Source organism: Streptomyces sp. NPDC050161 (assembly GCF_044460025.1).
GTDB lineage: Bacteria > Actinomycetota > Actinomycetes > Streptomycetales > Streptomycetaceae > Streptomyces.
Genome location: NZ_JBITJM010000003.1, coordinates 518,581 through 565,771 on the forward strand (window position 1 = coordinate 518,581; position 47,191 = coordinate 565,771).

At 71.2% G+C, this 47,191-nt stretch carries 43 protein-coding genes (1 of these 43 cut by a window edge); 17 read left to right on the forward strand and 26 right to left on the reverse strand.

The genetic code is table 11. The annotated features are described in order from the left end of the window. The 4 genes from ACIBK8_RS07660 to ACIBK8_RS07675 all read right to left on the reverse strand — a co-directional run. Positions 1-71 carry the 5' end (the start) of a DUF5709 domain-containing protein gene (locus ACIBK8_RS07660; RefSeq protein WP_399040701.1) on the reverse strand. Its footprint begins 403 nt before the window's first position, so only the first 71 of its 474 coding nucleotides appear in the window; it begins with the start codon at positions 69-71; its stop codon lies off the left edge, out of view. 32 nt (positions 72-103) lie between these two features. Then, complete coding sequence (locus ACIBK8_RS07665) at positions 104-757, reverse strand: phosphoribosyltransferase (RefSeq protein ID WP_399040702.1); 654 nt, start codon at positions 755-757, stop codon at positions 104-106. Positions 758-828: 71 nt separating this feature from the next. Further along, on the reverse strand, positions 829-1,245 hold the full coding sequence (locus tag ACIBK8_RS07670) for a DUF2795 domain-containing protein (RefSeq protein WP_399040763.1): 417 nt from the start codon (positions 1,243-1,245) through the stop codon (positions 829-831). A 307-nt stretch (positions 1,246-1,552) separates the two neighbouring features. Further along, a complete protein-coding gene (locus ACIBK8_RS07675) occupies positions 1,553-2,095 on the reverse strand; it encodes a type 1 glutamine amidotransferase domain-containing protein (RefSeq protein WP_399040703.1) in 543 nt (180 codons plus the stop codon). Between the two features lie 855 nt (positions 2,096-2,950). Here ACIBK8_RS07675 and ACIBK8_RS07680 point away from each other — a divergent pair. Next, entirely contained in the window at positions 2,951-3,805 is an 855-nt protein-coding gene (locus tag ACIBK8_RS07680; RefSeq protein WP_399040704.1) for a VOC family protein, read from the forward strand. A 166-nt stretch (positions 3,806-3,971) separates the two neighbouring features. Here the strand turns inward: ACIBK8_RS07680 and ACIBK8_RS07685 are convergent, their stop codons facing one another. After that, on the reverse strand, positions 3,972-4,160 hold the full coding sequence (locus ACIBK8_RS07685; RefSeq protein ID WP_393681098.1) for a DUF6381 family protein: 189 nt from the start codon (positions 4,158-4,160) through the stop codon (positions 3,972-3,974). A 350-nt stretch (positions 4,161-4,510) separates the two neighbouring features. On the opposite strand from ACIBK8_RS07685, the gene ACIBK8_RS07690 reads away from it, so the two are divergent. Both ACIBK8_RS07690 and ACIBK8_RS07695 read left to right on the forward strand, forming a co-directional pair. Continuing rightward, positions 4,511-5,329: a SigB/SigF/SigG family RNA polymerase sigma factor gene (locus ACIBK8_RS07690; protein ID WP_399040705.1), complete on the forward strand. Its 819-nt coding sequence runs from the start codon at positions 4,511-4,513 to the stop codon at positions 5,327-5,329. 345 nt (positions 5,330-5,674) lie between these two features. Next, the gene (locus tag ACIBK8_RS07695) at positions 5,675-6,559 is read left to right on the forward strand and encodes a hypothetical protein (RefSeq protein WP_399040706.1); all 885 of its coding nucleotides are present in this window, start codon (positions 5,675-5,677) and stop codon (positions 6,557-6,559) included. Between the two features lie 21 nt (positions 6,560-6,580). On the opposite strand, the gene ligD is transcribed toward ACIBK8_RS07695, so the two are convergent. Next, positions 6,581-7,495, reverse strand: coding sequence for a non-homologous end-joining DNA ligase (gene ligD / locus ACIBK8_RS07700; RefSeq protein ID WP_399040707.1), 915 nt, complete (start codon positions 7,493-7,495; stop codon positions 6,581-6,583). Positions 7,496-8,633: 1,138 nt separating this feature from the next. Here ligD and ACIBK8_RS07705 point away from each other — a divergent pair. Further along, positions 8,634-11,024, forward strand: a complete 2,391-nt coding sequence (locus ACIBK8_RS07705) for a phosphoketolase (RefSeq protein ID WP_399040709.1) — start codon at positions 8,634-8,636, stop codon at positions 11,022-11,024. A gap of 55 nt (positions 11,025-11,079) precedes the next feature. Here the strand turns inward: ACIBK8_RS07705 and ACIBK8_RS07710 are convergent, their stop codons facing one another. Further along, complete coding sequence (locus ACIBK8_RS07710; protein ID WP_399040764.1) at positions 11,080-11,694, reverse strand: endonuclease; 615 nt, start codon at positions 11,692-11,694, stop codon at positions 11,080-11,082. 421 nt (positions 11,695-12,115) lie between these two features. Here ACIBK8_RS07710 and ACIBK8_RS07715 point away from each other — a divergent pair, with 421 nt between their 5' ends. After that, the gene (locus ACIBK8_RS07715; RefSeq protein WP_399040710.1) at positions 12,116-12,499 is read left to right on the forward strand and encodes an ArsR/SmtB family transcription factor; all 384 of its coding nucleotides are present in this window, start codon (positions 12,116-12,118) and stop codon (positions 12,497-12,499) included. 26 nt (positions 12,500-12,525) lie between these two features. On the opposite strand, the gene ACIBK8_RS07720 is transcribed toward ACIBK8_RS07715, so the two are convergent. After that, positions 12,526-13,920 (reverse strand): FAD-dependent oxidoreductase, encoded by a 1,395-nt coding sequence (locus ACIBK8_RS07720; RefSeq protein ID WP_399040711.1) that lies wholly within the window; start codon positions 13,918-13,920, stop codon positions 12,526-12,528. Positions 13,921-14,233: 313 nt separating this feature from the next. Between ACIBK8_RS07720 and ACIBK8_RS07725 the strand changes: the two genes are divergently transcribed. Beyond that, a complete protein-coding gene (locus tag ACIBK8_RS07725) occupies positions 14,234-15,007 on the forward strand; it encodes a DUF6214 family protein (protein WP_399040712.1) in 774 nt (257 codons plus the stop codon). Between the two features lie 28 nt (positions 15,008-15,035). On the opposite strand, the gene ACIBK8_RS07730 is transcribed toward ACIBK8_RS07725, so the two are convergent. The 6 genes from ACIBK8_RS07730 to ctaD form a co-directional block, all read right to left on the reverse strand. Continuing rightward, the gene (locus tag ACIBK8_RS07730; RefSeq protein ID WP_399040713.1) at positions 15,036-15,686 is read right to left on the reverse strand and encodes a TetR/AcrR family transcriptional regulator; all 651 of its coding nucleotides are present in this window, start codon (positions 15,684-15,686) and stop codon (positions 15,036-15,038) included. 389 nt (positions 15,687-16,075) lie between these two features. Beyond that, positions 16,076-16,774, reverse strand: coding sequence for a nitroreductase (locus ACIBK8_RS07735; RefSeq protein WP_399040714.1), 699 nt, complete (start codon positions 16,772-16,774; stop codon positions 16,076-16,078). Positions 16,775-16,817: 43 nt separating this feature from the next. Continuing rightward, positions 16,818-17,390 carry a TetR/AcrR family transcriptional regulator gene (locus tag ACIBK8_RS07740; RefSeq protein ID WP_399040715.1) on the reverse strand — a complete coding sequence of 191 codons (573 nt, stop codon included), beginning with the start codon at positions 17,388-17,390 and terminating at the stop codon, positions 16,818-16,820. 193 nt (positions 17,391-17,583) lie between these two features. Next, entirely contained in the window at positions 17,584-19,218 is a 1,635-nt protein-coding gene (locus ACIBK8_RS07745) for a cytochrome bc complex cytochrome b subunit (RefSeq protein WP_399040717.1), read from the reverse strand. A gap of 213 nt (positions 19,219-19,431) precedes the next feature. After that, a complete protein-coding gene (locus ACIBK8_RS07750) occupies positions 19,432-19,821 on the reverse strand; it encodes a cytochrome c oxidase subunit 4 (RefSeq protein ID WP_399040718.1) in 390 nt (129 codons plus the stop codon). Continuing rightward, positions 19,818-21,452 carry a cytochrome c oxidase subunit I gene (gene ctaD, locus ACIBK8_RS07755; protein ID WP_399040765.1) on the reverse strand — a complete coding sequence of 545 codons (1,635 nt, stop codon included), beginning with the start codon at positions 21,450-21,452 and terminating at the stop codon, positions 19,818-19,820. Before ctaD ends, ACIBK8_RS07750 begins: the two co-directional genes overlap by 4 nt. Positions 21,453-21,904: 452 nt before the next feature. On the opposite strand from ctaD, the gene ACIBK8_RS07760 reads away from it, so the two are divergent. Both ACIBK8_RS07760 and ACIBK8_RS07765 read left to right on the forward strand, forming a co-directional pair. Further along, complete coding sequence (locus ACIBK8_RS07760; RefSeq protein ID WP_399040719.1) at positions 21,905-22,060, forward strand: DUF6131 family protein; 156 nt, start codon at positions 21,905-21,907, stop codon at positions 22,058-22,060. A 147-nt stretch (positions 22,061-22,207) separates the two neighbouring features. Beyond that, positions 22,208-22,999, forward strand: a complete 792-nt coding sequence (locus ACIBK8_RS07765) for an SDR family oxidoreductase (RefSeq protein ID WP_399040720.1) — start codon at positions 22,208-22,210, stop codon at positions 22,997-22,999. 56 nt (positions 23,000-23,055) lie between these two features. On the opposite strand, the gene ACIBK8_RS07770 is transcribed toward ACIBK8_RS07765, so the two are convergent. Further along, positions 23,056-23,922 (reverse strand): universal stress protein, encoded by an 867-nt coding sequence (locus tag ACIBK8_RS07770; protein ID WP_399040721.1) that lies wholly within the window; start codon positions 23,920-23,922, stop codon positions 23,056-23,058. A 311-nt stretch (positions 23,923-24,233) separates the two neighbouring features. On the opposite strand from ACIBK8_RS07770, the gene ACIBK8_RS07775 reads away from it, so the two are divergent. Beyond that, positions 24,234-24,770 (forward strand): hypothetical protein, encoded by a 537-nt coding sequence (locus ACIBK8_RS07775; protein WP_399040722.1) that lies wholly within the window; start codon positions 24,234-24,236, stop codon positions 24,768-24,770. 541 nt (positions 24,771-25,311) lie between these two features. Here the strand turns inward: ACIBK8_RS07775 and ACIBK8_RS07780 are convergent. The 5 genes from ACIBK8_RS07780 to ACIBK8_RS07800 form a co-directional block, all read right to left on the reverse strand. Beyond that, positions 25,312-26,073, reverse strand: coding sequence for a GNAT family N-acetyltransferase (locus ACIBK8_RS07780; protein ID WP_399040723.1), 762 nt, complete (start codon positions 26,071-26,073; stop codon positions 25,312-25,314). 708 nt (positions 26,074-26,781) lie between these two features. Beyond that, positions 26,782-29,412 (reverse strand): ATP-dependent Clp protease ATP-binding subunit, encoded by a 2,631-nt coding sequence (locus tag ACIBK8_RS07785; RefSeq protein WP_399040724.1) that lies wholly within the window; start codon positions 29,410-29,412, stop codon positions 26,782-26,784. Positions 29,413-29,910: 498 nt separating this feature from the next. Further along, positions 29,911-31,641: a SpoIIE family protein phosphatase gene (locus ACIBK8_RS07790; protein ID WP_399040725.1), complete on the reverse strand. Its 1,731-nt coding sequence runs from the start codon at positions 31,639-31,641 to the stop codon at positions 29,911-29,913. Positions 31,642-31,860: 219 nt separating this feature from the next. Continuing rightward, the gene (locus tag ACIBK8_RS07795) at positions 31,861-33,306 is read right to left on the reverse strand and encodes a glyceraldehyde-3-phosphate dehydrogenase (RefSeq protein ID WP_399040726.1); all 1,446 of its coding nucleotides are present in this window, start codon (positions 33,304-33,306) and stop codon (positions 31,861-31,863) included. A 74-nt stretch (positions 33,307-33,380) separates the two neighbouring features. Further along, positions 33,381-34,250 (reverse strand): LysR family transcriptional regulator, encoded by an 870-nt coding sequence (locus ACIBK8_RS07800; protein WP_399040727.1) that lies wholly within the window; start codon positions 34,248-34,250, stop codon positions 33,381-33,383. Between the two features lie 140 nt (positions 34,251-34,390). Here ACIBK8_RS07800 and ACIBK8_RS07805 point away from each other — a divergent pair, with 140 nt between their 5' ends. Then, complete coding sequence (locus ACIBK8_RS07805) at positions 34,391-35,227, forward strand: EamA family transporter (protein ID WP_399040766.1); 837 nt, start codon at positions 34,391-34,393, stop codon at positions 35,225-35,227. Between the two features lie 15 nt (positions 35,228-35,242). Here ACIBK8_RS07805 and ACIBK8_RS07810 read toward each other — a convergent pair whose 3' ends face one another. After that, complete coding sequence (locus tag ACIBK8_RS07810; RefSeq protein WP_399040728.1) at positions 35,243-35,908, reverse strand: chloramphenicol phosphotransferase CPT family protein; 666 nt, start codon at positions 35,906-35,908, stop codon at positions 35,243-35,245. A 247-nt stretch (positions 35,909-36,155) separates the two neighbouring features. Here ACIBK8_RS07810 and ACIBK8_RS07815 point away from each other — a divergent pair, with 247 nt between their 5' ends. Continuing rightward, complete coding sequence (locus tag ACIBK8_RS07815; protein WP_399040729.1) at positions 36,156-36,971, forward strand: S1 family peptidase; 816 nt, start codon at positions 36,156-36,158, stop codon at positions 36,969-36,971. A gap of 56 nt (positions 36,972-37,027) precedes the next feature. On the opposite strand, the gene ACIBK8_RS07820 is transcribed toward ACIBK8_RS07815, so the two are convergent. Continuing rightward, complete coding sequence (locus ACIBK8_RS07820; protein WP_399040730.1) at positions 37,028-37,549, reverse strand: CGNR zinc finger domain-containing protein; 522 nt, start codon at positions 37,547-37,549, stop codon at positions 37,028-37,030. A gap of 25 nt (positions 37,550-37,574) precedes the next feature. Here ACIBK8_RS07820 and ACIBK8_RS07825 point away from each other — a divergent pair, with 25 nt between their 5' ends. From ACIBK8_RS07825 to ACIBK8_RS07850, 6 genes are all read left to right on the forward strand, one after another. Further along, positions 37,575-39,056 carry an MFS transporter gene (locus tag ACIBK8_RS07825; protein WP_399040731.1) on the forward strand — a complete coding sequence of 494 codons (1,482 nt, stop codon included), beginning with the start codon at positions 37,575-37,577 and terminating at the stop codon, positions 39,054-39,056. 75 nt (positions 39,057-39,131) lie between these two features. Beyond that, positions 39,132-39,407 carry a hypothetical protein gene (locus ACIBK8_RS07830; RefSeq protein ID WP_399040732.1) on the forward strand — a complete coding sequence of 92 codons (276 nt, stop codon included), beginning with the start codon at positions 39,132-39,134 and terminating at the stop codon, positions 39,405-39,407. Positions 39,408-39,457: 50 nt separating this feature from the next. Continuing rightward, complete coding sequence (locus ACIBK8_RS07835; protein WP_399040767.1) at positions 39,458-39,649, forward strand: hypothetical protein; 192 nt, start codon at positions 39,458-39,460, stop codon at positions 39,647-39,649. Between the two features lie 264 nt (positions 39,650-39,913). Further along, positions 39,914-40,123: a hypothetical protein gene (locus ACIBK8_RS07840; protein WP_393681051.1), complete on the forward strand. Its 210-nt coding sequence runs from the start codon at positions 39,914-39,916 to the stop codon at positions 40,121-40,123. Positions 40,124-40,161: 38 nt separating this feature from the next. Then, positions 40,162-40,842: a restriction endonuclease gene (locus ACIBK8_RS07845; protein ID WP_399040733.1), complete on the forward strand. Its 681-nt coding sequence runs from the start codon at positions 40,162-40,164 to the stop codon at positions 40,840-40,842. A 120-nt stretch (positions 40,843-40,962) separates the two neighbouring features. After that, positions 40,963-41,793: a polysaccharide deacetylase family protein gene (locus tag ACIBK8_RS07850; RefSeq protein ID WP_399040734.1), complete on the forward strand. Its 831-nt coding sequence runs from the start codon at positions 40,963-40,965 to the stop codon at positions 41,791-41,793. 7 nt (positions 41,794-41,800) lie between these two features. Here ACIBK8_RS07850 and ACIBK8_RS07855 read toward each other — a convergent pair whose 3' ends face one another. Genes ACIBK8_RS07855 through ACIBK8_RS07870 form a run of 4 tightly spaced genes read right to left on the reverse strand, consistent with a single transcriptional unit; the run spans position 41,801 to position 46,790 of the window. Beyond that, positions 41,801-42,505: an alpha/beta fold hydrolase gene (locus tag ACIBK8_RS07855; RefSeq protein WP_399040735.1), complete on the reverse strand. Its 705-nt coding sequence runs from the start codon at positions 42,503-42,505 to the stop codon at positions 41,801-41,803. A gap of 23 nt (positions 42,506-42,528) precedes the next feature. After that, positions 42,529-43,659, reverse strand: coding sequence for a C45 family autoproteolytic acyltransferase/hydolase (locus ACIBK8_RS07860; RefSeq protein WP_399040736.1), 1,131 nt, complete (start codon positions 43,657-43,659; stop codon positions 42,529-42,531). Next, on the reverse strand, positions 43,656-45,290 hold the full coding sequence (locus ACIBK8_RS07865; protein ID WP_399040738.1) for an amidohydrolase: 1,635 nt from the start codon (positions 45,288-45,290) through the stop codon (positions 43,656-43,658). Before ACIBK8_RS07865 ends, ACIBK8_RS07860 begins: the two co-directional genes overlap by 4 nt. Positions 45,291-45,344: 54 nt before the next feature. Next, entirely contained in the window at positions 45,345-46,790 is a 1,446-nt protein-coding gene (locus tag ACIBK8_RS07870) for a purine-cytosine permease family protein (protein WP_399040739.1), read from the reverse strand. Between the last annotated feature and the right edge of the window lie 401 nt (positions 46,791-47,191).

Genomic DNA, 47,191 nt, shown 5'->3' on the forward strand with positions numbered 1-47,191 from the left:
TCGTCAGGATTGTCCTGGGGATCGGACGCGGAGGGCTGATACACCTCGTCGCCCATCGCGTTGTCGGACATGCCGCCCTCCTTCTCCGGGTACGCCGGTGGCCTCACGCTGCGGTGCCGGTCCCACGCAGAATGCTGATGACTTCCGTGTCCTGCACCTGGTCGAAATCGAGATACCACTCGCCCACCGCGTGGAAATGCTGCGGCTGGTGCACACAGACAACATCGTCCGCCTCCTCGCGCAGCGCCGCAGCCGCAGCCGCGTCACCCACCGGAACGGCGAGGATCAGGCGGGCGGGCCGCAGCCGCCGCAGATGACGCAGCGCCGCGCGGGCCGTGGCCCCCGTGGCGAGCCCGTCGTCGACCAGCAGGACCACGGCGCCCGTGACGTCCAGCGGAGGCCGGTCCGCCCGGTAGGCCGCCTCGCGCCGGTGCAGCTCGGCCCGTTCCCGTGCGACGTCGGCGGCGAGCCGCTCCTCGGTCAGCCCGAGTACGGTCAGCGCCGCCGCGTCGAAGACGGGCGGTTCGTCGTCGGCGAGGGCTCCGACGCCGACCTCGGGCATGCCGGGAACGCCGATCTTGCGGGCCACGAGCACATCGAGCGGGGCCCCGAGCGCCCGCGCGACCTCCGCCGCCACCGGGACGCCGCCGCGCGGCAGCGCCAGCACCAGAGGGGCGGTGTACCCGCCGGTCCGCATCAGCGCGAGACACCGGGTGGCGAGTGCCTGCCCGGCATGCCGACGGTCGAAATACCGCATGGCGCGCCGCACCTCACTCTCTCCGCCTCCGTGTACGGGCGGCCGACCGGCGAGCGGAACCGGCCGCCGTGTCAGCTCCGGCGGTGTTCCGTCGCGAGTCCGAGGGATTCGGCGATGGTCTGCACATTCGGGTACAGCTCGCCCGCCGGCAGCCGCTCCGCGAGCGCGACCAGCCGGTCCGGCGCATGGTCCCGACGGAGTTTGTCGACGACGGTGGGTTTGTCGGCCGGGTAAATGCTGCGGCCGAGGTGCTGGGCGAGTTCCGAACGTATGCCTACGTCCTCTTCCGTCATGCCGAGCGGAGTTCCGCCCCGGAATACGGTGTCGGGGGCGCGGGCCACATCCGGCTGGTCCTCACCCGCGGGCTGGAGTTCCCGTTCCTCCACCGCCCGCAGTGACCGGTCCGCCGTCAATTCCGCCCGCAATTGCTTCTTCATCACGTCGTCCCGGGCGGGCCCGGTCTTGTCCGCACCGTGTTCCATGACCATGGTTTCCTCCGGATTCACCAGAACTGAATTGAATTGCTGCCGTCGAGTGCTGTCCCGCTGTTACGGGCGGGGACATTCCGTTTGCCTCACGGGCCGACGCAGGACGTGTCACGCGCACTCCGGATCCAGGGGCCGGGGGACTGCCTCACAGCTCCGCGGCCCGGCATCTCCGTGGTGCGGTGTCCACGGCCGGTGCGTCGTCCCTTTCACCGGGTGCCCGTTATTCTTTCTCGCTAACGCCGTGTTCCGGCGCCGTTGTTGGGCGGGCCCCAAGGCGGCGTGCCATCCGCACACCGCAGGTTCCGCTTCACCGTCGTCCGGCGCCCAGCTCGTTCACGAGCGTGGTGCAGAAAGCCTTCAGATCGCCTGGCTTTCGGCTGGTGACAAGGGTGTTGGGTCCGTCGGTGCAGACCTTCACCCGCTCATCGACCCAGGTACCGCCGGCGTTCCGGATATCGGTCGCCAGACTGGGCCACGAGGTGAGCGTACGGCCGCGCACCACATCGGCCTCCACCAGCGTCCAGGGGGCATGGCAGATGGCCGCGACCGGCTTTCCCGCCTCGAAGAATCCACGGGCGAAGGCGACCGCCCGCTCATCGGTGCGCAGCTCGTCCGGATTGGCCACGCCGCCGGGCAGCACCAGGCCGTCGTAATCATCGACCCGTGCCTTGTCCAGCGTCCGGTTCACCGTAAAGGTGTCCGCCTTGTCCAGGTGGTGGAAGGCTTGTACGGACCCGGGAGCGGTGGATACCAGGTGCGGTACGACACCGGCGTCGACAACGGCCTGCCACGGTTCGGTCAATTCGACCTGCTCAACCCCTTCAGGGGCCACCAGAAACGCGATCTGCATGCTGTCCGTCCTCTCGGTGGTCCATCATTCCGTCCACTCAGGGCCGCATTCCCACCGCATCCCGCGACATTCCCTCCGGGCGCACACCGGACCGCCCCAGGCGCACCTCGGACAGTCGATTTCCGTCACGCATCCCGGCCATTTCCGACGGCACGCGCCTGCTCTGCCCTTCGGCCGACCGACGCACGTCACCCCGAACTGAGAGGAATCGCGATAATCGCCGCCGATATCTCTTCCGGGCCCAGCGTCCCGACGAGCTGCTCGACGGTTCCTGAGTTCGCCCCCGAGACTCTGCGCCCTTGCCCGAATGCATCCATCGGACTCCGGATACGGCGAGATCGCATCCCGGCACACGGCACGAACCGGCGGGGCCGGCAGGCCACCGGGCGGCTCGGAGCAACCGCCGCCCAGCGGGCCTGAGCGGCGTACCGGCACCGGGCCCAAGAGCGCCCCGGTGCGGGCCCGTTCCTGGGAACGGGCGGCGGCGCGCAGGGGTTCCTGCTCGCCCGGGAGCAGCAGGGGATCCCGGGGGTGAGGCGACCGCCGACGAGGACGGAGCTTCCGCCAGTCGGGCGACGGGGAGCCCGTCGTGAACGGTCACCGGGTAGCGGGAATCGGGGCGGACACGACTGGGCGGACGGCCCGCTCGCGCGAGCGGGCCGCGCGCAGGCCGGGGGCGTACCGTCGAAGACGGGCCCGCGCTCCTACCGGGCGGCGTGCGCAGACGGCGCGTCCAGATACAGACATGGCATCCCGTGCCACTGGGACGCTCCCCGCGACGGCACCCGCCGCACCACAGCAGAGGCCCACCGGCACCAGCCCTCACGGCCCCGTCCGGGAAGGGAGACGCTCACCATGACGACCGCAGAACATCGCTCACCTGTCGGCGGCGGGCACCTCGTCCCCGTGCACGGCGCGCCCTGTTGGGTGCACCTGATGTCCCGCAACCTCCAGGCGGCCCAGGACTTCTACGCCGACGTCCTCGGCTGGCGCTTCCGCCAGGGGAGCCTGGGCGACGAATTCTGCGTCGCGCTGGACGGTGGACGGCCGGTCGCCGGGATGGCACAGCTCTCCGACAGGCTCCGGGGCGCCGTGGCATGGACCCCGTACTTCGCGGTCGACAGCGCCGACGACGTCGCCGCGCGGGTCAGGGAACGCGGCGCCACGGTCGCCGTCGGCCCGCTCCAATTCGGCACCGGGCGGGCGGCGCTGGCGGCCGACCGCGACGGGGCCGTCTTCGGCGTCTGGGAGGGCCAGACGCTCCGCTGGTCGGTCGGCCACGGCAGCGCCCCGGTCTTCCTGGAACTCCGCACCCGCGACGCGTTCGCCGCCGCCATCTTCTACGCGGAGATCTTCGACTGGGCCACCACGGAGCCGGGCGGCTGCGATGTCACCTACGAGCACGACCAGGTCATCGTCCGGCAGGAGCGCCACCTGGTGGCCGCCGTGCGGGGCGGCGGCGTGGAGGAGGCGCCCGACCCGCACATGCGGCCCCGATGGCACGTGCACTTCCGGGTCAGGGACGTCGAAGCGGTGATGTCCGCGGCGGTGGCGGCCGGTGGCGCGGTGCGGTCGACGGCCCCGGTGGCTGGGGGTTCCGGCCGCCGGGCGGTGATCTGCGACCACGAGGGTGCGCTGTTCACGGTGACCGACGCGGCGCAGGAACAGGTGCATGAGCAGGCGTCGGTGGCCGACGGCGGGGGCCGGTGACCTCGCGGAACAAGGGCGCTGAACTCTCCGTACGCCACGCCACGCTCACGCTCCCCGTTCGCCTCACGCACCACACGTGACCGGCGGCCTCCGTTCCCAGGTCCGCTGGGACGGAGGCCGCCGGATGGTGCGCGTGCTCACGGCGGGGCCGGAGCGGTGGAAGCGATCAGAGCGAGGGGTGGATGTCCCCACTGCCCATGCCGCTTTCCTGCTCGCTCCTGCTCTGCAGCTTCCGGGCCTTCTCCTTGAGCCGCTTGCGCTCGTCGGGATCGTTGGTGCGCTGTGCAGCGTCTTCCAGCTGCTGCGCCTTCTCGCGCATCTGCCGGAGCCGGCCGCGCGTTTCGTCGCCGCTCATGATCACTCCTCGGATGGATGGGGTGGCACCCTTCAGCGAACCAGGGCACACCCGCTTCGGCACCTCGAAAACGCTCCGGCCGTCCCGGTCACCCTGTGTAGCCCCGTTCCGGACGACCCGAGGGTCGCATCCCGCCGTCCCAGCCCGCTCCCATCCTCGTCCCGCAGCGGCGAATTCCCTGCTCAGAGGCCATTCCGCCGTCGCCGTCCGCCCCCGGTCACGACCCTTGTCGCGCACGCTGCCCGACTGTTGCAGAGTAGAAGGCACAAAACGGGAATCAGGCGAAGGAACGGGCAGACCGGACGGGCTGCCGCAGCTGCGGGACCACCGATCGGAAGGCGGTGTGCAGGATGACTTCTCCTACCACGCCCGGCCGGAATCCGGCGTCTGCCCGACCCGGTCGGCATCCACAACTGGATCCGGACACCGGTGCGGCCTTCGACGAACTCGCCACCTTGCCGGACGGCCCCCACCGGAAGCGGCTGCGGGAAGAGATCGTCTGCGCATGGCTGCCGATGGCCCACCGCCTGGCCAGGCGGTACAGCGGTCGCGGCGAGAGCGACGAAGACCTGCGTCAGGTCGCCGCCCTCGGCCTGCTCAAGGCCATCGACCGCTTCGACCCGCAGGCCGGCACCGCGTTCGGAGCCTTCGCCGTCCCCACGATCATCGGCGAGATCAAGCGGCACTTCCGTGACGACCTGTGGGCCGTGCACGTCCCGAGGCGCGCTCAGGAACTGCGCGCCCAGGTGCACCGCGCCCGGGTGGAACTCTCCGTACGCCCAGGACACGCAGCGATCACCGTCCAGGACGTCGCGGCCCACACCGGCATGTCCTACGACGACGTGCTGATCGGCCTGGACGCGCAGAAGACCTTCACCGCCCTCTCCCTGGAGCGCCCGCTCGGTGGTGATGGCACCCAGCAGACACTCGGCGACCTGGTCGGCCAGGAGGACCCGGCCCTGGGGCTCGTCGACGACCGGGAGGCCGCAGCCCCCGGCCTGCGGATGCTGCCGGAGCGCGAGCGCCGCATCCTCTACCTGCGGTTCTTCATGGGACTGACGCAGAGTGAGATCGCCTCCCGCGTAGGTGTCTCGCAGATGCACGTCTCCCGGCTGCTCCGCAGATCCTGCGACTACGTACGCGAGCAGGCCCTCGCCCCGCAGCGCTGACGCCCGCGTCTCTCCTGACGCTTTCGCTTGCGGACAGCAGCCTTTCCACGCGTCGCGACGTGTCTGCAACGCACCGCACCGCATTCGGACCGGTTCACGGTCTGAACGGGCCGGGGCGGCGAGTTCCCGCAGGCACCCGGAAAACTTCCCGGTATCGCGCCCCGCCCGAACTCCCGCCGTCTCAGGGTGATCCCCGAGCCTTCCCTGACCTTCGCCGATACCCGTTCCGGCGCGACGTACGCGGCGGTAGCGTGCAAGGCGATGGAACTGCGGAGACGCACACGAGCAGGGGGGCGGGGAGTCGTGCAAGGGCAAGCGCAGAGGCAAGAGGACGGTTACGCGCAGGTGTCGCGGCAGGCGGCACGGGCGCTCTGGTTGCTGACCGAGCCGCTGCACGCGGTCAGTTACTTCGACGAGGGTTGCCGGGGTCTGGGCAAGGCCATCGGCCTCAAGGGCTTCTGGATGGGGTACTTCGCCGCCCGCACGGCTCCGCTGGGCGCCGTGGACGCCACGCTCGCCACAGCGATGCTCGGAGTCTTCGCCCCCGGAATGCTCGCCGGTTCCCTGCCCGCTGCCTGGGAGACGGCCGCCCCGGCGCGCGTCCTGGACGCGCGGGCCCGTAGCGCGGCCGGCGCCCTGCGCGCGATAGACCCCGCGGTGGAGGCGTCCGCGGCCCGGGTGACGCCGGCACTCCGGGTGATAGTGGAGGACGCGCCGGCCATCGCCCGCCCGCTGTTCGCGGCGAACCGGCCGCTGTGCGACCGCGCCGACCCGGTGGAAGCTCTCTGGCAACTGGCCACCGCACTACGCGAGTTCCGAGGGGACGCCCATCTGGCCGTACTCGCCGACCACGGCTTGGACGGATGCGAGGCGCTGGTGCTCGCCGTCGCCTGCGGCAGGGTGCCCGGGGACACCATGCGGCAGGATCGCGGGTGGAGCGAGGAGGAGTGGGCGGCAGCGCAGGAACGACTGCGCTCCCGTGGTCTGGTGGACGCGTGGGGCGGCGCGACGGAACGTGGCGTGGCGGAGCGGGCGCGGATCGAGGACTCGACGGACCGGCTCGCGGCGAGGCTGCTCCGCCCCCTCCCGGAGGCGGAAATCGACCAACTCTTGCGGGAGTTGAGACCCATGGCCCATCGCGTCCTGGCTGCCGGAACCCTGCCGTTCCCCAACCCGATGGGCCTGCCCGCTCCCGAAACGGACGGTTCGGGCGTGGACTGCGGGGTGTGAGGACGGGCCGGAGAGGCGTCGTCAGCGCAACGCGTCGAGCCGCTTGCGGGCGGTGCGCAGGGAGTGCCCGTGGCGGAGCACACCCGCCCAGGGGTCGGACCTGGCCTGCGTCAGCACCGCTTCCACGTCGCGCAACGACCAGCTCCGGGGGGTGAGTTCGGGATCGTCGAGCAGGTCCCAGGCGATCGGGGTGGCGATGGGCCCGCCCGGCTTCGCCCGCACGGACCAGGGAGCGACGGCGGTCTGCGCGTAGCCGTTGCGCTGCACGTCGAGATAGAGGCGGCCACCGCGGGCGTCCTTGCGTACCGCGGTGGTGAGGTGCTCGGGATGACGCTGTTCGAGCACGTCGGCCATGTCCTTCGCGAGGAGACGGGAGGTGTCGAAGTCCGCGTTGCCGGTGAGCAGGATCGTGATGTGCAGTCCTTTGGACCCGGTCGTCATCAGAGTGGCCGGCAGGCCGAGTTCATCCAGGAGACCGTGGACCTGCCGGGCGGCGCGCCGGACCGGTTCGAAGTCGGTACCCGGCGGATCCAGGTCGAAGATCAGCCGGTCCGGGTGTCCGGGGCGGTCGGCACGAGCGGGCCAGCGGTGCAGGGTGATGCATGCCTGATCGGCGAGGAATATCAGGGTGGCCGTGTCGTCGCAGACGGTGTGGGTGACCGTACCGCCTTCCTTGCCGACCTCGGCCCGCCGGATCCAGTCCGGGTAGTGATCGGGGGTGTCCTTCTGCATGAAGTGAGGGCCGCCCAGCCCCTCGGGAAGACGCTCCAGCATCAGCGGCCTGCCCCGCAGGTGGGGGAGCAGGTATGTCGCCACCTGCCGGTAATAGCCGACGAGATCCGCCTTGGTGAAGCCGTCGTCGGGGAACAGCACCTTCTCCGGCCGATGGATCTTCACTGTGCGGCGGCCCGCCCGCACCTTCTCCGTGTCGTTCATGCGGGCCGGGGTACCCGTTCGGCGGGATCCTAAGCCCACGGGCGAGGGGGCGCGGTACGAGCTGTGACGGGGGAGGCGCCGTGCGGTCCGGGCCAAGAGAGCCGACCAGCGCGGCCGGTCTGAAGACCTGAAGAGGAGGGCTCGCGAGAGGAGGGGCTGAGGGCCGGAGCTGAGGCGGCGGAGTCGAGGCGCCCCGTGTACGTGTGGATCGCCGGGCACCGGGAAACCGGGAGGGACGGCCCGCTAGACACCCTGCGTGCTGGACCGCTTCCGGTACGTGTGAGCGGCGTGGCGAGTGGCTCCGTGATAGGGGTCGAAGGCCGCGAAGCCGCGAGGTATCGCAGGGAGGAAGGAAGAACGATGAACACCGAACCGTCTCCCGGAGGGCCGGCCCCCGTGCCCAGCGGCCCGAGCCCCATACCCCGCGAACCCCAGCCCCGGGGACCACAGCCCCCTGATCCGGACCAGCAGCCCGGCAGGGATCCCGCCCCCCGACCGGACCCCAACCCGGACCGCGAACCGGAGCCGGAGCCGGACGGCGTGCCGGAGCCTCCTGACTGAACCGGATGGGGCGGATGACCTGGACGGGCCGGATGGGGCGTACCGGCCGAACCAGCCGGACCGGCCGAGCCAGCCGGACCGGCCGGACTGGGCGGACGGGCCTCCGGAGCCGGGCAGGCCCTCCTCCGGAGCCGGGCAGGCCCTCGCTCCTCACCCGGACCCGGTCTCGCCGCCCCCGCTGGACGAGCAGAGGCGCGACTCCGTCCGAGTTGTGGCCGCGACCCACCTGGCACAGGGTGGAACGGATGGACCGACGGCCGGATGGCCGGGCGTGGGCCCTGGTGCGGGCGCCCGTCGACCACGTGGTCCGGACCGAGCAGGTCGGTTGCGACTTCTCGGCTACCTCTGACCACTACTTCCCGTGCTCGTACTTCCTGTGCCCGTACTTCCTGTGCTCGCAGAGCAGGGACACGCGCCGTACACCTGGAGCGTCATGGGCGCACCGGCGCAGCCCGCACCACACATTCCGCTGATGACGTACGTGTATCTGTCCGACGAAGCGATATCGCCCCGACGCTCCCCCCCGCGCACACCCCCACAACGCGGCCGGCCAACCGGCCCCCAGGAGATGACCCCCATGCCCACCGCACAGGAGACGGCCACCGTGGCGAGCGCCCTCGGCCCTGCGGAGCTGGGGGAGTTGCTGGCGCATTGGCGCGCGGCCAACTACCTGGCTGCCGGGCAGATCTATCTGATGGCCAACCCGCTCCTCCAGGAGCCGCTGCGCCCTGACCACATCAAGCCGCGCCTGCTCGGCCACTGGGGCACATCGCCCGGCCTCAACCTCGTGTACACGCACCTCAACCGCGTCATCAAGGCCCGTGACCTGGACGCCCTGTGCATCTGGGGGCCGGGACACGGCGGCCCGGCCGTCCTGGCGAACTCCTGGCTGGACGGGACCTACTCGGACACCTACCCGGACGTGAGCCGGGACGGGGCGGGCATGGCGGAGCTGTTCCGGCAGTTCTCGTTCCCCGGCGGGGTGCCGAGCCACGTCGCCCCCGAGACCCCCGGGTCGATCCACGAAGGCGGCGAACTCGGCTATTCCCTCGCCCATGCGTACGGTGCGGCGTGCGACAACCCCGGCCTGCTCGTGGCCTGCGTGATCGGTGACGGCGAGGCCGAGACGGGACCACTCGCGGCATCCTGGCACGCCAACAAGTTCCTCGACCCGGTGCACGACGGCGCCGTACTGCCGGTCCTGCACCTCAACGGCTACAAGATCGCCAATCCCACGGTCCTCGCCCGCATCCCCGAAGGCGAACTCGACGCGCTGCTGCGCGGCTTGGGCCACGAGCCGGTTCACGTCACCGGCGACGACCCCGAGACGGTCCACCGCGCGATGGCCGCCGCCATGGACCTGGCGCTGGACCGCATCGCCCGCGCGCAGCGCCGCGCCCGTACGGAAGGGGCCACCGAACGCCCCCGCTGGCCCATGATCGTGCTCCGTACGCCCAAGGGGTGGACCGGCCCTCGCGAGGTCGACGGGAAGCCCGTCGAAGGCACCTGGCGCGCCCACCAGGTCCCGCTGCCCGATGTCCGCGAGGATGCCGGTCATCTGCGGCAGCTGGAGGCATGGCTGCGTTCCTACCGGCCCGAGGAACTCTTCGACGCCGAGGGCCGTCCGCGGCCCGGGGTGCTCGCCTGCGTGCCGGACGGCAACCGGCGCCTCGGCGCGTCCCCGCACGCCAACGGCGGCCTGCTCGTACGCGACCTGCCGATCCCGCCGCTGGAACGCCATGCCGTGCGCGTTGAAACCCCCGGCAAGGAGCTGCACGAACCGACCCGGGTGCTCGGCGGCCTCCTGGAGAGCGTGATGGCGGCGACCGCCGCGCGGCGCGACTTCCGCGTCGTGGGCCCGGACGAGACCGCGTCGAACCGCCTGGAGGCGCTGTACGCAGCCACCGGCAAGGCATGGCAGGCCGAAACCGTCGCGTCCGACGAGCACCTGGCCCGCGACGGGCGGGTCATGGAGGTGCTGTCCGAGCACCTGTGCCAAGGGTGGCTGGAGGGCTACCTCCTGACCGGCAGGCACGGGCTCTTCGCCAGTTACGAGGCGTTCGCGCACATCGTCGACTCGATGGTCAATCAGCACATCAAGTGGCTCAGGACCGCCCGTCGCCTGCCCTGGCGCCGTCCCATCGCCTCCCTCAACTACCTGCTCACCTCGCACGTGTGGCGCCAGGACCACAACGGCTTCTCCCACCAGGACCCCGGCTTCGTCGACCACGTCCTCAACAAGAGCCCCGAGGTCGTCCGCGTCTACCTGCCGCCGGACGCCAACACCCTGCTCTCGGTGGCCGACCACGCGCTGCGCTCCCGCGACTACGTCAACGTGATCGTGGCGGGCAAGCAGCCGGGCTTCGACTGGCTGACCCTGGAGGAGGCCCGTGCGCACTGTGCCCGCGGCGCCGGCGTCTGGGAATGGGCGGGCACGGAGGACGGCAGCCGTGACCCCGACGTCGTGCTGGCCTGCGCCGGCGACGTGCCCACCCAGGAAACCCTCGCCGCCGCTTCCCTGCTGCGCCGGCACCTTCCGGACCTTGCGGTCCGGGTTGTCAACGTCGTGGACCTGGCACGCCTCCTCCCGCACGAGGAACACCCGCACGGCATGCCGGACTTCGAGTACGACGCCCTCTTCACCCGGGACAAGCCGGTCATCTTCGCTTACCACGGCTATCCCTGGCTGATCCACCGCCTCACCTACCGGCGCTCCGGGCACGAGCAGCTGCACGTGCGGGGCTACAAGGAGGAGGGCACGACGACCACACCCTTCGACATGGTGGTCCGCAACGACCTCGACAGGTACCGGCTGGCGATGGACGCCGTCGACCGGGTGCCGGGCCTCGGTGGCCGCGCGATCGCCGTCCGCCAGGCCATGGCCGATGCCCGCACCCGGCACCACGCCTGGATACGTGAGCACGGTACGGACCTGCCGGAGGTCGCCGAGTGGACCTGGGACGCCTGACGGGAACGCGGGCGCGCCCCGGCACGGACGCGCCCCTACGCGGCCCGCCCACGCCTCAACCGCTCGCCTCCCGCACGTCATCCACCACATGCTGGTCGAGCGCCGCCCGGACGAGCCCGGCCGCGAATCCCGCGATCTCCTCGGCGCCGACCAGCCGGGCCAGCTTCGCCGCGTCATCCGGCAGCCCCAGCCGCCCGGCCCCCTGAAGGGCCTTGCCGTCGAGGAACGGTGCGAACTCCTCCCACACGCCCTGCACTTCACGTACGAAGATGGCGGACCCCGCGGGACCGATCCCCGGCACGTCCTGAAGCGCCCCGCGCAGCGCCGCTCGGTCGCCGTCCGACGCCTCCCGCATCCGCCGCAGGTCGCCCCGGTACTCGTCCCTCAACAGCTCGGCCGCGGTGCCGAGTTGGGTCGCGGTGCGTTCGTCGTAGCGCCGATAGCCGCCCTCGCCGAGTGCGTCGACGCGCTGCTGCCAGGTGGCCGACGCCATCGACCGCGGCGCCCGCATCCCCGCGGCGAACAGCTCCCGCGCCGCCGCCACCGCCACCGACGCCCGGATCCGGGCGCTGAGCAAGGACGACAGCACCAGCAGTTGGTACAGCGGCTGCGGAGTGTCCCGCATGCGGATGCCCGTCTCCGCCGCGTACGTCCTGCCGTGCCGGTCCATGAGGACGCGGGCCACGGCCCGGTGCCCGGCCGGGCTCACGGCGCGCCCCCGGACGATCGCACCACCCCGCCGGCCGCCGAGACCCGGCGCTCGGGCCCGTCCGCCGGCCGTCCACTGCGCGAGCCGATCACCACGTCATCACCCCTCGTTCGCGTACGTCCGCCGCCTTCGCGGGTGTCCCGCTTCCGTTGTCTCACAGCCCGCCCTGCTCGCGCGCGTCGGCGAAGCGCCACGAGGAGGGGCCTCGCGGATCATCGGCGAAGCAGTCGGCGCCTCAGCCGAAGGCCGGGCGCACACCGCCGCGAGCAGCGGTTTCTCCGGCCCCGCGGGGCGGCGGGCCCCGAACTACGACACTCCTCGTACAATGGGGTGCGGGCCTTCCATCCCGCCAGAACCTCGTAGCCGCACGTCAGGAGCCGCCATGCAGACCGATACGACGCCTGCCGACGCCCCGAGCGGCACGCCGACCGGCTCGCGGGTGCTGGAGCACCCACGCCGCGAGGCGATCCGGCTCGCCGATGTGCTGCACGCGCTCGCCGACCCGATGCGACTGCGCATCGTCTGCCGGTTGGCCGCGGCCGAAGGGGAGCTGAACTGCGCGGACATCGAACTCCCGGTGAGCAAGTCCACCTGCACCCACCACTTCCGCGTGCTGCGTGAACACGGCGTCATCCAGCAGATCTACCGCGGCACCGCCAAGATGAACGCGCTGCGCCGCCAGGACCTCGACGACCTCTTCCCCGGACTGATCGACGGCATCCTCCGGGCCGCCGACCTCCAGGCCGAACGGCTGGGCGACGCCTGACCCACGGGACGCCCGGCCCGCGGGCCTCACCGCACCGCGGCCCCTCCGTCGTCCGTGTGCGCCGCCGCCAGCAGGCCCTGCCAGTCCGCCAGTTTGACGCTGCCGCGCCCCAGCCGGCGGCCGAGTGCGGCTTCGGCCGCCTCGATGCGCAGCCAGCCGGACCAGGGGACCGGGTCCTGGCCCGCCCGCCGCAGCGCGGCCACCGGATCATCCGCCACCGTACGAGCGGCGAGCACCCCCGCGTCCTCCAGCAGCGCCGCCGCGGTCTGCTTCGCGCACGGCCGGTTGGACCCGATGACCCCGGTCGGGCCCCGCTTGATCCAGCCCGCCACATACAGACCGGGGCACGGCACGCCGTCGCGCAGCACCCTGCCCTCCTGGTGCGGCACGGTCCCGCTCGCCTCGTCGAACGGCAGCCCCGGCTGTGGCATCCCCCGGTACCCGACCGAACGCAGCACCACCTGCGCGGCGATGTCCTCGTACGTGCCGGTGCCGGTCACCCCGCCGTGCCCGTCCGGCGCGGTCCGCTCGAAGCGGACGGCGCGCACCCCCGAGGCGGCGTCGCCCAGCATCTCGACAGGGCGCAGGAAGAACCGCAGATGGATCCGCCGCCGCGGTGCGTGGGGTCCTGGCGCCACGTCATCGGCCGGCCCGGCCCCCTGCGACCAGCCGCGCAGCACCTCCACATTGCGGCGGACCACGGCCGGCAGCGCACCGGGATCACGGAACCCGGGATCCCGCGCCAGCTCGGCGCCGTCCACGCGGACATCGGCGCCCGGCAGCGCGCCCAGTTCCCGCAGCTCCTTGGTGGTGAACTTGGCCTGGGACGGCCCGCGGCGGCCGACCATCCAGATGTCCGTCACACGGCTGCCGGCGAGCGTCCGCAAGGCGTCCTGCGGCATGTCCGTCCCGGCGAGATCGTTGGCACCGCGCGCCAGGATCCGCGCCACGTCGACCGCCACATTCCCCACGCCGATGACCACCGCCGACCGCGCGGCCAGCGCGAAGCGGGTGCCGGCGGCGTCCGGATGGGCGCTGTACCAGGAGACGAAATCGGTCGCCGCGTGGCTGCCCGGCAGGCCCTCACCGGGAATGCCGAGCCGCCGGTCGGTAGCGGCGCCCACGCAGAAGACCACCGCATGGAAAATCTCCCGCAGCCGCTCCGGAGTCACGCCTCCGGCGCCCACCTCCACATTCCCCAGGAAACGCACCCGGGGATGTTCCAGCACGCTCCGCAGCGTGCCCTGCAACGACTTGATCTTCTCGTGGTCCGGAGCGACGCCGTACCGGACCAGCCCGTACGGGCACGGCAGGCGGTCGAGGACGTATACCTCGACGTCCGGCACGACCTGCTGCTCGATCAGGGACTGGGCGGTGTAGACACCGCTCGGCCCGGAACCGATCACTGCGACACGAAGCACGGGAGGCCCCTCTCGCGAAGTACCCCCAGCATCGCACCGCCGCGCCTCGCGTGTGGTGAGCTATCGGGGTTGTCCCGGTGCGATGAGCGTGCCGCGGGACTGGGCCGGGCGGGCGGGGCGCTACGTTTCCCTGGTGTCGGAAAGCGACTTTTATACCGTTAATGACCGATATAAATCTCACGGTGACGCTTCGGAGTGGCCCGCCTGGGAGGTGCGGGGGTACGGCTCGGCCGCGCCCGCTTCCGACGATCCGGACACTGCCCCCGGCCTCGGCACTCCGTCGTCGCCCCGGCTCGACCCCCTGGCGCCTTGGGTGAGCGCCCGCCTCACCTTCGCCGACGGCGCTCGCATCGACGTGCTGGTCACGGTCTCGGACGACGCCATCACGGTGGAGGACCTGCGCGCCGACCCGCCGCTCGCCCTCGACGGCTTCACCGCACTCGCCCACTGGATGGAGGGCCCGCTCGACGACGCCTGCCGCCTCGCCACCGGCCGCCCCCGCAGGCCGCGCCCCGTACCGGCGCCCCCGGCAACACCATGGGGCGAGACCCTGGCACAGGCGGAGGCCGCGTCCCTGCCGGAGAGCGAACGGACGCCGGACCACGCCCCGGACCCGACGGCGGCGCCGGAACCGCAGCGCGAGCCGGCCCCGGAGTGCGAGGCGCCGGGGGAAGCCGCGCCGCCCGGTGGAACCGAGGCTCCCGCGGAAGCCGTGACGTACGGCACGGGCGAACAACGATCCGTACCCACCGCAGAACCCGCCGACGCCGCACCCGACGCCGATGAACGCGTCGACCCCAGCAGCGCCACCGGCACCGCCGCCCCCAGCGGCACCGCTGCCGCGCCCGAGGCGACCGAGACCGTCGAAGACGCCCCGGAGTCCGTGGCCGCACAGAGTGCGATCCGCGTACGAGGCAAAGAGCGGTGCAAGGTCGCGGCGGACGCCTACCAGCAGGCGCAGCGGGAGGGCCGGGATCCGGTGGCTGCCGTGATGGATGCGACCAGGCGCGGCCGGCGCCGGTCCCTGAAGCTGATCGCCGCCGCCCGCGACGCGGGATTCCTGGCCCCGCGTCACAACAAGCGCTAGCGGCACGGCCGGTACGGCGACCGGGCCGCTACCCCGTCGGCGCGGAGCCCCGCCGCGGCGCCCCGCCGGGCGGGCCCTCGTCCGGTGGGAAACCCAACTCCCAGTCCAGCCCGTACCGTTGGAAGAGCTCGGCGCGCAGGCGGGGCAACGGTGTGGGTGCTCCGGGCAGCAGCAGCGGAACCACCGAGCCCATCAGCAGCGCGCGCAGTAGCGGGTAATCGGCGTCCGGATCGGTCGAGCCGTACGCCACGACCGTCTCGCGCAGCAAGTAGGCGAGCCGCTGCTGCTCGGGGCACTGGATGAATCCGTCGGCCGTCAGGATCCCCGCCATGTGGGTCCGCATCAGCAAGGGATGATCGCGGGTCAGCCCTAGGATCGCGTCGATGGCCCGCGCCAGCAGCTCACAACCCGCCGATGGTCCGTCCGGTCGCGGTTCCCGCTCCAGTGCTTCCTGGAGCGTGAGGTGCATCAGCCGGTGCACCGCGGATTGCAGCAACTGGCGCTTGCCCGGGAAGTAGTACGAGATCAAACCGCGGGCCGCGCCCGCGCGCTGCGCGATGTCCCCGAGCGTCGTCGCCTCGTATCCGCGCTCACCGACAAGATCGACGGTCGCCTGGAGCAGCCGCTCGCGGGAACGCCGCCGCAGTTCTTCATTGACCGATGGACTGCGGGGGGTCATTCTGGAACTCCTGCGTTGACTGGCTCGGAGCCAGTATACTCGGGGGCGTCGCCGGATGTCCGTCTGCCCGAGGCACGGGGTCCGGTCGAGCCACCTGATTCGGGCGACGCGGGGGATCGCCCGAAGCGGGTGGCATCACGGTCGGCCTCTCGACCCCGTACGACGTGGGTCGAGAGGCCGATCCACGTCAAGGGCGTGGGCAGATCGCGCCGGTTGCGGCCGTTGCCGGCTTCCGCCCGTACGCGGGAGCGGGTCCAGCGCCCGAGCATGCGCAGCAACTCGCCCGGGACGTACGGGAATTCGTGGCCCGAGGGGCGGAGCGGAGCGAGCACTTCGGCGGCACCCCCGCCACACCGGCCGACGACTGAACCACCCGATATCACCTGCTTCTACTCGCTGAAACGGGTCGTCTCACTGAGGTCGGCACGGGGGATGCTGATGCCGTTCACCGGAGCGGACGGATCCGCGTAGCCGAAGGAGACACCGAGCAGCAGCTTGCGGTCCTCGGCGACGCCCAGCGAGCCACGCACCGTGTCGGCGTAGAAGCTGAGGAGCCCCTGAGGGCAGCTCGCTATGCCGTACGCCGTCAGGGCCAGCAGCAGTGTCTGGCTGTACATGCCGATGTCGGCAGCCATCCGCACCTCGGCGGTGGCCGGCAGGAACAGCAGGGCGACGTGCGGCGCACCGTAGAAGTTGAGGCTCTCGGCGTCGTATGCGGCACGGGCCGCCTGATCGGTGCGGTGGATGCCCAGGGCGTCGTACATCGCCGCGCCTGCCGCGCTGCGCCGCTTCCGGTGCAGGTCGCTGTACATGTCCTCCCGGTAGGGGAAATCCGGAGTCCGGTGCTCCGCGGCGTGGGCGGCGAGGAGGTCCGCGCTGAGCCGGTCGCGGGCGGCGCCGCTGACCACCTCGGCGTGCCAGGGCTGGGTGTTGGAGTTGGAGGGCGCCGCACCCGCGAGGGAGAACACGGCGCGGAGGACGTCCTGCGGTACGGGGTCGGGGCGGAAGGCGCGGATGGCGCGACGGCCGCGGATGAGCTGCTCCGCGTGGGCGCGCAGGGGCGCGGTCGATGCGGGGGCGGTGGTCATGGCGTTGTCGTTCCTCGTTCGGCTGCGGGCTGCGGGCTGCGGGCTATCGGTCCATGAAGGACTGGATGAGACGGTCCGCGCCTTCCTTGAGCGCCGCCGCTGAGCGTTCGGCGGTGAAGATCTGCGTGCTGACGTTGGCGCCTTCCACCAGCATCTGGAGCATGTAGGCCAGGCCCTGGGGGTCGCGGACGGGCAGCGGTGCGACCAGTTCGGCCAGCATCTCCAGGTACTCGGCCTTCAGATCTCCGGCGGCGCGGTGCACCGGGTGCTCGCGGTCGGGGAATTCGACGCAGGCGTTGGCCAACGGGCAGCCGCGGAAGTCCGGTTCGCTGATCCGGTCCGCCATGGCGCCGATCACGTGGTGCAGTTGGGCCAGTGGATCACCGGGGCAGGCAGCACGTGCCGCGTCCAGCCAGACGTGCCGGGGTTTGGCCTGCGCCTTCACGTAGGTGACGGCGAGATTCTCCTTGGAATCGAAGCTCCGGTAGATGCTCGGCTTTCCGACGCCGGAGCGCTCGGCGATCTCGGCGACGCCGACCGCGCGGATCCCTTCCCGGTAGAAGAGATCGCAGGCAACTCCCCAGACACGCTGCCCTGTTGGTGACCGGACTTCCATGCGTCATGCCTCCCTGACGTCGCCGGACGCGTGCATCCATCGCACGGCGTACCGATCGGTACTATCGGAACGACCCTCACCGTACCGATCGGTACGGTGAGGGTCAATGTCAACGGACGGGGGAGGTGCGGACGAGCGCGGCGTTCGCCGACTGACGTTCGGCCCCTTCCGCGACGGCACATCGACGGCTTCGTCAGCGGTCACCGTGGCTCGGTCCAGCCATCCTGGCGGCGATCTCCTCGCGCTGGTCTCCCGTGGTCGGCATCTCCACCGCGTCCCGGTAGAACCACCGGCTGAGCGCCGTCCGCAGGCGTTCCGTCCGGCGCCGCGGGCCTTCCGCCGGGGAGGTCCGCAAGGGGCGGGGGCGCTCGCGGACCAGGAGGGTGTAGCGCACCGACGGCGACAGAGCCACGTGTTCGTCTTCCATCCGCCCCTCGACGAACTGGTGGATCTGCCCCGTCTCGTCTCCTTCGGCAAGGCGCTTCCGGTCGTGATCCTGAAGTGCCAGACAGAGACGTTTCGTGACGATGAAGGCAATGGGCGGAGCCAGGACGAGACACACCCTGAACGTCCACGTCAGGGCATTCAGTGAGACGTCGAATGTCTGCGCAATGACGTCGTTCCCGCCGGCCAGGAGCAGCACGGCGTAGAACGTCACGCCGGAAACCCCGAGGCCCGTGCGGGTGGGGCGATTGCGGGGCCGCTCGCACAGGTGGTGTTCACCGGTGTCGCCGGTGACCCATTTCTCGAAGAAGGGATACGCGTACAGGCAAAGGAAGATCAGGCCGGGCAGTACGACGGCAGGCAGCAGCACGTTCCACATGATGGTGTGCCCCCACAGGTTCGTTTCGAAGGGCGGCATCAGCCGTAGGGAACCTTCCAGGAACCCGATGTACCAGTCCGGTTGTGATGCTGTGGACACTTGGTCGGTCCGGTAAGGGCCGTAGTCGTAAACAGGGTTGATCTGTGCCAGCCCGCCGAGCAGTGTCAGCACCGCGAAGACCATGAAGAACAGTCCGGTGGACTTCGCCATGAACTGCGGGTACATGGGCTGCCCTACGGCGTTCCTGTTCGTCTTTCCGCGTCCCGCCCAGTGCGTGTGTTTGAGATGGACGACCAGGATGAGATGTCCCACCAGCAGCGCGATCAGAATGCCGGGCACCAGGAGAATGTGGATGACGTACAGCCTGGGGATGATGTCCATGCCAGGGTATTCGCCACCGAAGGCGAAGAAGGTCAGATAGCTGCCGACGACGGGAATCGACAGCATTACGCCCTCGGCGATGCGCAGGCCCGTCCCCGACAGGAGATCATCGGGCAAGGAGTAGCCACAGAACCCTTCCAAGAGGGCGAGCGTGAACAACGTGACGCCAACCGTCCAGTTGATTTCCCGTGGCCGTCGGAAAGCCCCCGTGAAGAACACCCGCAACAGGTGCACGCCGATGGCGGCGACGAATACGACGGACCCCCAGTGGTGGATCTGGCGGATGAGCAGGCCACCACGGACCTCGAAGCTGATGTGCAGGACCGACGAGTAGGCATCGGTCATCCGGACGCCCCGAAGGGGTCCGTAAGGACCGTGATATGGGCTCTCCGACATCCCAGGGTCGAAGAAAAATGTCAGATACACGCCCGTCAGCAGCAGTACCAGGAAGCTGTACAGCGCCAATTCGCCGAGGAGAAACGACCAATGATCGGGGAATGCCTTTCTGAGCAGCCCCTTACCTTCCTCCGCCGCCGGCAGGCGCCCGTCGAGCCACGCGAAGGTACGCGCGAACGCGTCACGTTCGGCACTCCGCCGTCTTGTCTTCTGTCGAGTGAAACGCATCCCTAGTCTCCAATCGACGCACCACGTGCGGAATCCGGCATCACTGCCTTACGGGAAGTCGGAGGCTGCCTTGCGTACAGGGAACGGAGCAACAGCCGGTTTGCGGAGTGACTGTGTGCCGGTGGAAACCGGGTGACAGGCCGAACGACGGTGCTTTGCCCTGTTGCGCGGTCACGTTGCCGTGCCCTGCCATGCCGTCACGTTGCTGTGCCGTCACGATCCGAGGTCGTTGTGCTGGAAGGTGAAACCGGCCACTCCCGCGGCGAGTACGCCGACCCCGATCAGAAAAAGCCACAGTCCGTAGACGATGCCGAGCCCGAGCAGCGCGGATCCCGCGGCGGTGAGCACCGGGTAGTAACTGCGCGGCGAGAAATTCCCCAGCGGGCCGACGGCTTCCTGGATCCGGACCCGCTTGCGGTCCTGTAGCCGCTGCCCCCGCCGTACGTGCTGGGTCCAGAGGAAGAACGAGATCAGCGCGGACATCAAGAAGGAGACGATGAGCGCCGCGAGCCCGGCGGGTTCTTCCGCCAGCCAGCCGTACACAGCGGCCGTGATGGCGAAGAACAGGGTGACGCCGGCGAAGAGAAATGACTCCGCCTTCATCGGGCCACCTCACTTTCGCCGGAGGGTGGTGGTCCGTTGCGCGATGCTCTCGGCGCAGGTTCGACCTCGGGGTGGTGAAGGTCAAAAGCCGGAGCTTCCGAGCGGATACGGGGCAGCGCCACGAAATTGTGCCGCGGCGGCGGGCAGCTCGTTGCCCATTCTAGGGACCTGCCCCACCCCCAAGGGTCGTCCGTAGCGACCTTTTCCCCGTACCTGCTGGTTCGCCAGACGTTGTAGAGGAAGGGGAGCGTGGACAAGCCCAAGAGGAAGGCGCCGGCGGAGGAAATCGTATTGAGCGTGGTGAAGCCATCGGCCGCCAAGTAGTCGGCATAGCGGCGGGGCATGCCCATCTCACCCAGCCAGTGCTGTACGAGGAAGGTGCACTGAAAGCCGACGAAGAGTGTCCAGAAATGAATTCTGCCCAGCCGTTCATCGAGCATGCGGCCGGTCATCTTGGGCCACCAGAAATAGAATCCCGCGAACGTCGCGAAGACGATGGTGCCGAACAGTACATAGTGGAGATGGGCGACGATGAAATAACTGTCCGTCATGTGAAAATCCAGAGGTGGCGAGGCGATCAGCACCCCGGAAAGACCGCCCAGCAGAAACGTCACCAAGAACCCGATCGACCACAGCATGGGCGTTTCGAACGACAGCGACCCGCGCCACATGGTGCCGATCCAGTTGAAGAATTTTACGCCGGTGGGTACGGCGATGAAGAAGGACATGAGTGCGAAGAAGGGGAGGAGTACGGCACCCGTGGCGAACATGTGGTGGGCCCATACGGTTGCGGAAAGACCGGTGATCGCTGCCGTGGCGCCGATCAGCGAAATGTATCCGAATACCGGCGCGCGGCTGAAAACCGGAAGGATCTCCGTCACGACCCCGAAGAACGGCAGGGCGACGATATAGACCTCGGGATGGCCGAAGAACCAGAAGAGGTGCTGCCACAGCAGTGCTCCGCCGTTGGCCGAATCGAATACGTGCGAACCGAATTTGCGGTCGGACTCCAACGCGAACAGGGCGGCGGTGAAGACGGGGAAGGCGAGCAGGGCCAGGATGGAAGTGAAGAGGACGTTCCAGGTGAAAATCGGCATACGGAACAACGTCATGCCGGGGGCTCGCAGGCAGACGACCGTGGTGATGAAATTGACGGATCCCAGGATCGTGCTGAGGCCGGCCACGGCCAAGCCCATGGTCCACAGGTCGGCCCCGGCTCCGGGAGTGCGCACCGCGCCGTTCAGCGGAGCGTAGGCGAACCAGCCGAATGATGCGGCACCGGTCGCTGTCAAAAATCCCGATACCACCATGAGCCCGCCGAACAGGTAAACCCAGTAAGTGAAAGCGTTGAGGCGCGGAAAGGCTACGTCGGGGGCGCCGATCTGGAGGGGCATGATGACGTTGGCGAACCCGGTGAAGGTGGGTGTCGCAAACAGAAGCATCATGATGGTGCCATGGATCGTGAACAACTGGTTGTACTGTTCATTGGAAACGATTTGCAAGCCGGGCCGGGCGAGTTCCGCGCGCATGGCCATGGCCAGGAGGCCGGCGAAGAGAAAGAAGGAGAAAGAGGTCGCCAAATACATGTTGCCGATGACTTTGTGGTCGGTTGTCGTCAGCCAGCCGAGCATTGTCCGACCGGCCCGCACCCTCTGCTCCGATACGACATCGGTACCGGTATCGATATCGGCCGGCTCATTCTCCGCGACGTGCATGGGGCCTCCGGGATGCAATGGCAGGCCATGCCCCATCGGGTGGCGGCCTGAGTCCGTGCGTGGCTCCCTGGTCTGCCCTCGGCCCGGGTGCCGGGACGACGCCGGACGGTGGAAGCTTCGCCATCCTGGCGGGCGCGTAACGGCCCTGTGCTCCGCCACGCCGCGAGGACGGCGGGGCGGGATCCGACTGGCCGCTTAGTCGGGTAGTTCGCCTGTCGGATCAATTCGGCAACGGGAGGGCATCGAGCGGCCGGCATTCCGCCGCCCTCCGGAAAGCTCATGCGACGCATTTTTTTGCGCAATGAGTTGCTGAAATCGCCGAATGGGGTAGCTAGCGGTACAGTTGATTACCGGATCAGGAGGTTACCGTGATCATTCTCGGAATCATTCTCCTCGTCATCGGGCTGGTTGCCGGTATTGCGATCCTGTGGACGATCGGCTGCGTACTCCTCGTTATCGGAGCCGTGCTCTGGGTCCTGGGATCTCTGGGACACGCGGTGAGAGGCCGGCGCCACTACTGGTGACGGGGCGGAGCCCGGCGGTTCGCCGTAAGGCACGCCGGTGGGGCGGCGGTGCCGTGCCGGACTGCGTAGACCGAACGCAGCCCCTTTGTACGTACCGCGGTTAAATCAGTTGTCCGCACCGAGGTCTGCGCCGGACCATCCCTGTCCATGAACGCCACCGATGAGAATCAGGTAGCTGCACCCGGCGGATCCCGCCCCCTCGCGCTGGTCACCGGCGTGGGCCGGACCGTCGGTATCGGCGCAGGTGTAGCCCGCCAACTGGCAAGCTCGGGTTGGGACATCGCCTTCACGTACTGGACCCCCTACGACCAGCGGATGGTCTGGGGCATCGAACGAGGGGCAACGGGCGCGATCGACAGTGCGCTGACCGTGCGCGGCGCGAGCACGGCCGCGATCGAGGCGGACCTCGCCGATCCCGATGCCCCTGCGCGGATCTTCCAGGAGGCGGAACGCCGGCTGGGCAGTGTCACCGCCCTGGTGATGTGCCACTGCGAGTCGGTCGATTCCGGTCTGCTCGACACCACCGTCGAGAGCTTCGACCGGCACTTCGCCGTCAACGCACGTGCCGTCTGGCTGTTGATCCGCGAGTACGGCCTACGCTTTCGCGGCGCCCACGGAACGGGCCGGATCGTCAGCCTCTCCAGTGACCACACCGTCGGCAATCTTCCCTACGGTGCGAGCAAGGGAGCCCTGGACCGCATCACCTTGGCCGCGGCCCAGGAATTCGCCCACCTCGGTGTCACCGCCAACGTGATCAACCCCGGGCCGACCGATACGGGTTGGATGTCCCCGGAGGTTCGGGAGAGTTGCCTGGCTGGGACGCCGCTCGGCCGCCTCGGCACCCCGCGGGACGCCGCCCACCTGGTGGATTTCCTGTGCTCACCACAGGGGCAGTGGATCAACGGGCAACTGCTGAACAGTAACGGTGGCCTCGTCTAGGCGAGAGGGCTCCGCCTGAAGGCCGGGGCCCCGGGCGTCTTCCCCTGACCTGGCGTTCACTCGTGGGGGACGACCGCCACGGGGCACGGGGCATGGTGGGCCGCGGCGTGGACGACGTGCCCGATGGGCGGGCGCAGCGCCCGGTGTTTGTGGCGGCGGCCCACGACGAGCAGGCCCGCATCGTCGGAGCAGTGCAGCAGTGCGGGCGCCGGGCTCTCCATCATGACGCAGTGCTCCACAGGCACGTCAGGGAAGGCGTCCCGCCAAGGGCGCAGCGCCTCGGTCAGCTCCCATTGCGCGTCCCGCGCCGCGGTTTCCACCGCGTACGGTTCCACGCCGCCGCCGCGGTTGTACGCGTACGCGGGGAGGTGCCTGCCGAGCACGGCGCGCAGGGGGACGTCCCACCGCGCGGCGGTGTCGAAGGCGAAGGCGAGCAGCGCCTTGCAGGGCTCGTGCAGACTCGCGCCCACCACCACGCAGCCCCTCTGTGCCGTCGATTCGGGGTCCTGCGGGGCGCGGACGAAGACGGTGGGTACGCCGGAGCGTGACATTGTCTGGAGCCCTACCTCACCGAGCACGTAGCGGGCCATGGGGTTCGCATCCCGTGAGCCGAGGACGAGGAGGTCCGAACGGTCTGCCGCGTCCAGCAGTGCGTCCAGTGGGTCCTTGACCACCAGTTCGTCTTCCATGGGGAGTTCGGGGCGGCGTGCCTGGATGGCGGCGCGGGCCTCGTGCACGATCCGACGGGGCCAGTGGCTCTGGTCGTCGTCATCGCCGGGCTGTGGGGCCCCGTGTGCCCGCAGTGTCCACGCGTGCAGCAGCCGCAGTCGGGCATGACGCAAAAGGGCCTCCCGCGCGGCCCAGTGGGCGGCGGACAACGACTCGGGTGTGCCGTCCAAGCCAACGGTGATGACGTTGTTCATGGTCGCGCTCCGTGTTCTTCGACGACCGCCAGGGCTGTTGCGTCAGCGGCAAACGCGGCGCCTGCGGGCCCGCATAAACCCCTCCCGACTCGGCGTGCCCGTGCACGAACCGGGTCTTCTTCATTGTCCTTCGACCGAAGGTGCGGGTCATCCGGTGGGTGGTGAGGGGTGGGGAGAGGGCAGGGGGCGGGGCTGTGGGGCGGTCGGCGGGGGGGGGCTACCGCTGCGGGTGGACCGCGGGGCCCGAACTGGCATATGCCAGTTGGTAACTTTTATTGTCATGAAGTCTTGTGGAAACTATGGTTGTCGTCATGAAGCCGTCTGAGACCGTTGACGCGGAACTGGTAGCCCTCGACAAAGCCCTTTACGACGCACTCAACCCGCTCGCCTCGGCCATGCGTGCCCGGTCGACCGGGCTCCCCAAGGACCGCATGTGGGATGCGGACCCTGTGGAGGTGGCGCTGTCGATACTCGCCGCCTGGAAGGTGGTGGATGTGGAGGTCGGACGGTTGGCAGCACAGGCGGCCCGTACCGCCGGTTCCTACGGTGCGAGCTACGAGCAGATGGGTGCTGCCTGGGGGATCACCCGGCAGGGCGCCCGCAAGAAGTGGCCCGAGGCCATCGACAGGCCGTCCACTGAGGCGAAGCGGAAGTCGAGCACCGTCGAACTCTTCGGTGGCACCGCCGAGTTGTCCTGGAGTCCGGCGTGTGGCGGCTGGCGGTGGTCCGGGCACGGTGCGGACGGCATGCGCGGGGAGGCCGAGCGCGCATCTTCCTTCAGCACGAAGGAGGAGGCTGCCGCGCACGCCGGCGTCTTTCTGAAGGAGCACGCCGCCGACCGGTCCTGAAGTGGCCTTGGGTCGGACCGCTTTGGCGCCGCGGGGTGCGCCCTCAGGAGGGCTCGGCGGGGAGCGCACTGCTCGTCGCGGCGATGCCATGGCCGAAGGCCGTTGTGCCGGGCGCGAAGTCCCGGCGGTGGTGGGTGAGCAGTCGGCGCGTTGCCGGGCTTTGCCCGTCGGGGACGCCCCGGGGGCTACCCAAATAGGGGAAGCAGGGAGTGAAAGGGGGGAATCAGTCGTGGCACGGAATGGTCTGCCCGACCGAGGGCAGGGCGGGTTCGGGGAAGTTCTCACGGCTCATGGCCGGTGCTCGCCGCGCCGCAAGCGTCTACGCGAGGCGGCCCGCGGTGTCAGTCGCGGCTCGGCCGTTGCCGGGATGGGGGTGTGGGCCGTCCTGTCGCGGGGGTGGCTGATGGTGCGGGCGGGACGTGGAGCGTGGCGCGCTTTACCGCGCCACGCTGGACCGGAGTCGGCGGATGATCGCGGCGCCGATGATGGCGGGGGCGGTCGTCGTGTCCGGGTGCGGGCCGTGGCCGCCGCCCGCTGCTGGTCAGCGGGTGGCGAGGTGCGCGGTCACGCAGGGGTCCTCGTTGCGGTAGCCGAGGCGGGTGTAGAGGCGTTCGGCGGGGGCGTTGTCGGCGAGCTGCCAGAGCGTGCAGAAGCCGTGGTGGTGCACGGCGTACCGGGTCAGCCACGAGGTCAGTCCGGCCCCGAGGCCCTGGCCGCGCTGCCGGGCGTCCGTGGCAACCGATGCCATCAGCGGGGCGCCGTTGTCCCGCAGGGCGCTCAGGGCGCCGCAGGCCACCAGGTGACCGTCCGTGTCGCGGATACCGGCCCACAGGCGCACGTCGGACGAGCCGGGGCCGGTCGAGTGGGCGGGGCTGTGCTCGCCGAGGAAGTCCCGCAGCTCCCCGTGGTGGGCAGGGCCGAGCGCGACCACCCGTTCCTCCGCCCGTTGGACCGGCGGTGCTTCCAAGGTCCAACGGAAGACCCATTCGACGGCGGAGGTCACCGGAAGGTGCCGGGCGGTCAGCGCGTCGGTGCCACGAGGACCGGTGAACTCCCTTACACCATCGGGGAGTTCATGTGCGGCGCGCAGGATGAGGCCGGCGCAGACGTCCGGCTGCCCGACGCTCCACACGTGCCCGCGATCGGCGTCCAGCCAGGCCACGGCGCCATCGCCGGACCAGCTGATCCGGCCCGCAGGGCGCGGCCGTGCGGCGCCGAAACGCAGCAGGGCGGAACCGGTCTGGAACTCCAGGCCCTGGGTGAACAGGTCTGCCGTCGGGGGGAGAAGAGTCGTTGCGTGCATCGTTCTCTGGGGGAAGGGCGTCACGGGAAGGCGACAGTCCGGGCGCGCGCAGGGCGCGACCGGAACCGTCTGAGGTATTGGGGGCCCGGCGGCGGCTGCGCACAAGGCGCGCCCGGCCGACCGGACTGCCCACTGTTGCACACCGCCCCTGGGCTGGGGCAAATTCGCCGCTTATGGGAGGCACGGTCCGGGGCATCGGACGGCCTCGGACGGCGGGGGAGCGGAGGGCCATGTCCGGTAGGGCGCCCACCCCATGGCGGGTGCGGGCGTCGTGGCGCACCGGGCGCCGGACCGGCCCTCGGCCCTGCGCGAGGCGTCCGCGCGGCAGGGGAATATCCGGATGCCGAATTGCCGCTCCCCGTGAATCGGGAGGAGCGGCCGGTCGCCGGCGAAACGGCAGAAAGGGGGCGAAGGTCGTCGCCGACGAGCGCGCGGCAGGCTGCCTGGTGCGGACCGGTGCGGCCTCGGGCTTCCCTACGGCCTCAGCACTCGTCGGGCCAGGCGAACGGGGTGGCCCGCACCGTGGCCGCGCCCCATGTACAGGAGGCGGCCGGGGCGGCGGGCCGGAGCACCGGGGGTGGCAGCGGCGGGGAACGGCTCCAAAGGATCCTGGTGAACGACGATGCCGCGAAAGGCGATGCCTCGGATCGGGGACCTTTGCCGGTGCCGGGCAGGCATGCCGACGCCGGGCAGAGACCTCGACGCCGATCAGGAGCTTCCCGACGTGTCCCCGGGCCCTTGGTCACCCCGGCCATCTCCGCTCTGCCGGTCGTGGCCGCCTTCTTCGTCCGGAGTGGTGCGGCTGGTGCGGAAGGACGGCTTGTCGTTTTCGATCTCGACGCGTACCCGGTCGCCGGGGGACAGGGTTCCGTCGAGCAGCAGCCGGGAGAGCGAGATGTCGATCTCGCGTTGGATGGTGCGCCGCAGTGGTCGGGCTCCGTATTCCGGCTGGTGGCCCCGTTGGGTGAGCCAGTCGACGGCCTCCGGCGTGAACTCGATCGCGATGTCCTGGGCATGGAGCCGGCGGCGCGTCGATTCCAGCAGCAGGCTCGTGATCTGGCGCAGCTGGTCGTCCGTGAGGCGTCGGAAGACGATGATCTCGTCGAGCCGGTTGAGGAATTCCGGGCGGAAGTGCCCGCGCAGGGTGCTCAGCGCACGGTCGCGCGCCGCGTCACCCGTACCGGCCGCGCCGTCGCCGGGGCCGAAGCCGACGACCCCGAGACCGCCGCTGAGCGCGTCCGAGCCGAGGTTGCTGGTCATCACGATGACCGTGTTCTTGAAGTCGACCGTGCGGCCCTGCGAGTCGGTCAGATGGCCGTCGTCGAGTACCTGAAGAAGCATGTTGAAGACGTCGGGGTGGGCCTTCTCCACCTCGTCGAGCAGCACCAGCGAGTACGGGTGACGGCGTACGGCCTCGGTCAGCTGCCCCGCGTCCTCGTGGCCGATGTACCCGGGAGGCGCGCCGACCAGCCGGCTCACGGTGTGCCGCTCCTGGTACTCGCTCATGTCGAGCCGCACCATGCGCTCCTCGCTGCCGAACATCACCTCGGCCAGCGCGCGGGCCAGCTCCGTCTTCCCCACACCCGTCGGGCCGAGGAAGAGGAAGCTGCCGATCGGGCGCTGCGGGTCGGCGAGCCCGGCGCGGGAACGCAGGATCGCCTCGGAGACGGCGGCCACCGCGTCGTCCTGCCCGATGACCCGAGAGTGCAGACGCTCGTCGAGGCCCAGCAGCCGGCTCCGTTCCTCCTCCGTCAGGTTGCTGACCGGGATGCCCGTCTGCCGCGACACGATGTCCGCGATGTCATCGGCGGTGACCTCCACGATCCGGCCGTCTCCCGGTGCCTCGCCCGCGCCTTCGCCCGCGCCGATCCGAGCGGTGAGTTCCGCGATGCGGTCACGCAGCTCGGTGGCACGTTCGTACTGCTCCGCTGCGACGGCCTGGTCCTTGTCCCTGACCAGCTGTTCCGCCTCGCGTTTGAGGTCTTGCACGTCGGTGGCCGTGGTGCCGGACCGCAGCCGGATCCGGGCGCCCGCCTGGTCGATCAGGTCGATCGCCTTGTCCGGCAGGAAGCGGTCGGTGAGGTAGCGGTCCGACAGTTCCACCGCCGCGAGCAGCGCCTCGTTCGTGTACCTGACCTGGTGGTGGGCCTCGTACCTGTCCTGCAGCCCCCGCAGGATCTCCACGGTGTCGGGGACCGAGGGCTCGGGCACGAGGATGGGCTGGAAGCGACGGGCGAGCGCGGCGTCCTTCTCGATGTGGCGCCGGTATTCCTCCAGGGTGGTGGCGCCGATGACGTGCAACTCCCCGCGGGCCAGGGCGGGTTTGAGCATGTTGCTGGCCTCCAGGGAGCCGCCTTCCGAGCCGCTGCCCCCGGCCCCGACCACGGTGTGCAGCTCGTCGATGAAGACGATCAGGGAGTCCGCATGCGCGCGGACCTCCTCGATGATGTTGTTGAGCCGCTCCTCGAAGTCTCCGCGGTAGCGGGTACCGGCGACGACACCTGTCAGATCCAGCGAGACGACCCGCCGCCCGGCCAGAACGTCGGGGACGTCCCCGTCGGCGAGGCGCTGCGCCAGGCCCTCGACGATCGCGGTCTTCCCGACGCCGGCATCGCCGACCAGGACCGGATTGTTCTTGCCGCGCCGGGAGAGCACCTCGATCGTCTGCTCGATCTGCTCCTCGCGGCCGATGACCGGGTCGATACGGCCCGACCGCGCCATGTCCGTCAGATCGCGGCTGTATTTGTCGAGGGTCGGCGTCTCGTGCCGCGCGGTGGGGCTCTGCTCGGGGGCGGCGGCCTGGTGGCTGAGTCCCCCTTGATGGCCGCTCTGCGGGGTGGCCTGCGGGTCGAAGTGGAAGACGTTCAGGATGCGGCCCGCCGCCGAGTCCGGATTGGCCGCGAGCGCTTCGAGCACGTGCTCGGGGCCGATGTAGGAGGCGCCGCTGCCCAGCGCCAGGTCGTGGGCGCCCAGCAGGGCCCGCTTCACGGCCGGGGTGACGGAGACGCGGGACTGCTGCGGCCCCGTCCCGGCGCTGCGGTCGATGTCGTTCGCCAGCGCGTCGGGATCCGCGCCGGACTGCCGCATCAGGCTGCGCGTCGGTTCGGCGGAGAGCGCCGCTCGCAGCAGGTGCTCGGTGCCCAGCTCGGGGCTGCCGTGATCCGCGGCGTAGGTGGCTGCGGTGGTGACCAGATCCCGGGCGCTCTCGCTCATCAGACGGGCGATGTCCGCCTGCCGTGGCGTGCGGCTCGCCCCGTCGGAGCGGCCGAAGAATCGTCCGAGGAAGTCGCCGAACGGGTCCGGGTCGTAGCCCTCCGGACCCATGAATCCGTTGCTCATGTGTGTCCGTTCCGCTGTCACGGTGCCGCGACATGCTGCGTGTCGGGTGCCTTGCGCTGCTGCCCTCGTGGGTGCCCGGGTGGAGCCCGGACACACATCCGTACCGCTCCACGGCGCTTCCGGCTGCCCGCGCCGCGCAGGTCCGGCGTACGCCCTCCACTGCTTCAGGATCAGGGCCACGACGGCGCTCCGCACGCGGGCGCAGCTGCCGGGCGGCCGGAGGGCGTCCCGTGGCCACGGACTGCACGGCGGGCGGAAGCGTCAGGTCGTGGCGGGCCGGGGCACGTGGTATCGGTACAGGCCGAGCGGGGCGGCCGGCGGCAGGGGCTCGGCGCGCTCGGCGCGGAAGGACTGGAGCAGCGGGGCGATGAGCCGGCAGCGCCTCGCGGCGACGGCGGAGCCGGAACGGCCGTGCGTCGGTCGGAGGCAGGAGGGCGGAACGACCGTGATCCGGGTGGAACTCCGGCATCCCCCTGCTCCGCCCCTGCCCAGGCCCCCTCAGCCCGCCCCGCCCGTCTGTCGCTCCGGTCGGTCGTCCGTACGGATGCGGGAGGCGAGTACCGCGATGTCGTCCTCCGCGTCCTCACCGAAGCGGTTCAGTACCTCGTCCAGCAGGTCGTCCAGGCGTCCGCTCGCGGGTACCCGCAGCGACGCCAGCCGTTCGACGGACACGTCGATCGCCTCGTCCCTGCGCTCCACCAGGCCGTCGGTGTACATGAACAGCACGGTTCCGGGCCCGCACGGCAGTACCTGGCTCTCGTACGTGCCGTAGCCGGTGCCCAGCGGCGGGCCGACGGGGAGCTGGGCGATGCGGGCGCGGGCGCGGTCCGGATCGATGAAGACGGGGGGCAGATGTCCTGCGCTGGCCACCTCGCACACCCCGGCGAGCCGGTCGACGACCGCGATCAGGCAGGTGGCGGCGCGGTCGAGCCCGGAGCGTTCCACCATGGTGTCGAGCTGTTCCAGGATGCGGTGCGGCGGCAGTTCGTCCTCGGCGAGCAGGCGCAGCAGGGAGCGGTAGTGGCTCATGGCGACGGCGGCCTCGACGCCGTGGCCCATCACGTCGCCCATGGCCTTGAGGTGGCGGCCGTCCTTCAGCGGGATGACGTCGAACCAGTCACCGCCGACGAGCACATCGCGCTCGGCCGGCAGGTAGCGGGTGGCGATCTCGATGTGCGGGTGCTGGCCGCGCGGCTCGGAGAGGAGCGCGCGTTGAAGCTCCAGGGCGATGCCGTGCTCGTGCGCGTACCGGCGGGCGTGTTCGAGGTCGACGGCCGTGCGGCCGGCCAACTCGCGGGCGACGACCAGGTCCTCCTCCTCGGTGAAGGCGGGGGAGCCGCCCGTGCGGCCGAGCCCGAGTATGCCCTGCGGGTTCCCGCGTGCCGTGAGCGGGACGACGATCATCGAGTGCAGCCCCATGGCGCGGTAGGCGGCGGCCCGCTCGGGTGCCGGGCCCGACCGGCTGAGCTGTTCGTCGGTGGGGTTCGCCAGCACCGGCTGGTTGGTGGCCAGGGAGCGCTGTACGACCGAGTCCTCCTGGTAGTCGATGTACTCGCCCGGCTCCTGGAAGTTCCCGGTGACGGCGTCGCGGATGGCCGGGGCGATGGCCAGGGCGGCGCGGCGCATCCGGAGCACGCCGGGCGGCGGACGGCGCACGGCGTGGCCGATGTCCGGTGGGAAGACCTCGACGGACGCGACATCGGCCAGGGTGGGCACCACGAAATCCGCCAGCTCCCGGCAGGTGGTGTCCATGTCCAGGGTGGTGCCGATGCTGGTGGCGGCGGTGTCCAGCATGGTCAGGTAGCGCCTGGTGCGCTCCAGGTCTTCCCACTGGTGAGCGGCCGAGCTGACCTCCAGGACCACCCCGATCAGGCCCAGGCAGCTGCCGTCCGCCTCGATCCGGTAGTAGCTACCGCGCCAGTGCCGTCGGTCCTTGCCCGTCAGGTGACGCGTCAGACCGCTGAATGTCGTGTCGCGGGGCCGGCCGTCGCGGAGCACGGCACGGAGCACGGTCTGGCGCTCGTCGAACTCCGGCAGGACGGCGATGATGCTCCGGCCGAGGTGCTCGGCGGCCGGCAGGCCGTTGATGAGAGCCTGCGCCGGGTTGACGTACTGGTAGCGCAGAGCGGTGTCGAAGAGGGCGACGCCGTGCGGCGCACCGTCGAAGAGGGTGGCGAGGACGGATCTGTCGCACGGCAGCGGGCTGGCGGCGTTCGCATCGGCCTGCACGTCGACCTCCTGAGGCGGGCACGGACCACCCGCTGCCCGGTCCTCAATCGTCGGACGGCCACCGACGCGGCGCATCCGCGCGCCCGCTCCCCCAAGCCGCCGCGGACCGGGCAGGCAGAGGGGCGGCGGCGGGAACGCGACCGGTCCCGGATGCCGTCCGGGACCGGTTGCTCCCCACCGCCGCCCCTCCGGGACGCCGGATCGCCGTGTCCGCCGGGGTCAGACCGCCGGAGCCGGGTAGGTCGGGTACTCCACCCCGGAGACGTGCTGGACGACGCGGATGACCTGGCAGGAGTAGCCGAACTCGTTGTCGTACCAGAGGTAGAGGATCGCGTTGTCGCCGTCGACCATGGTGGGTCCTGCGTCGACGATCGAGGCGTGCCGCGAGCCGATGAAGTCGCTCGACACCGCGTCGGGGGCGGTGGTGAAGTCGATCTGGCGCTTGAGCGGCGAGGTCAGCGACACGTTGCGGAGGTGGTCGAGCACCTCGTCGCGGGTGGTCTCGCGCCCGAGTCGCAGGCTGAGGATGGCGATCGAGACGTCGGGCACCGGGACGCGGATGGAGCTGCCGGTGATCGGCGCGTCGAGGTCGGGCAGTGCCTTGGCGACGGCCGATGCGGCACCGGTCTCGGTGATGACCATGTTGAGCGGCGCCGAGCGGCCACGACGGTCGGCCTTGTGGTAATTGTCCAGCAGGTTCTGGTCGTTGGTGAACGAGTGGACGGTCTCCACGTGGCCGCGCAGGACGCCGTACTCGTCCGCCATCGCCTTCAGCGGCGGGACGATCGCGTTGGTGGTGCAGGACGCGCAGGACAGGATCTGCTCGTCCGGCTTGATCATGTCGTGGTTGACGCCGTGCACGATGTTCGGGACGTCACCCTTGCCAGGCGCGGTCAGCACGACCTTGTCGATGCCGGGGCGCAGGTGCTTCGACAGCCCTTCCCGGTCGCGCCACTTGCCGGTGTTGTCGATGAGGATGGCGTCCTTGATGCCGTACGCCGTGTAGTCGACCTCGGAGGGGTCGTTGGCGTAGATCACCTTGATCTCGTTGCCGTTGGCGACGATCGTGCTGTTCGCCTCGTCGACGGTGATCGTTCCCTGGAACTGGCCGTGGATGGAGTCCCGGCGCAGCAGCGAGGCGCGCTTGACGATGTCCTGCTCGCCGCCCTGACGGACGACGACGGCGCGCAGCCGCAGCCCGTTGCCCGATCCGGCCTTCTCGATGAGCAGGCGGGCGACGAGCCGGCCGATGCGGCCGAAGCCGTAGAGGACGACGTCGCGCCCCTCGCGGCACTCGATCTTGTTGGCGCCGGTGGCGCCGGCGACGGCCTCGGCGGTGAACTCCGCCACCGACAGGCCGCGGTCGTCGGACCTGTGGGTCGCGGCGAGCATCCCGATGTCGATCTGGGAAGGGCCGAGGTCGAGCGCGGTGAGGGCCTGGAGGAAGGGCAGGGTCTCGGTGACCGAGAGTTCCTCACCGGCTATCTGGCGGGCGAATCGGTGGCTCTTGAGGATGCTGACCACCGACTTGTTCACCAAGGAGCGGCTGTGCAGCAGGACGGTGACGTCCCTCTCCCGGTGCAGCTTCCCGATGGTCGGGATCATCGACTCCGCGATCTCCTCGCGGGTCTTCCAGTTGGTGAACGAGTCGTCATTGACAGTCACAGATTTAACTTTCGAGCTAGGCGGTGCTCATATGGTAGCCGCACCCTTTTTTGATCATGCAAAGGGTGCCGGTGTCAGGCGTCCTCGCGGTAGAGGTCGGCGAGCAGGGCCACGGCGGCGTGGGTGGCCGGGTGCGGATCGTGCCGGCGCCAGATGAGGCGGACGGGGACGGGATCGGCGTCGCGCACCGGGCGGTAGGCGATGCCGTCCCGGCGGTACTGGGCGGCGGTGGCCCGCGGGGTGACGCCGACGCAGCGGCCGGTGGCGATGGCGGCGAGCCAGTCGTCGATGTCGTGGGTGTACTCGACGGCGGGCCGGGCGCCTTCGGGCCACAGGTCCAAGGTGGTGGTGCCGGTGCGGCGGTCCACCACCAGGGTGCGCTCGCGGATCTCCTCCAGGCGGATGCTGCGGCGCCTGGTCCACGGGTCGTCGGACGCGAGGGCCAGACAGCGGTGCTCGTGGCCGACGAGGGCGTGGGCGTAGCGGCGGGTGTCGACGGCGGTGCGCAGGACGGCCAGGTCGCACAGGCCCTCGGCGAGACCGGCGGTGGGGGTGTTGTGGCGGATGAGATGGAGTGCGACGTCGGGGTAGCGGTCGTGCCAGCGGCGCTGGAACTCGGCGGTGTGGCGCCCCATCGAGGACCAGGCGTGGCCGATCCGCAGCCGGGTGTGTCCGGTGGTGGCCTGGCGGACCAGTTCCTCGGCGTCGGTGAGCAGATGGCGGGCGCGGGCGAGTACCTGCACACCTGCGGTGGTGGGGGTGAGGGCGCGGCTGGTGCGGTGCAGCAGCCGTACGCCGAGGATCCGCTCCAGGGCGAGCAGGGTGCGGGAGACCGCGGCCTGGGAGACGCCCAGCTCGATCGCGGCGTCGGTGAAGCTGCCCGTGTCGACGATCGTGACCAGGCAGCGCAGGTGCCGCAGTTCCAACTCCCGATGACCATCCATGCGTTCAGGGTATAGATGGCGCGTCGGATGCATTTTGCGCATGTGCCGGAGCGGCGGATGGTCTGGCCATGACACTCGAAGCTCGCGCAGACGTGACCGTGGCCGTCGTGCCGCAGACGACGTCACACCGGTGGTCCGGGATGGCCCTGATGGTGGGCAGTGGCCTGTCCAACCAGGTCGGGGCGTCGCTCGGGGCGCTCGCCTTCCCGGTCATCGGGCCTGTGGGTGTGGTGGCGGTGCGTCAATGGGTGGCCGCGGCGGTGCTGTTGGGCATCGGCCGGCCGAAGCTGCGTTCCTTCACCGCTGCGCAGTGGCGGCCGGTGCTGGGGCTGGCCGCGGTGTTCGCGACCATGAACCTGACGCTGTACACGGCGATCGACCGGATCGGGCTCGGCCTGGCGGTCACCCTGGAATTCCTGGGCCCGCTCACGGTGGCGCTGGTGAGTTCCCGCCGCCGCATCGACCTGGCCTGTGCGCTGGCCGGCGCCGCTGGTGTGGTGGTCCTCACCCGGCCCCGGCCCAGCACGGATTACCTCGGCATCGGCCTGGCCCTGCTCGCCGCCGTCTGCTGGGGCTGCTACATCCTGCTCAACCGCACCGTGGGCGAGCGCCTTCCCGGGCTTCAGGGGTCGGCCGCCGCCGCGTTCGTCTCCGGCCTGCTCTATCTGCCGGTCGGCGCCGTCGTCCTCCGGCTCCACCAGCCCACCGTCGGTGCCCTGGGGTGCGCGCTCGCCGCGGGTGTGCTGTCGTCCGCGGTGCCCTTCCTCGCCGATCTGCTCGCGCTGCGCCGGGTTCCCGCCCGCTTCTTCGGGGTCTTCATGAGCGTGAACCCGGTGTTCGCGTCGCTGGTCGGCCTGTTCGTGCTCGGCCAGCGCCTCCCCATGGCGTCATGGCTGGCCGTCGCCGTGATCGTCACCGCCAACGCCGTCGCGGTGGGCACCGCCACGCGCCGCTCCGAAGGGACGGCCGCAGGGTGAGGACGCTCGGCGCCGTCAAACGGGGCGCGGCTCCCGGGAGTTGTCCCCCGGCGCCGGCGGTTCGGCGCGCAACGTCACCGCGAGCCGCTCGAACGCGGTGGGCGCCGGTTGCCGCGGCAGGAAGGCGCTGATCTGCCGGGCGCAGTCCACCGCGGTGGCCGTGGCCGTATCGCATTCGATGTCGTACACGCCATGCGCATGCACCTGCTCGAACTGCCGGGCCGCCAGGCCCGCCGGGCGGTCGCCGCGCTCGCGTTCCCGCCGCTCCAGTTCCTCCAACGGGCACCGGACGCCGACCAGGACCACATCCCTGGCCGTGAAGAGCCCGAGGCAGTCGAGCAGCCGCCACGGTTCGCTCAGTACGTGATCCACCACCACGTTGTTGCCGGCCGCGGCCATCCCGGCGACGGCGCGGTGGAAGCCCATCCAGGTGCGTCGCAGGAGAAGCGGCAGCTCGTCGGGGGAGACCTCGCGGCGGGACCGCATCGCGTGGAAGGCGTCGACGGGCAGGTGGAAGTACGGCTCGTCCAGGGTGTGCAGCAACTCCCTCGCGATACTGGACTTCCCCGAACTGGACGTCCCGTTCAGGAAGATGATCCGCCCGCCGCTCCGTGCCTGCTCAGGACCGGCGTCGGACAGTGCCGGCTCGGGGATGCTGCTCTTCTCACCGGATCCGGGCATGGGCGGGCTCCTTCGCTGCTGGCGGTGGTATCCGCGCATCATGATCCCTGAGCCGGTTCGGCGGCGAGCCATCGGCTCGGCACACAGCTGGCTTCGCTGCGTCCGCGCGTACGCGCCGAGCCGCCGCCCACGGAACGCGGCATCGGGGGCTTTCCCCATGGTGCACCGGCCTGTTGCCCGGATGGATCGGCGGATCGTGGCCGCGCAGGCTGAGCGGGTCCGGAATCCCGATCGAAGGGACAGCTCTGTGTTCAGCCTGACCTGGGTGCACCGCCGTGCGGCGCGTGCCGTCGGCGTCGTCGTGCTGGTCGGCGCGGTGTGCGCCACCACGATGACCGGCAGCGCCGGGGCGATCGTCAACGGGGGGAATTCCCCGCAGCGTTACCCGTTCATGGCGACGGTCCCCGTGTCGGTTCCGCACGTGCGGGACGACGGTGTCTGCGGGGCGTCGCTGATCGATCCGCGGTGGGTGCTGACGGCGGCCCACTGCGTCGATCCGAAGCTGGTGAAGCCGGACGGCATCGTCCGTATCGGCAGCGCGCGGCGGACGTCAGGGGGCACGGTCCGGGCCATCGACGCGACCTTCACGCACCCGGGCTATGCGCTGGGCGGGCCCAACCGGAACGACGTCGCGCTGATCCGCCTGGACCGTCCGGTGAGCGAGCGGCCCATCCGGATCGCCGCACGGCCCGGACGGCCCGGCACACCGACCCGGCTGCTGGGCTTCGGCACCGTCGTCGACACGGAGGACCTCACCAAGGCGGTATTCCCTGACCGGCTCAGGCAACTCGACACCCGCCGGGGATCCGACGCCGAGTGCGCCCCCGGCTACGCGGGCAGGACCCGGCTGTGCACGGTCAGCCGGGTGCCGCACGCCATGGCCTGCTACGGGGACTCCGGCGGGCCGCAGATCCGGCGGGGCCACGGCGGGCGGTGGGAACTGATCGGGACCACATCGGGCCCCGGCGCCCCTGACCTGGCCTGCGCGGACGGGCCGGGACTCTACAGCAGCGTGCCCGCCTACGCCGGCTGGATCCGGAGGACGATCGCCCGGAACGGCTGATCCCGGCCACCCCGGGCGCATCCCGCCGCTCGGGGACCGGTCCGCCCGCGGGCGGTTCAGCCCGCCTTCCGGGCCCGGTGGCGGCGTACCGCGTCGCGGTTGGCGCAGCCGTGCGAGCAGTAGCGCTGCCGCCCGGCGCGGGTGAAGTCGGCGTAGGCGTGGGTGCATTCGGCCAGCGCGCAGCGGCCGAGGCGGTGCATGCCGAGGCCGGTCAGGTGCAGGGCGGTACCGACCGATGCGACGGCGCGCAGCACGCCGCCGATGCCGATGCCGTCCTCGCGGTAGTGGATGTGCCAGCCGCCGTCGGCGTGGTCGGTCAGCCGGGGGTGCGTCGAGGCGTCGGCGAGCAGCGCGTTGAGCAGCGCGGCGCGGTGCTCGTCGGTGTCGGCGTCGACGACCTCGGCCCAGCGGGGCAGGTAGTCCAGCACCTCGGCGAGGTCGTGGTCATCGACCGGCCGGTCGATGGCGAAGCCCGCGGCGACGCAGCGATCGGCCAGCTCGGCGGCGCTGCGCGGCGGGGTGTTGGTGAGCTGGGCCACAAACCGGACCGGGTCCTGCCCGTAAGGGTTCAACTGCATAAGACCATTACAGCAGGGTGAGCGCATGGACTCCCCACTGGCCGGCCCGCGCCCCGGCACCGTCGAACACCCCCTGCCGGGACGGCCCCCCGGCCCCCGGCGGGACCGCGGAAAGTGGCTGCCGCTGGTGGCCACCTGCCTCGGCACCTTCCTGCTGCTCGTCTACGCGACGATCGCGACCGTGGCCCTGCCCCGGATGGCCACGGACCTGCACGCCGACTTCGGCGCGCTCCAGTGGATCGTCGACGTCTACACCCTCGCGCTGGCCGGCCTCCTGCTGGGCATGGGCTCGCTCGGCGACAGCCTGGGCCGCAAGCGGCTCTACGTCATCGGGCTGAGCGTCTTCACACCCGCCACCCTCGCCTGCGGCCTGGCCCCGAACGTCCAGGTGCTCATCGTCGCCCGCGCCGTCCAAGGGCTCGCGGGCGCCGCGATGTTCGCCACCCTGCTGCCGCTGATCGGCCTCACCTACAGCGGCGACGACCGGGCCAAGGCGTTCGCCGTCTGGGGCGCGGTGGCGGGCGCGGCGGCCGGAGTGGGAAACGTCGCCGGCGGCATGCTCACCCAGTTCCTGTCCTGGCAGTGGATCTTCTACGGCGCGGTCCCGGTCTGCGCCGCCACCCTCGCCCTGTCCGTCAAGGTGCTGGCCCACGACGCCGGGAGGCCCGCCCGCATCGACTGGCCGGGCATCTCCGCCTTCACCCTGGCCGCCGTCGGCCTCACCTTCGGCTTCCTCCGCGGCGGTGAAAAGGGCTGGTCGGACCCCTCGACGCTGCTGGGCTTCGCCGTCGGCGGCGCGCTGCTGGCCGCCTTCGTCCTCATCGAGCGGACCACGGACACCCCGATGATCCCGCCGGCACTGTTCCGCAAGCCCGCCTTCGACGGCATGCTCATCGCCTCCTGCGGCTACTACCTGGCCGCCTTCGGCTTCCTCCCGGTGCTCTCCCTGTGGCTCCAGAACGGCGCCGGACTCAGCTCCCTCGGCACCGCCCTGGTCCTCACCGTGCAACCGGCCGCCTTCTTCGCCACCTCCGCCCTCGCCGGCCGCACCCTGCACCGCATGCCTGCCCGCTGGACCATCGGCGGCGGCACGGTCGTCGTCGGCCTCGGCAACCTGGCCCTGCTCGCGGTGGGCCCCGGCTCCTCCTGGCCGGCCCTGCTCCCAGGACTCGTCGTCACCGGGGTGGGGGCCGGCCTGGTCTCACCGGTCCTGCCCGCGGTCGCCATGTCCTGCGCGCCACCGGCCCACAGCGGTGTCGCCGCAGCCGCGGCCAACAGCGCCCGCCAACTCGGCCTCGCCCTGGGCATCGCCCTGCTCGGCACCGTCTTCCACCAGTACGTCCCGGGCACGGGCGCAGGCACCTCGCACGCCCGGTACGCCACGGCCCTGCACGCGGTCTTCCTGCTCGCCGCGGCCCTCGCACTGGCCGGGGGAGCGGCGGCGATATGGCTGCTCGGCCACCGGTCGGCGACGGCCGGCGACGCGGCGGGCAGGGGCCGTCCGTAGCCGCGCGCCCGCCCCGTCAACTCCCGGGCACGGCGGCGCGATGCGGGCGTAGCGTACGGAGGCAAGGAGGTCATCATGGACGCCACCCTCAAGACCGTCATCGGCGGCCGGCTCGTGGAGCTTCCCGGCACCATCGCGGCCATCCGCGACACCATGGACGCCGGCCGCGCCGCCGAGTTCGACCGCGACATCGCGCACGTCCCCGCACCCGAACTCCCCACCGCCCTCGTGCGCTGGGCCCTGGCCGCCACCGGCGCCGACGACGAGGACGAGGAACTCTTCGAGCGCCTGGCACGCGACGAGGACATCGGCGCCACCGGCACCGGCGGCTCCCGCCCGGAGCCGATGTGAGCCGCTGCCGCGTCCAGTACGCCCCGCCCGCCGACCAGGCACGCCACGCGATGCCCCGCACCCTGAAGAACGCCTTCGACACCGGGATGCAGAGCCTGGCGTCCGATCCGTACGGCCATGAATCCGCCCCGGTCAAGGCCGACGACGACCGCCGCGAGGCCACCGTCCGAGGCGTCGTCGTCCGCTACTACGTCAGCGCCACGGTGCTGACCGTCACCGTCGTCCGCGTCGTCTACATCTGAGACAGCTGAGAAATCCCGCTGCCCGGAAGGGAGTCGGGCACGCGGCGCCGGACGGACCGCCGCGGCCCTTGGCTGCTTTCGTGCGGCCGTCCGGACTGCCGTCGCATACCCGTTCACCTGCGGAATCCGGCCACCGGCAGGCTTTCTGCCAATCACCGGCAACTCCGCCGCGGCGCCGCCCGGCTCCGGCTACACAAGAGGGCCGAAGGGGCGTCCCCGCCGTGCGGGCGCGGACGCCCGTGGTCCGACGGGAGGTCAGGACGCTTGCTGACGATCAACTTGGCGGTACTGCTCGCCGTCATCGTGTTCCTGCGGCTGCGCCGCCGCACGCAGTCCAGGAGCCGGCGGGACGAGAAGCTGACCGTCGTCATCGTGCTGGCACTCGGGGTGCTGATCGCCCCGACGGCGGTGGGGCACGGAATCCTGGACTTCCTGACGCAGCTCGCGCACGGCATCTCGGGCGCCGGCCAGTGAGGCCGCCGCGCGGACCGGGCACCGCACCCGGGCGACGCATGGCCACACCGGCACGACGCCGCCGCACCGGCGGCACCCGCCGCCCCGCCACCGGGCCCCGGCGCCGCACCGCCCGCCGCCGTACGCGTGAGGCCGCCGGCCAGCGCGCCATCGGCGCCGTCCTCATCCTGGTGACCGTCCTCGCCGCGATCCGCGAATTCCCCGTCACCACCGGCATCGTGGCGGCCCTGGCCCTGGCCGCCGCCGTCCTCGTCCGCCGCGTCCGCACCGGCCGCATCCGCCTGCCGCTGCTCCGTACCACCGGCCGCGCGGACTTCACCCACAGCATCGCCGCCTACCAGCACATGACCGGTACGCAGTTCGAGCACGCCATCGCCGACCTCGCCCGTCGCGACCCCGCCGTCCGCTCCGCCACCGTCGCCGGCGGCGCCAACGACCGTGCCCTGGACGTCCTCGTCCAGCTCGCCGACGGCCGCCGCATCGCCGTCCAGTGCAAGCGCTACGCCCCGTCGCACCGTGTCGGAGCGCCCGTCATCTATGCCGTGAACGGCACCTACCGCGCCTACCACCGCTGCGATCACGCCCTCATCGTCACCACCAGCGCCTTCACCCAGGACGCCCAGCGCGCCAACGCCGAACTCGACCACCCCCTGCGCCTGGTCGACGGCCGCGCTCTCGGCCGCTGGGTCTCGGGCGGCCGACCGCCCTGGAGTACGTGACGCCTGCGGCCCCTCGGGCCACCGGCCCGGCAACCACGCCCGTGAACCCCGGTGCGGCGGCGGGGTGTTCGCCCGGCCGCCGAGGCCGTGTCATTCCGTGAACCGGCGCGTTGGCCAGGTATGAACCGATGCATCCTCCGCTGCCTGGTCGCCGTCGCGCTTACCGTCGCGGGGACCGCAGCCGTACCGGCCGGCGGCCCCGCGCGGACCGCACCGAGCGCCGCGGTGACGGACTCCCCGGCAGCGGCCCGGCCTGCCGCCCTGCCGCCCACGCACGGGGCTCCGGGGCCGGTGGAAGAACTCTTCGGCTCCGAGATCCGGCGGATGCCCACCACCCGGCGGGTGGTCGCGCTGACGTTCAACGCGGCGTGGGACGAGACCGGCGTGGCCGCGGCGCTGGCCGTGCTGCGCGAGCGGGGGGAACCGGCCACCTTCTTCCTCACCGGCAGGTTCGCCGCACACCATCCGGCGGCGGCGCGGGCGATGGCCGCCGAGCACGGCGTCGCCAACCACTCGTACGGCCACCCCCGGTTCGGCGCTCTCACCACACGGGAGGTCTCGGAGGAGGTGCTGCGGGCGGACCGGGCGATCCGCCGGGCGAGCGGGGCGACGCCGCTGCCGTTCTTCCGCTTCCCCTACAGCGCCACCACGCCGCGGGGCATCGCCGACGTCAACGCGCTGGGCTTCGCCGACATCGAGTTCACCGCCGACACCAACGGCTATCTCGGGACGGCCCGCGGCATGACCGTCCGGAAGGCGGTCGACCGGGCCATGGACGGCCTGACACCCGGCGAGATCATCCAGATGCACGTCGGGACGCCCGACGGACACGGGCCCGCCCTGGACGTGCTGGCGCTGCCGCGCCTCATCGACGCCGTCCACGCCCGGGGATACCGCATCGCCGACCTGCGCTCCATGGTCGGGAAAGGGCTTTCGACAGACGTGAGTTGACCTCCCGTCACACCGTCGAGACCCCGGCCGGGTCCGCGTCTCCCAGCATCGCGCAGATGGCGGCGGCCACCTCGTCGGGGCGCGAGATCTGGGAGAAGTGGCCGGCGTTCAGCTCGGTGACCGTGGAGTGCGTCCGTTCGGCCAGCCACCGCTGGAGCCCGGGGTCGAAGATCTGGTCGTCGGCGGAGATCACGTAGGCACACGGCAGGTCGTGCCAGGCGCCGGGCCCCGAGGGGGTGGCGAAGCACGTGAGGTGGGTCGGCCGCTGGGACGCTGCCAGCGCCTTGACCGTCGCCTCCGGGAGGTCGGGGCCGAACGCTTCCCCGCAGAGGCCGGGGTCGAGGGTCGTCCAGCCGTCCTCGCCGAACCGGATCGCGGCGCGGCCACGGCGCTCCCCGCCGTGGCTGTTGAGCGTGACGCTGCTCTCGGCCGCGTCGGGCGCGTAGGCCGCGACGAAGACCAGCGCGGTGACCTGGGCGCTCCGATGCGCGACCGCGGATATCACCACGCCGCCGTAGGAGTGCCCGACCAGCGTCACCGGCCCGTCGACGGTCGCCAACTGCTGCCTGGTCCACGCGAGGTCCGCTTCCAGAGAGGTCATCGGCAGCCGCACGGCCAGTACCCGGTGCCCCTGGTCCTGGAGGGCGGCCGTCACTCCGTCCCAGACCGACTCGTCGCCCCAGGCCCCGTGCACCAACACGACGTTCGCCACTGCTGCCTCCAGGTTTCCTCTGGTCAAGTGGCGGTCCCGTGACCGCCGTTGTCCTGGGCGTGAAGGTACCGCCAGGGGCGGGTGCCGGCGTCCGCCGGGGTGCCGTCCAGGATGCGGGCGGTGCGGGAAGCGGGTTCGAGGACGACCGTGGCGAGGCTCGCCCACCGCTGCCCTTCGGGGAGGCTCATGTCGGGGAGGCAGGTGAGGGCGGCCTCGTCCGCACCCGACACGAGGAAGGGGACGAGTTCGTCGGCGGACCGGGGCGGGGCGGTGTCCGTGAGGCGCTTGCGGAGGAGCGTGTAGCGGTTGCCGGAGTCCGGCTGGTAGAGCCAGGTCTTCTCGTTGGCCGCCGGGACCGGGGTGAGGAAGTGGTTGGTGCGCACGAGCGTGCCGTTGTCGGGTTCGAGCGCGAAGACGCCGTCGGGGCTCAGGTCGAGGAGCACGGCGTCGGTGGTGTCGAAGAGCGTGAACGAGCCCGAAGAGGCGATCGGGGCGCTGCGGACGATCTCGACGGCCTCCGCCACGCTGCCGGCCTCTTCGAGGACGACGGCGGCGAGGACGTGCACGGGGATGCCGCCGGCGCCGTCCTCGCGGTGGCCGAGGATGTTGAAGTGCAGTGCCAGACCTGCGCTGTTGACGCCGATCTTGGCGAGGATGCCGTGCTCGGTGAGGCCGACGACGTCGTGGGTGCCGCCGCGGGATTCCAGGGTGTGCCAGAACGGGCTGAGTTCGACGTGCCAGTCCCAGGTCTGGATGCCGAAGGTGCGCGGGGCGCCGTCGGCGGCGTCCTCGGTCCTGCGGACGAGCGTCGAGCACTCGCCGGGCGGGACGGTGGCGCTGCGGGCGAGGATTTCGGTGCGGGCGTTGAGCGCGGCGATCCGCAGCACGTCGACACCGGCGCCGTGGGCGATGCCTTCGATCTGGGCCCGCGCGTGCGGCCGGAACCCGCCGATCGTGTCGAGGGTGCGCTCGGCGTCGTCGCGCACCTGCTGCGGACTGATGCCACCGATCCGGAAGAAACGGTCGTACCCGGCGATTCCTCCGGCGAGTACGTCGCGCAGCTGTTCCCCGCGGGCGACCCCGCGGGCGAAGGGGTCGGGCGAGGCGACCGCGATGTGGAGGCGGTCGGCGGGGCGGTCGATCCGGGTGCTCACGAGCGTCCTCCGGTGGTGGTGTGGCGGTACAGGGCGCCCCCGACGGACGTGGCGAGGACGGTGTTGGCGGCTTGCGCTTCGGGGCTCAGGTGCAGGGGGTTCGCGGCGAAGACGGTGAAGTCCGCGAGGTATCCGGGCTCGACGCGGCCGAGCTCGCCCGGCCGGCCGGCGGCTTCGGCTGTGGCCCGGGTCATCCCCGCGTACGCCTCCCGCGCGGTGAGGGCCTGCTCCGGTTGCACGGGCGGCGTCCCGGGGGCTTCGACGGGGCGGCGCAACTGGCAGTCGGCCAGCGCGATGCGCGGGTCGCCGGGGCCGATGGGCCAGTCCGAGCCGAGCGCGACGACCGCGCCGTGGCGGAGCAGGTCGCGGGTGCGCCAGCCGTGGGCGGCCCGCTCGGGGCCGATGCGCTGCGACCAGTTGTCGTTGCCGTCCGCGCGGGTGTGCCGGGTGCCGTGCACGGGCTGGAGGCTTGCGACGACGCCGAGTTCGGCGAAGCGGCCGACGAGGTCGTCGGGCAGCGACTCGACGTGCTCGATGCGGTGCGGGCCCTGGGCGACCGGTCCCGCTGCGGCGATGACGTCGAGGGCGACCCGGACGGCCTGGTCGCCGATGGCGTGGGTGGCGCTTGTGATGCCGCGCCGCGCGAAATAGCGCACGGCGTTCCGGTACGCGTCCACGTCGTGCCACAGCGAGGTGTCGTTCTCGCCGTGGCTGTCGGGCCGGTCGAACCAGGCCGTCCCGTTGTCCGCGGTGCCGTCGAGCATGAACTTGACACCCTCGACCCGCCAGCGCCTGCCGTGCGTCCCCTGGAGTTCGGCGACCGCCTGCCAGACGTCGGGGCCCGAGTCGGCGGGGACGAGCGGCGAACAGCGGATGCGCAGCGGCAGTTCGCCGTCCGCCTCGATCGCGCGGTACACCTGTTCGCTGGGGTCGGTGAAGTCCATCGCGTGCAGCCCGGTGAGGCCGCAGCCCGCCAGGGTCTCCAACTGCCGCAGGACGTATCCGGCGGCGGTGGCGACCGGGACCTCGGGGTAGTGCGCGAAGACCAGGTCCATCGCCTGGAGTTCGACGACGTAGCCGGTGGGCCTGCCGTCCGCGCCGACCTCGACGGATGACGTGTCGCCGAACGTCTCGCGCCCGGTCAGACCGGCGAGTTCCACGACCCGCGGGCTCACCACGAGGGCGTGCGCGTCCCGGGTCATCAAGGAGACGGCGCGTCCGGGAAAGCGTTCCCCGAGCACCGCGCCGCTCGGCGGGCCGGGGAAATGGTTCAGGTCGAGGTCGTATCCCGTGACCCAGGCGTCGTCCGGGCGGCCTTGCAGCGCGTCCGCCACGGTGGCGAGCACCGCCTCCAGGCTGCCGGCGCCGGACAGGTCGATGCCGCTGCCGACCTCGATCGACCCCCACACCGGGTGCGCGTGCGCGTCGGTCAGGCCGGGCAGCAGCACGCCGCCCGGGAAGTCGTGCAGTGCGGTCGCGGGCCCGCGCAGGGACACGGCCACCTCTTCGCCGCAGACGGCGATGATGCGCCCGTCGCGCACCGCAACGACCTGCGACGCGGAATGCGCGGGGCCGGGGGCGTCGTCGAGGGTCTCGACGTGCGCCACGCGGACAAGGGCATCGGCATGCATGAACGGCCTTCTTCTCGTAAGGGTCTCGTAGGGACAGGGAGTCGGTGAGTGTGGTCAGGTGCCCGGCGCGGTGATCACCGAGCGGCGCCGGGTGCGGCCCAGCATCCAGTAGACAGCCGCGGAGACCACCAGACCTCCGACGAGGGACAGGTTCGCGCCACCGAACAGCGAGGAGACCGGCCCCGTCCAGAAGCTCGTGCTGACACACAGCACCCCGGCGGCGGCACCGGCGAGGAACGCCGCCACACCGGCCCGGTTCACTCCCGCGTCGTACCAGAACGGGCCGCCGCGCCGCGCGTCGAGCAGTTGCCTGCCGTCGTAGCGGTTGCGGCAGATGCAGATGTCGGCGACGTAGACGCCGACGGACGGCCCGGTCACCACCACGACGAGCTCCAGCATGGTGTTCACGCTGGTCAGGAAGTCGAACACGAGGAGGGCGTAGAGCGTCATCGTGGTGGCCAGCACGCCGATGACGAGTACGGCGGTGACCCGGCCCAGGCGCACGCCGATCGACTGGAGGGTGAGGCCCGCGCTGTACGCGGTCAGCCCGTTGTTGGCCACGGTGTTGAGGACGACCGCGATGACGAACACCGGGACGAACCAGCCCGGCAGGATCTTCTCCAGCGCCGCCTGCGGGTCGCTCATGTCGAGGGTGGTGGCGGCGAGTGCACCGATGCCGGTGAAGAGCACGCTCGGCAGGAAGGCCCCGAGCGCGGTCCATCCTGCCACCGCCAACGGCTTGCTGCCGCGCGGCAAGTAGCGTGCGAGATCAGGGCTGTTGCTGTACGAGAGCGGGGTGGAGGCGATCAGCGCGAAGCCGCCGGCCAGCGCCACCCGGAGCGGGCCGCCGTGCAGCGGCTCAGCGGGGTGGTACGACCAGTCGGTGTGCCCCAGCACGTATCCGCCGACCACCACGAACACGACGGTGAGCGCGACGCTCAGCACGGCGTAGAGCCGCACGATCGTGGCGTGCCCGTACACGCTGACCACGAGGGTGGCCGCGGCGATCCCGCAGATGATCACGGCATCGAGCAGCGGGCTCTCCGGTGCTCCGATGCGCCCGGCCAGGCCGATCCCGGCGACCGAGGCGGCGGACCAGTTGAGCGCCAGATACGCTGCGGAGATCAGCCACCCGGTGAGCGCGATGACGGCCTTGTTCCCGACGATCCCGTACATCGCACGGGAGATGACCGAGCCCGTCGTGCCGGCGGCCGGTCCGCTGACGGCCAGGACACCGGTCAGCCCCCACAGCAGGTTGCCGGCCACGATGACCGCCAGGGCCTGACCGAGCGTGAGCCCCATGAGGATCAGGGCGCCGCCCACCACCAGGCTCAGATAGCTCACGTTGGGCGCCGCCCACACCGGGAAGAGCTGCCGGGGCCGGCCGTGACGCTCATCGTCGGGGATGTGGTCGATGCCGTGGGCCTCCAGCTGACCGGCCTGGTCAGCGGCCACGCCCGCACCGATGCCCGCGGTGTCCGTCAGGTCTTCGGTCGCCATCGCGTCCTCCCGGGAAGCAGCGGAGCCTGCCGGGCCCCAGCACTATTGGCTGTGTGCTCAATAGGGGGGATCCAATAGCGCCAGGACATGCGGCGTCAAGGGTTTGCCGACCGGCCCGTGCAACACGACGGAATCCGTTGCGCCGGGGTGGAGCCGGGGCCTGTCGTCGAACTCCCGCCGTCCGCCCGCAGGGTCGGGGCACCTCCCGGACGGGGCCTGGGGGAGGGAGTTCGCCGACAGGCCCCAGGGCGCTCCCCCTCCGCGGAGATCCGTCAGAAGCGCCCTGGACGCCGGGGGGGGGGGGCCCCCCCGGGGGGGGGCGGGGGGGGGCGGGGCCCCCCCCGGGGGGGGGCCGCCGGGCCGGGGGGGGGGGGGGCGGGGGGGCGCCCGGGGGGGTGGCG

Excerpts from the sequence above, each read along its gene's own strand:
- ACIBK8_RS07710 (WP_399040764.1), bottom strand. The coding sequence starts at position 11,694 with ATGGACCGGCACGGCAGGACGTACGCGGCGGAGACGGGCATCCGCATG.
- ACIBK8_RS07835 (WP_399040767.1), top strand. The coding sequence starts at position 39,458 with ATGCCCCGCACCCTGAAGAACGCCTTCGACACCGGGATGCAGAGCCTG.
- ACIBK8_RS07865 (WP_399040738.1), bottom strand. The coding sequence starts at position 45,290 with ATGCATGCCGATGCCCTTGTCCGCGTGGCGCACGTCGAGACCCTCGAC.
- ACIBK8_RS07785 (WP_399040724.1), bottom strand. The coding sequence starts at position 29,412 with ATGAGCAACGGATTCATGGGTCCGGAGGGCTACGACCCGGACCCGTTC.
- ACIBK8_RS07675 (WP_399040703.1), bottom strand. The coding sequence starts at position 2,095 with ATGCAGATCGCGTTTCTGGTGGCCCCTGAAGGGGTTGAGCAGGTCGAA.
- ACIBK8_RS07830 (WP_399040732.1), top strand. The coding sequence starts at position 39,132 with ATGGACGCCACCCTCAAGACCGTCATCGGCGGCCGGCTCGTGGAGCTT.
- ACIBK8_RS07680 (WP_399040704.1), top strand. The coding sequence starts at position 2,951 with ATGACGACCGCAGAACATCGCTCACCTGTCGGCGGCGGGCACCTCGTC.
- ACIBK8_RS07775 (WP_399040722.1), top strand. The coding sequence starts at position 24,234 with ATGAAGCCGTCTGAGACCGTTGACGCGGAACTGGTAGCCCTCGACAAA.
- ACIBK8_RS07780 (WP_399040723.1), bottom strand. The coding sequence starts at position 26,073 with ATGCACGCAACGACTCTTCTCCCCCCGACGGCAGACCTGTTCACCCAG.
- ACIBK8_RS07820 (WP_399040730.1), bottom strand. The coding sequence starts at position 37,549 with ATGCAGTTGAACCCTTACGGGCAGGACCCGGTCCGGTTTGTGGCCCAG.
- ACIBK8_RS07750 (WP_399040718.1), bottom strand. The coding sequence starts at position 19,821 with ATGAAGGCGGAGTCATTTCTCTTCGCCGGCGTCACCCTGTTCTTCGCC.
- ACIBK8_RS07705 (WP_399040709.1), top strand. The coding sequence starts at position 8,634 with ATGCCCACCGCACAGGAGACGGCCACCGTGGCGAGCGCCCTCGGCCCT.
- ACIBK8_RS07685 (WP_393681098.1), bottom strand. The coding sequence starts at position 4,160 with ATGAGCGGCGACGAAACGCGCGGCCGGCTCCGGCAGATGCGCGAGAAG.
- ACIBK8_RS07800 (WP_399040727.1), bottom strand. The coding sequence starts at position 34,250 with ATGGATGGTCATCGGGAGTTGGAACTGCGGCACCTGCGCTGCCTGGTC.
- ACIBK8_RS07810 (WP_399040728.1), bottom strand. The coding sequence starts at position 35,908 with ATGCCCGGATCCGGTGAGAAGAGCAGCATCCCCGAGCCGGCACTGTCC.
- ACIBK8_RS07870 (WP_399040739.1), bottom strand. The coding sequence starts at position 46,790 with ATGGCGACCGAAGACCTGACGGACACCGCGGGCATCGGTGCGGGCGTG.
- ACIBK8_RS07825 (WP_399040731.1), top strand. The coding sequence starts at position 37,575 with ATGGACTCCCCACTGGCCGGCCCGCGCCCCGGCACCGTCGAACACCCC.
- ACIBK8_RS07665 (WP_399040702.1), bottom strand. The coding sequence starts at position 757 with ATGCGGTATTTCGACCGTCGGCATGCCGGGCAGGCACTCGCCACCCGG.
- ACIBK8_RS07740 (WP_399040715.1), bottom strand. The coding sequence starts at position 17,390 with ATGGAAGTCCGGTCACCAACAGGGCAGCGTGTCTGGGGAGTTGCCTGC.
- ACIBK8_RS07845 (WP_399040733.1), top strand. The coding sequence starts at position 40,162 with ATGGCCACACCGGCACGACGCCGCCGCACCGGCGGCACCCGCCGCCCC.
- ACIBK8_RS07690 (WP_399040705.1), top strand. The coding sequence starts at position 4,511 with ATGACTTCTCCTACCACGCCCGGCCGGAATCCGGCGTCTGCCCGACCC.
- ACIBK8_RS07715 (WP_399040710.1), top strand. The coding sequence starts at position 12,116 with ATGCAGACCGATACGACGCCTGCCGACGCCCCGAGCGGCACGCCGACC.
- ACIBK8_RS07745 (WP_399040717.1), bottom strand. The coding sequence starts at position 19,218 with ATGCGTTTCACTCGACAGAAGACAAGACGGCGGAGTGCCGAACGTGAC.
- ACIBK8_RS07735 (WP_399040714.1), bottom strand. The coding sequence starts at position 16,774 with ATGACCACCGCCCCCGCATCGACCGCGCCCCTGCGCGCCCACGCGGAG.
- ACIBK8_RS07730 (WP_399040713.1), bottom strand. The coding sequence starts at position 15,686 with ATGACCCCCCGCAGTCCATCGGTCAATGAAGAACTGCGGCGGCGTTCC.
- ctaD (WP_399040765.1), bottom strand. The coding sequence starts at position 21,452 with ATGCTCGGCTGGCTGACGACAACCGACCACAAAGTCATCGGCAACATG.
- ligD (WP_399040707.1), bottom strand. The coding sequence starts at position 7,495 with ATGAACGACACGGAGAAGGTGCGGGCGGGCCGCCGCACAGTGAAGATC.
- ACIBK8_RS07805 (WP_399040766.1), top strand. The coding sequence starts at position 34,391 with ATGGCCCTGATGGTGGGCAGTGGCCTGTCCAACCAGGTCGGGGCGTCG.
- ACIBK8_RS07670 (WP_399040763.1), bottom strand. The coding sequence starts at position 1,245 with ATGGTCATGGAACACGGTGCGGACAAGACCGGGCCCGCCCGGGACGAC.
- ACIBK8_RS07765 (WP_399040720.1), top strand. The coding sequence starts at position 22,208 with ATGAACGCCACCGATGAGAATCAGGTAGCTGCACCCGGCGGATCCCGC.
- ACIBK8_RS07770 (WP_399040721.1), bottom strand. The coding sequence starts at position 23,922 with ATGAACAACGTCATCACCGTTGGCTTGGACGGCACACCCGAGTCGTTG.
- ACIBK8_RS07850 (WP_399040734.1), top strand. The coding sequence starts at position 40,963 with ATGAACCGATGCATCCTCCGCTGCCTGGTCGCCGTCGCGCTTACCGTC.